Origin of the sequence: Rathayibacter sp. PhB152 (assembly GCF_003751395.1) — a bacterium.
Lineage (GTDB): Bacteria > Actinomycetota > Actinomycetes > Actinomycetales > Microbacteriaceae > Rathayibacter > Rathayibacter festucae.
Genome location: NZ_RJUT01000008.1, coordinates 127,786 through 184,274 on the forward strand (window position 1 = coordinate 127,786; position 56,489 = coordinate 184,274).

The window sequence follows — 56,489 nt, forward strand, 5'->3', positions numbered from 1 at the left end:
ACCCCGCCTCCGACGCCACCGACGCCCCCGTCACCACGGACTGACCCCCCCTCCGCGAGATGCCACTTGTGCACGCGACACGCCGTGAAAGGCGTGCACAAGTGGCATCTCGCGAGACGGGTCAGGCCCGGGACACCACCGGGCTGAAGAGCGTGCCGATGCCCTCGATGTCGATCGCGACCGTGTCGCCGTTGGCGATCGGCCCGACGCCGGCGGGCGTCCCGGTCAGGATGATGTCGCCCGGCAGCAGTGTGAACACCCGCGAGACGTACGCGATGATCTCGGGCACCCCGTGGATCATGTCGCCGGTGTTCCCGGACTGCAGCCGCCGCCCGTTCACCCGAGTCTCGAGCGCGCTCTCGTTCCAGACGAACTCGGTCTCGATGACCGGCCCGATCGGGCAGAACGTGTCGTAGCCCTTCGCCCGGGCCCACTGCCCGTCCGACTTCTGCAGGTCGCGCGCCGTGACGTCGTTCGCGATCGTGTAGCCGAAGACGACGTCCTCGTAGTCCTCCGCCCGGACGTTCCGCGCGATCGCACCGATCACGACCGCGAGCTCGCCCTCGAACTCCACCTGCTGGCTGTCCTCGGGCAGCACGATCGGCTCGTCCGGCCCGATCACCGAGGTGTTCGGCTTCAGGAACATCAGCGGCTCGGCCGGAGCGTCGCCGCCCATCTCGGCCGCGTGGTCGGAGTAGTTCTTGCCGATTCCGATCACCTTCGAGCGCGGGATCACCGGCGCGAGCAGCTTCGCCTCGGCGAGCGGGATCCGCTCCCCCGTGGTCTCGAAGCCCGCGAACATCGGGTCGCCGGCGAGCACGACCAGGTCGTCCTCGTCCAGGATCCCGAAGTGGATCGCGCCCCCGTTGTCTCCGGAGCGCTGCGTGGCGAATCGTGCGATCTTCATGCGTCCAACCTCGTCATCCAGCCGTGCGTGTCCTCGCGACGTCCGTACTGGATGTCGGTCAGCTCCTCGCGCAGCGACATCGTCAGCGCGCCGGCCGGCGCGCCCTCGTGGCCCACCGAGAAGCCGTCGCCCTTGAGCTCGGCGATCGGCGTGATGACCGCCGCGGTCCCGCAGGCGAACACCTCCACCACGTCGCCGGACTCGACCCCGTCGCGCCACTCGTCGATCGACACCTGGCGGCGCTCCACGCGATGGCCGCGGTCCTCGGCCAGCTGCAGCACGCTGTCGCGGGTGATCCCCTCGAGGATCGAGTCCGACTCCGGCGTGACGAGCGTGCCGTCCTTCTTCACCAGCACCACGTTCATGCCGCCGAGCTCCTCGATCCAGCGCGACTCCTGCGAGTCGAGGAAGAGCACCTGCGCGCAGCCGTGCTGGTACGCCTCCTGCTGCGGCAGCAGCGACGAGGCGTAGTTGCCGCCGGTCTTCGCCGCGCCCGTGCCGCCCTTGCCCGCGCGGGCGAAGGACGTCGACAGCCAGATCGACACCGGGGCCACGCCGCCGGAGAAGTAGGCGCCGGCCGGGCTCGCGATCACGTAGTAGCCGACCTCCTCGGCCGCGCGCACGCCGAGGAACGCCTCCTTGGCGAACATGAACGGCCGCAGGTACAGGCTCGTCTCCGGCTCGGACGGCACCCAGGCGCCGTCGGCCGCGATCAGCTGCCGGAGCGACTCGACGAACAGCTCGGTCGGCAGCTCGGGCAGCGCGAGCCGGCGGGCGGAGCGCTGCAGCCGGCCGGCGTTCGCCTCGGGGCGGAAGGTCCAGATCGAGCCGTCCGCGTGGCGGTAGGCCTTCATCCCCTCGAAGATCTCCTGCGCGTAGTGCAGCACGGCCGCGGCCGGGTCGAGCTGGATCGGGCCGTAGGGCTCGACGCGCGCCTGGTCCCAGCCGCCGGCGCGCGACCAGCGGATGTCGACCATGTGGTCGGTGAAGTGGACCCCGAAGCCGGGGTTCGCGAGGATGCGGGCGCGCTCCTCGTCGGAGCGGGGCGCGGGGTTGGCGGTCACCTCGAAGGCGAGGTCCTGCGCGGGGAGGGTGTCGGTCATGAGGGGTTCTTCCTGGAGTGGCGTGGGGCCCGGGGGCGGGGGCCGGAGAGGAGGGTCAGCGGAGCCGCGAGACGACGGAGTCGCCGATCGCGGCCGTGGAGCGCGGGGTGCCGTCGCGCGACTCGATGTCGGCGGTCACGGCCGCCGTCACGCGGGCGGCCTCGTCGCCGCGACCCAGGTGGTCGAGCAGCAGCGCCACCGACAGGATCGCGGCGGTCGGATCGGCGAGCTGCTTCCCGGCGATGTCGGGCGCGGATCCGTGGACCGGCTCGAACATGCTGGGGAACGCGCCGTCGGGGTTGATGTTGCCCGAGGCCGCGAGTCCGATGCCGCCGCTGATCGCGCCGGCCAGATCGGTCAGGATGTCGCCGAACAGGTTGTCGGTGACGATGACGTCGAACCTAGCAGGATCGGTCACCAGGAAGATCGTCGCCGCGTCCACGTGGAGGTAGTCGACGGCCACGTCCTCGTAGGTGGCCCCTACCTCGTCCACGAGCCGCTTCCAGAGCGAGCCCGCGAAGACCAGGACGTTCGTCTTGTGCACCAGCGTCAGCTTCGAGCGGCGCTTGCGGGCCAGCTCGAAGGCGTGGCGGACGACGCGCTCGACGCCGTAGGCCGTGTTCACCGAGACCTCGTTCGCGATCTCGTGCGGCGTCCCCTGGCGGATCGACCCGCCGTTGCCGACGTACGGGCCCTCCGTGCCCTCGCGGACGACGACGAAGTCGACCTCGCCGGGCGCCGACAGCGGCGACGGCACGCCCGCGTAGAGGCGGGTCGGGCGGAGGTTGACGTAGTGGTCGAGCGCGAAGCGCAGGCGCAGCAGCAGCCCGCGCTCGATGTTCGCGTCCTTGAGGCGCGGGTCACCGGGCACACCGCCGACGGCGCCGAGCAGGATCGCGTCGTGCGCGGAGATCGACGCGAGGTCCTCGTCGGTGAGGACGTCGCCGGTCTCGAGGAAGCGGCCGGCGCCGAGCGAGAACGGCGTCTTCTCGATCACCAGGTCGGAGTCGGCGGTGACGGCGTCGAGGACCTTCACGGCCTCGGCGATCACCTCCGGTCCGATCCCGTCTCCGGGGATGACGGCGAGCTTCACGGTGCGGGTCATGGCGGTCCTCAGACGTGCGGGGGGGGCACGGGCCGGAGTGCTGCGCATCCAGAGGACTGGGCGTGCGGAGCACTCGAGCGTGCGGGGCAGGAGACCAGCCCAGCGTACTCTCGGGCCGCCGCCCGCGCCGGTCGCGCCGCGTCAGCTCCGGCGCAGGCGCCAGGCCGCCACCACGCCGGCGAGCAGCACCAGTCCGACGCCGATCCAGGCCGACCAGCCGACGCCCGCGTCGAACGCGGCTCCGGCCGAGGCGAGCAGGCTCGACGCCGACTCGGACGGGATCTCGCCCGCGACCGCGACCGCGCCGCCCAGGGTCTCCCCCGCGCGCTGCGCCTGGCCGGCGTCGAGGCCCTCGGGCAGCACCACGCCGCTCCGGTAGGCGGCCGTCAGCACCGTGCCGAGCGTCGCCGTGCCGAGCACCGCGCCCAGCTCGTACGCCGTCTCCGACACCGCCGAGGCGGACCCGGCCTTGTCGGCGGGCGCGTTCGCGAGCACCAGCTCGTTGGAGACCGTCTCGGCCGCGCCGATCCCGAGCCCGAGGAAGGCGAACGAGACCGCGACGGTCAGCGCGGAGGCGCCGCCGGGAGCCGCACTGCCGATCGCGAGCAGCGCGTAGCCGACCGCCGAGATCACGAGTCCGGCCGGCACGACGATCCGCGGCGAGATCCGCCGGGCGATCGGCACCACGCCGAGCCCCGCGCCGATCATCACCACGAGTCCGGGTACCAGCACGAGCCCCGCCTCGAGCGGCGAGAGGCCGACGACGAGCTGGAGGTGCTGCGAGACGAAGAACAGCCCGCCGACCAGCGCGACGACGCTGAGCAGGTTGACCAGGATGGCCGCGCTGAACGAGCCGCGGCGGAAGAGCGAGAGGTCGAGCATCGGCACCTCGCGGCGCTGCTGCCGTCGCACGAAGAGCACGCCGCTCACGACGCCGACGACGAGCGAGAGCACCGCGACCGCGTCGATCCCGTGCTCGGCGGCCGACTTGATCGCGTAGACGATCGGCGCCATCGTCGCGAGCGACAGCACGATGCTGACCACGTCGACCGGGCCCGGCTTCGGGTCACGCGACTCCGGCACCAGGATCGGCGCGAGCACCACCAGCGGCAGCAGCACCGGCACCGCGAGCAGGAACACGGAGCCCCAGGCGAAGTTCTCCAGCAGCACGCCGCCGACCAGCGGGCCGACGGCCGAGCCGACCGCGAACCCGGTCGCCCAGATCGCGATCGCCATCCGGCGCTGGTCGCGGTTCGGGAAGAGGCTGCGCAGGAGGGAGAGGGTCGAGGGCATCAGGGTCGCGCCGAAGAGACCGAGCGCCGCGCGGGCGGCGATCAGCGCACCGGCCGTGGGAGCGAAGGCCGCCGCGACCGAGACGACCGCGAAGCCGACCGCGCCGATCAGCAGGAGCTTCCGCCGGCCGACCCGGTCACCCAGACTGCCCATCGCCACCAGCAGTCCGGCGAGCACGAGCGGGTACGCGTCGACGATCCAGAGCAGCTCGGTGCCGGTGGGCCCGAGGTCCTCCGCGATCAGCGGCAGCGCGAAGTTGAGGACGGTGTTGTCGACCGAGACGAGCAGCACCGGCAGCATCAGCACGGCCAGCGCGAACCAGGCGCGGCGCCCGACGCGGGGACCGTCGGGCTCGACGGCGGCGCGCGAGGCGGGGCCGGGGGTCGTGACGGTGGTGACGGGTGCGGTGCGGGCGGACACAGTGGTGCTCTCTCTCGAACGGGGTGATCGCGACCGAGTATACCGTCCAGCCGGTACAGTAGCCAGGGGCGGAACCGGGATCCGTCCCTAGGATGGAGCCCATGCCCGCCGCCCCCGCCCGCGACCGCGTCCTCGACGCGTTCGAGGCCCTGCTGATCGAGCAGGGCGAGCGCTCGGCCACCCTCGACGCCGTCGCGAAGGCCGCCGGAGTCTCCAAGGGCGGGCTGCTGTACCACTTCCCCTCGAAGGACGCCCTCGTCGACGGACTCGTCGGACGGCTCGACGACCGCCTCGCCGAGGACATCGATCGGATCCGCACGTCCGACGAGGGCGTCGTCCCGTACCTGATCCGCACCTCGTTCGCCGCGGACACCCCCTTCGACCGCACGATCCTCGCCGTCTCGCGCGTGGCCCAGGGCCACGACGAGCGCGCGAGCGCCGGCCTCGCCCGCATCCACGACAGCTGGTACGCCGTCGTCGCCGAGGCCGTCGGCGACCCCCTGGTCGCCCGCGCCATCGTCCTGCTGAGCGACGGCCTCTACTACAACTCCGCCCTGCTCCCCACCGGCGACAGCCCCCGCGGCGAGGCCGCCGACGTCCTCGCCGTCATCGCCCGCCTCCTCCCCCGCTGACCCCGGAGGAGCACCAGCCCGAAGGACGCGGAGCATGCTGGTCGAGTAGCCGGCCGCAGGCCGGCATATCGAGACCCGCTGCCTACAGCCGCACGGTCCCCTCGATCAGCGTCGCCGTCCCCCCGCCGATCCACACGTCGTCGCCCACGCGCTCCACGAGCACGCGTCCCGCGCGCCCCATCGCGGTCCCCTGCGCTGCGACGTACCGCTCGGGCGCCAGCCCGGCCCCGATCAGCCACTGCGCGATCCCCGCGTTGAGACTGCCCGTCACCGGGTCCTCCGCCACCCCCGCGTCCGGGATGAACGCCCGCACCTCGAAAGCGCACTCCGCCCCCGCCGGATGCGGTCCGACCACGCCGACCGCGAGCCCGCCGAGCCGCGCCGACTCCGGCCGGATCGCGAGCACCCGCTCCGCCGACTCCAGCCGCAGCGCCAGCCAACCCGGCCCGTTGTCGGCCCACTCGTGCCCGAGGATCTCCTCGCGCGCGAGCCCCAGCGCCGCCGCCGCGCGCGCCAGCGTCGGCTCGTCCACCGGCCCCGTGCGCTGCCGCGGCGGCGCCGCGAACGCGATCGCCCCGTCCGACACCCGGAGCCGCACGAGCCCGGCCGCGCACTCCTGCACCAGCACTCCGGCGTCGCGCGGCACTCCCCCGGACGCGAGCCACGCGTGCGCGCTGCCGAGCGTCGGGTGCCCCGCGAAGGGCAGCTCGCGCCGCGGCGTGAGGATCCGCAGCCGGTAGTCGGCCTCGGGCGACGTCGGCGGCAGCAGGAACGTCGTCTCCGACAGGTTCGTCCAGCGCGCGAACGCGGCCATCGACGCGTCGGACACGCCGTCGCCGTCGACGACCACCGCCACCGGGTTGCCGAGGAACGGCTCCGCGCCGAACACGTCGACCTGGGCGAATCTGCGCTCCATGCTGCCGTCTCCTCCGCCGCGCTCGGACCTACTCGGTGATGTCGATCTCCTGCATCAGGTCGGCGTCGATCGCGACGCGGACCTTCTCCAGCAGGCCGTCCGGCGCCGGCGAGTCGATGGTGATCACCGAGAGGGCCTTGCCGCCCGCCTCGGTGCGCGCGATCTGCATGCCCGCGATGTTGACGGAGGCCTCGCCGAACTCGCGGCCGTAGACCGCGACGATCCCGGGACGGTCGACGTAGCTCATCACCACGTGGTGCTTCGCGAGCGGCACCTCGACGTCGTAGCCGTTGATCGCGACGAGCTTCTCGACCTGCTTGGTGCCGGTCAGCGTGCCCGAGACCGAGATCTGCGAGCCGTCCGAGAGGGCGCCGCGGAGCGTGATCACGTTGCGGTACTCGTCCGAGACCGCGTCCGTGATGAGGCGCACCTCGATGCCGCGCTGCTCCGCGAGCACCGGCGCGTTGACGTACGACACCGTCTCCGACACCACGTTGCTGAAGACGCCCTTGAGCGCCGCGAGCTTGAGCACCTTGACGTCGAAGCCGGCCAGCTCGCCGCGCACCTCGACGTCGATCGACGTGACCGGCGAGGAGGCGAGCCCGGAGAAGACCTGGCCCAGCTTCTCGACCAGCGGGATGCCCGGGCGGACGTACGGATCGATGAGCCCACCGGCGACGTTCACCGCGTCCGGCACGAGCTCGCCCGAGAGCGCGAGGCGCACCGACTTCGCGACCGAGACGCCCGCCTTCTCCTGCGCCTCGTCCGTCGACGCACCGAGGTGCGGAGTGACGACCACGTTCTCGAGGGCCAGCAGCGGCGAGTCGGTCGGCGGCTCCTTCACGAACACGTCGAGCCCGGCGCCGGCGATGGTCTTCGCGACGAGCGCGCGGTGCAGCGCGTCCTCGTCGATCAGCCCGCCGCGGGCGACGTTCACCAGGAACGCGGTCGGCTTCATCAGCGCGAGCTGCGCGTCCGAGATCATCCCGGTGGTCTCCGGGGTCTTCGGCATGTGGATGGTGATGAAGTCGCTCTGCGCGAGGAGCTCCTCGAGCGGCAGGAGCGTCACGCCGAGCTGCTGCGCGCGGGCGCTGGTGACGTAGGGGTCGTAGGCGACGACGTTCACGCCGAAGGCCTGCAGGCGCGCGGTGATCAGCGCGCCGATGCGGCCCAGGCCGATGATGCCGACGGTCTTCTCGTAGAGCTCGACGCCGGTGTACTTCGAGCGCTTCCAGAGGCCCTGCGCGAGCGCGCTGTGCGCCGCCGGGATGTGCCGGGCGAGGCTCAGGATGTGGCCGACGGTGAGCTCGGCGGCGGAGATGATGTTCGAGGTCGGCGCGTTCACGACCATGACGCCCGCGGCGGTCGCGGCGGTGATGTCGACGTTGTCGAGGCCCACGCCGGCGCGCGCGACGACCTTCAGCGAGGGGGCCGCGGCGATCGCCTCCGCGTCGACCTGCGTCGCGGAGCGGACCAGGATCGCGTCGGCCGAGCCGAGCGCCTCGAGCAGCGCGGGGCGGTCGGTGCCGTCCACGGAGCGGATCTCGAAGTCGGGACCGAGGGCGTCCACGGTGGCGGGCGAGAGTTCTTCGGCGATCAGGACGACCGGCTTAGTCACGAGAGGCGCTTCCTTCGGGGAGGGGACGGAGCGGGCACCGAGCACGAGGGCCGGTGGAGCCCCCGCCACTGTAGCGGAGGGCCGCAGCCGTCCCCGGCCGTGTGACGTCCGGTCTCGCCCGGTGGCGAACGACGCGTCTAGAGCGAGACGAGGCTCTCGAATCCGAGGATCAGCTGCACGTCGAGCGACAGCGCCGCGGAGAGGCAGAGCGCTGCGAACAGCAGCCCGGTCCGCGCCAGGAGCCCGCGCCGGCGGCCGAGCACCAGTGCCAGCACGAAGCAGACCACCGGCAGCGCCAGACCGAGCAGCAGCACCGTCCAGCCCGTGCCGTTCAGGTCGGTGCCGAGCGTGGCGGCGTAGGTGCGCAGCCCGACGAGGTTGCCGATCCCCTCCCAGACGTCCCAGGCGAAGAAGAGAGCGAAGACCGCGGCGATCAGCACCGAGAGCAGGAGGCGCTTCCGTCGGCCGTCACGGTGTCCCCTCCCGCCGAGGGTCGCCTTCACCGTGCTCCCGGTCGAGGTGGAGTCGGTCGATGCGGTGTCGCTCATCACGCCCCCTTCAGGAACGGCAGAGGGGCCAGCAGGATCAGCCCGGCGATCAGCCAGAGCACCCGGGTGCGCGTGCGGGCGCTCCGTGTGCCGAGCAGCACGGCGGCGAACCAGGCCGCCGGCCCGGCGACCGCGAGCCAGAGGCCGAGCCCGTAGAGCCCGCCGCCGAGCGGGTCGCCCGCGAACGTCCCGGCGACCGTGGCGTTCTGCCGCGTCGCGGTGATCATCCAGCCGATCGTCCAGAGCAGGTACAGACCCGCGGCGACGCCCATCGCGACCAGCAGCACGGAGGAGGCGGCCGCCGCCTCGGCCGCGTCGCGCTCGTCGTCGTCCAGCTCGTCGTCGTCCTCGAGCTCGTCGTCGTCCTCGCGGAGCTCGTCCGGCAGCTCGTCGACGTCGCCCTCGCGCGCCGCGCGGACCTCCGGAGCCGAGCGCACCGCACGGGGCGTCCGGCGGCGCACCGGAGCATCGCCCGCCACCAGGGTGGGGTCGCCGCCCTCGCCGGCCCAGCTGAGCGCGTCGTCGTCCCGGTCGTCCTCGGGTCTGCTGTCGATCACCGCAACACCCTAGCCGCGCGGCCTCGCCGTCGGCTCGGAGCACCCCGACACCTCCCCGCCACCGCGGCGTCACCGCCCGGCCTCCCCGGCGAGCGACCCTTCGGGGATGGCGGAGCAGTCGGGGACGGACGAGCGCGCGGTGGACGCTGGCCGGCGCCGCTACGTCGCGATCGGCGACTCCTTCACCGAGGGCGTCGGCGACCCGCACCGGCTCCTGCCCAACGGCGTCCGCGGCTGGGCGGACCGCGTCGCCGACCGGCTCGCCCGCGCCGAGCCCGGCTGGGAGTACGCGAACCTCGCGATCCGCTCCAAGCGGCTCGCCCAGATCACCGCGGAGCAGCTGACGCCCGCGCTCGAGCTGCGGCCGACCCTCGTCACCCTCTACGCCGGCGGCAACGACATCCTCGACCTCGGCACCGACATGCGCGTGCTCATCGACGGCTACGAGCACCTCGTCGACGCCCTCGCGACGACGGGCGCCTCGCTCGTGCTCTTCACCGGCTTCGACATCCCCTTCCTGCCCGCCCCGCGGATGTTCGTCAAGCGCAACCGCGTCTACAACAGCGCCGTCCGCCGCATCGCCCGCGAGCGCGGCGCCGTCCTCGTCGACTACTGGCGGATGCAGGCGTTCCGCGACGCCGCGATGTGGTCGAGCGACCGGATGCACCTCTCCAAGCGCGGGCACCGCGTGCTCGCGGCCCAGGTGCTGGACGTCCTCGGCGTGCCGCACACCATCTCCACCGGCCCGTGGGACCCGCCCGAGCCGCTCACCCCGCGCGAGCTGCTCCGCGACCAGTACCGCTGGGCGCACGACTGGGTGCTCCCCCTCGTCGGCCGGAAGATCCGCCGGGTGACCCTCGGCGACCACCTCTCCCCGCGCTGGCCGGATCCCGTGCTCGTCCCGCCCAAGGGCGGCCTGCGCCGCCTCGCCCGCGATGCCGCTCGCTGACGAGCATCCGCGCGCAGAACATCAGCCGAGAGCACTCGTCATCGGCCATCGGCGATGAGCAGCACTCTCCGCTGATGCTCTGCGCGACGAGTCGCCCGATCCCTAAGCGCCGGCCGCTAGGCCACCAGCGGCAGCCCCGCCACCAGCAGCAGCGCCACCGCGAACATCACGATCGGCGCCACCCGTCCCGCGCCCGCGCTCGACGGTGCCGGCCTCCGCGCGAGTCCGGTCAGCCGGCGGCGGTCGATCGCCGCCACTCCCCCGCGCACCGACAGCGGTCCCTCCTCGAGATCCCCGGGCCAGCGCTCGACCAGCAGCCCGCGGCTCCGGGCCAGGGCGGCGTCGGACGCGCGCAGCACCGCCAGCGGCAGCCCGTTCGCCTGGGACGAGCCGATCCCGGCCGCCGCTCCGGCCGCGACGACGACCGCCGCCGTGACCACGGCCCCCTCCGAGCCCTGCAGGGCGATCACCGCGATCATCAGCAGCACTCCGACGAGCGCGAGGACGATGCCGACGAGCGAGAGCGCCGAGAACAGGAGGGAGTGGGCCCGCAGATCCCGCGTGGCCGCCCTCCTCCTCGCCTCGGCCCGTGCCGCACGCGACGGCGCGAGGATGCCGGCGAGGTCCGCCGGTGAGAGCGCGTCCTCCGGCAGTCGCAGGTCGAACGGCAGACCGGCGGTCTCCACGAGGTCGTCCCGGCCGAGGTCGGCGGGGACCGGCCAGGCGGCCCGGGCGAAGCGGGCTCCCGCGGCCTCCGTCCGTCGCCGCAGGGCGGTGGCGGTCGCCACGAGGACCGTGCCGGCGATCAGCGCGAGCGCGAGGGCGGTCACCGTCCGCAGCGCCACCGGCGCGGACTCGAGGATCCCGCCGGACGCCAGCGCGAGCGCCGCCGCGAGTCCGCCGCCGGCCACCCCGCACAGCACGATCCCCGCCGACACCTCGTACGACAGCCCGTCCCGCGCCGCCGCCACGCCCTCGTCCCACTGCCGCAGCCGCCGTGCCCGTCGCTCCATCCGCCCCACGCTACCCGCGTGCCCCGTGAGCTCCCCCGCGGTGCGCCCGCAGCCCGGGCAGCCCGCGCCGCGGGCGCATCGAGATCCACCCCGCCCGAACGACGGTCTGCAAACAACCCGCGCCGCCGACGCCGGGTCTCGATACGCCCCTCCGAGGCTACTCGACCACCATGGGTGGGCCGCATCCGGGGAACGCCCCGTTTCATGCTGATCGAGTAGCCCGCGCAGCGGGCGTATCGAGCGGAGGGGGCGCCTCCGGCGCCATCGCAGGGCGGGGAAGAGACCGACGTGCATGCGGTGGTGGGTCTCGATACGCCCCTGCGGGGCTACTCGACCAGCATGGCTGCGGGCGTCTCTTCCAAGTAGATCCACCAGCGCCAGGACGAGGGTCTGCAGACCACCCTGCTTGCGACGCCAGGTCTCGATACGCCCCTCCGGGGCTACTCGACCACCATGGGTGGACCGCATCCGAGGAATGCCCCCTTGCATGCTGATCGAGTAGCCCGCGCAGCGGGCGTATCGAGATCCACCCCCGCCAGAACGACGGCCCCCCCCCGGACGCGACGGAGCCCCGGCCCCGCCGACGTCCACCGCAGAAGCGGTGTCCGTCGACGGCCCGGGGCTCCGAGGTCCGTCCGTGCCGGCGACTAGCGCGCGACGCTGCCGTCGGTGTAGTCCTCGTCCGTCTGCTTCCAGGCGAAGAGCTTGCGCAGCTCGCGGCCGGTTTCCTCGATCGGGTGCTTCTCGCCCTTGGCGCGCAGCTCCTGGAACTCGGGCGCTCCCGCGTCCTGGTCCGCGATGAAGCGCTTGGCGAAGGCACCGCTCTGGATGTCGCCGAGCACCGCCTGCATGTTCTGCTTGACGCTGGGGTCGATGACGCGGGGGCCGGACACGTAGTCGCCGTACTCGGCGGTGTCGGAGACCGACCAGCGCTGCTTGGCGATGCCGCCCTCCCACATCAGGTCGACGATCAGCTTGAGCTCGTGGAGCACCTCGAAGTAGGCGATCTCGGGCTGGTAGCCGGCCTCGACGAGGGTCTCGAAGCCGTACTGGACGAGCTGCGAGGTGCCGCCGCAGAGCACGGCCTGCTCGCCGAACAGGTCGGTCTCGGTCTCCTCGGTGAAGGTCGTCTTGATGACGCCGGCGCGGGTGCCGCCGATGGCCTTCGCGTACGACTTCGCGGTCTCCCAGGCGGTGCCGGTCGCGTCGTTCTCGACGGCGATGATGTCCGGGATGCCGCGGCCGGCGACGAACTCGCGGCGCACGGTGTGGCCGGGGGCCTTCGGCGCGATCAGGATCACGTCGACGCCCGCGGGGGCCTCGATGTAGCCGAAGCGGATGTTGAAGCCGTGCGCGAAGGCGAGGGTCTTGCCCTCGGTCAGCTTGTCCGCGATCTGCTCGCTGTAGATCGCGCGCTGGTGCTGGTCCGGCGCGAGGATCATGATCAGGTCGGCCCACTCGGCGGCGTCGGCGACGCTCTTGACCTCGAACCCGTCGTCCTCGGCCTTGGCGGTCGACTTCGACCCCTCCTTGAGAGCGATGACGACCTGGACACCGGAGTCGCGGAGGTTCTGCGCGTGCGCGTGGCCCTGCGAGCCGTAGCCGACGATCGCGACCTTCTTGGACTGGATGATGGAGAGATCGGCGTCGGCGTCGTAGATGAGCTCGGTCACGTGATGCTTCCTTTTCTGGTTGTGGAGTGGGCGGAGCAGAGGGGACGGCGCGGAGCCGTCAGTTCTTGAAGACGCGCTCAGTGATCGACTTCGAGCCGCGGCCGATGGCCAGCAGGCCCGACTGGGCGATCTCCTTGATCCCGTAGGGCTCGATGACCCGGAGGAACGCGGTGGTCTTGCCGGAGTCGCCGGTGACCTCGATGACCAGGGCGTCGGTCGCGACGTCCACCACGCGGGCGCGGAAGAGGTTCACGGCCTCGAGCACCTGCGAGCGGGTGACGTTGTCGACGCGCACCTTCACGAGCAGGTGCTCGCGGTGCACCGACTGGTCGGGGTCGAGCTCGACGATCTTGATGACGTTGATCAGCTTGTTCAGCTGCTTGGTCACCTGCTCGAGCGGGAGGTCCTCGACGTCCACGGCGACCGTGATGCGCGAGAGCCCCTCGAGCTCGGTCGGCCCGACGGCCAGCGACTCGATGTTGAAGCCGCGGCGCGCGAACAGCCCCGCGACGCGGGTGAGCAGTCCCGGCTTGTCCTCGACGAGCAGGGAGAGAACGTGGTGGGTCATGCGGTCTACTCCTCGTCGTCCCAGGTCGGGCTGTGGTCTCTGGCGTACTGGACGTAGCTGTTCGAGACGCCCTGCGGGACCATCGGCCACACCATGGAGTCGCGGCTGACCACGAAGTCGATGACGACCGGCCGGTCGTTGGTGGCGATCGCCAGCTCGATGGCCGCGTCGATCTCCTCCGGCTTGGTGACCCGGATGCCCAGGGCGCCGTAGGCCTCCGCGAGCTTCACGAAGTCCGGCACCCGGACGGTGTCGTGTCCCGTGTTGAGGTCGGTGTTCGAGTAGCGGCCCTCGTAGAACAGGGTCTGCCACTGGCGGACCATGCCGAGCGAGGAGTTGTTGATCACCGCGACCTTGATCGGGATGTCGTTGATCGTGCAGGTCGCGAGCTCCTGATTGGTCATCTGGAAGCAGCCGTCGCCGTCGATCGCCCAGACCGTGCGGTCCGGCTCGCCGACCTTGGCACCCATCGCCGCGGGCACGGAGTAGCCCATCGTGCCGGCGCCGCCGGAGTTGAGCCAGGAGTTGGGGCGCTCGTACTTGATGAACTGCGCGGCCCACATCTGGTGCTGGCCGACACCCGAGGCGAAGACGCCCTCGGGACCGGTGATCTCGCCGATCCGCTTGATCACGTACTGCGGAGACAGCAGGCCGTCGACCGGCTCGGTGTAGCCGAGCGGGAACTCCTCCTGCAGGCCCTTGAGGTAGGTCCACCAGTCGGCCGTGTCGGGCGCGGCACCGTCGATCGCCTTCGCGAACGCGTCGGTGAGGTCCGGCAGGACGTCCTTGAGGTCGCCCACGATCGGCACGTCGGCCGTGCGGATCTTGGAGATCTCGGCCGGATCGATGTCCACGTGCACGACCTTGGCGTTCGGCGCGAAGAGCGCCGCCTTGCCGGTCACCCGGTCGTCGAAGCGCGAGCCGAGCGCCAGGATCAGGTCCGACTCCTGCAGCGCGAGCACCGCGGGGACGGTGCCGTGCATGCCGGGCATGCCCAACTGCTGCTCGTGCGAGTCGGGGAACGCGCCGCGCGCCATCAGCGTCGTGACGACGGGAGCGCCGCAGGCCTCGGCGAACGCCAGGAGCTCCGCCGCCGCACGGGCGCGGATGATGCCGCCGCCGACGTAGAGCACCGGCTTCTTCGCCTCGGCCAGCAGCTGCGCCGCGGCCTGGATCTGCTTGCCGTGGGCCTTCGTCACCGGACGGTAGCCGGGCAGGTCGATCTTCGGCGGCCAGCTGAACGGCGCGGCGTCCTGCTGCGCGTCCTTCGTGATGTCGACGAGCACGGGGCCGGGGCGGCCGGTCGTCGCGATCAGCACGGCGGAGGCGAGCGCCGAGGGGATGTCCTCGGGGCGCGTGACCAGGATCGAGTGCTTGGTGATCGGCATCGTGATGCCGACGATGTCCGCCTCCTGGAAGGCGTCGGTGCCCATCAGCGTCGAGAAGACCTGGCCGGTGATCGCGAGCATCGGCACGGAGTCCATGTAGGCGTCGGCGATCGCCGTGACGAGGTTGGTCGCACCGGGCCCGGAGGTCGCGATGCAGACGCCGAGCTTGCCGGTCGCCGCGGCGTAGCCCTCGGCCGCGTGGCCGGCGCCCTGCTCGTGGCGGACCAGGATGTGGCGGATCTTCGACGAGTCCATCAGCGGGTCGTAGACGGGCAGGATCGCACCGCCGGGCAGACCGAAGACGTCCTCGATCCCGAGCATCTCGAGCGAGCGGACGACCGCCTGCGCTCCGGTGAGCGACTCGGCGACGGGAGCGACCGCCGGCGCGGACGCGGCGGAGCGGGGTGGCTGGGGGGTCGGGGCGGGAGGCGCGGCGGACGGGTCCGGGGTCATGCGGGTGTCGATTCCTTCGAAGCGGTGTGCGGCGGCGGGCACCGGGGGCTCGGAGTGCGAGCGAGCGGTGCCCGGGAGGCGCGAGTGCGCGGCCGGCCCGAGCGGGCCGGGATCAACCCGTGGTGGCGCCCTCGGCGGCCGAGCGGACGAGCTTGGCGTACTTGGCGAGGACACCGCGGGTGTAGCGCGGAGGGAGGGGCGCCCAGCCTTCTCGGCGGGCGGCGAGCTCGGATTCGTCGACGAGTAGGTCGATCGATCGAGCGGCGATGTCGACCCGAATCGGGTCTCCGTCGCGAACGAATGCGATGGGACCTGCGTCCACCGATTCGGGAGCTATGTGGCCGATGCACAGGCCGGTTGTGCCGCCTGAGAATCGTCCGTCGGTCAACAGTAGTACATCTTTTCCGAGGCCGGCCCCCTTGATGGCGGCGGTGATGGCCAGCATCTCGCGCATCCCGGGGCCGCCCTTGGGGCCCTCGTAGCGGATGACCACCACGTCGCCCTTCGTGATCTCGCCGTCGGTGAGCGCGTCCATCGCGGCGCGCTCGCGCTCGAAGACCCGCGCGGGGCCCTCGAAGACCGAGGCGTCGAAGCCGGCCGTCTTGACGACCGCGCCCTCGGGAGCGAGCGAGCCCTTGAGCACGGTCAGTCCGCCGGTGGCGTGGATCGGGTTGTCGAGGGTGCGGATGACCTCGCCGTCCAGCGGCGCGATGTCCATCGCCGCGAGGTTCTCGGCGACGGTCTTCCCGGTGACGGTGAGGCAGTCGCCGTGCAGCAGGCCCGCGTCGAGCAGAGCCTTCATCACGGCGGGGACGCCACCGTGGCGATCGACGTCGTTCATGACGTACTTGCCGAACGGCTTGAGGTCGCCGATGTGCGGGATCGTGTCGCCGATGCGGTTGAAGTCGTCGATCGTGAGGTCGACCTCGGCCTCGTTCGCGATCGCGAGCAGGTGCAGGATGACGTTGGTCGAGCCGCCGAAGGCCATGGCCACGGCGATCGCGTTCTCGAACGCCTCCTTGGTCAGGATGTCGCGCGCGGTGGTGCCGTTGCGCAGCAGCTCGACGACCGCCTCCCCCGACTTGCGGGCGAAGTAGTCGCGGCGGCGGTCGGCCGCGGCGGGCGACGCGGAGCCGGGCAGGCTCATCCCGAGCGCCTCGGCGACGCTGGCCATGGTGTTCGCGGTGTACATGCCACCGCAGGAGCCCTCGCCCGGGGCGAAGGCGCACTCGATGCGCTTGGCGTCCTCCTCGGACATGATCCCGGCCTTGACGCCGCCGACCGCCTCGAAGGAGTCGATGATCGTGATGTCCTTCTCGGTGCCGTCGGACAGCTTGACCCAGCCCGGCGCGATCGACCCGGCGTAGACGAAGACGGCGGCGAGGTCGAGGCGCGCGGCGGCCATCAGCATGCCGGGCAGCGACTTGTCGCAGCCGGCCAGCATGACGGTGCCGTCGAGGCGCTCGGCCATCATCACGGTCTCGACGGAGTCGGCGATGACCTCGCGTGAGACGAGCGAGAAGTGCATGCCCTCGTGACCCATCGAGATGCCGTCCGAGACGGAGATGGTGCCGAACTGCAGCGGGTAGCCGCCGCCCGAGTGCACGCCCTCCTTCGCGCTGCGCGCGAGGCGCTCCAGCGAGAGGTTGCAGGGGGTGATCTCGTTCCAGGACGACGCGATGCCGATCTGGGGCTTCTCCCAGTCGTCATCGCCCATTCCCACGGCGCGCAGCATCCCGCGCGACGTCGTCGCCTCGATGCCGTCCGTGACGGTGCGCGAACGAGGCTTCCAATCGATTTCCGGCATGTGACGAGGCTACCGCCTCGCACGCGGTGCTCCCGCGCTCCGGAGCGCGCCCCGATCCGTCGCGAACGGTCACCTCCGGAGCCTCGATCCGTCACGGATGGTCGTGTCGTCAGCCGCGCACCGACCGTTCGTGACGGATCGACCGGCGCTGGTCAGTCCGCGGTGGCGCGGAAGTCGGCGAGGATCGACAGCACGTGGGCGATCTGCTCGGGGCCGCGGACGCGGTAGGCGGCCGAGGTCGTGCCGGGACCGCTCTTGACGCCGACGTCACCGGTGCCGAGCACCGCGAAGGCGTCCTCGTCGGTGACGTCGTCGCCGGCGTAGAGCACGGCGGTCGCGCCGGTGTAGCGGCGCAGGTGCTGCACGGCCTCGCCCTTGGTGGTCGAGCGGACCGAGAACTCGAGGACGTTCTTGCCCTCGCGGACCGTGACCCCCTCGACCTCGGCGCGCGCCTCCGACAGGGCGACGACGTGCGCGACACGGCTGTGCCGGTCGGTGGCCAGGCGGGTGTGCAGGGCGAAGCCGGCCGGCTTGTCCTCGATCCAGACGTTGTCGATCCCGCGGGCGATGCCCTTCAGGACGTCCTCAAGGACGCCGACCTTCGCCAACTCGGTCTCGTCGAGGCGGACGGCGTCGTCGCCCGGGTCCAGGCGGATCTCGATGCCGTGCGAGCCGACCAGCAGCGCCTCGTCCGGCAGCTGCGCGACCTCCTCGAGGCTGCCGAGCGCGCGGCCGGAGACCAGCGCGACGCGGGTGCCGGGCAGCGCGAGCAGTCGGAGGACCGCCTCGCGCGCCTCGGGCAGGGCGCGGGCGTGCGCCGGGTCGTCGACCTCGGGAGCGAGCGTCCCGTCGAAGTCCAGGGCCACCAGCAGGCGTCCGGTCGCCGCCAGCTCGTGCAGCGCGGCGACGAGGCGGTCGGGCACTCCGGGCAGGTGCTCGCCGGGGGTCGGCATGACGGCGGTCATCGCGACGCCTCCGCCTCGTCGCGGCGGGCGTCCTGGTGGTGCGCGTCCTCGGCGGCGCGTCCGCGGACGCCGTCCTCGTGGTGCTCCGCCTCCTGGCCGAGCGGCGCCTCCTGGCCGCGCGCGGCCGGGTGCACGTCGAGCTGCTGGCCCGCAGCGTGCTCGCTCAGCGCATCGAGGAAGCTCGCCGACCAGCGCGAGACGTCGTTCTCGAGCACGCGGCGGCGCAGCGCCCGCATCCGGCGGGTGCGCTCGGCACGCGGCATCCGGGCGGCGCTCTCGATCGCGTCCTTGAGGCCGGAGATGTCGTGCGGGTTGATCTGGACGGCCTGCTTGAGCTCGTCGGCCGCTCCGGTGAACTCGCTCAGCACGAGCACGCCGTCGTTGTCGAAGCGGGAGGCGACGTACTCCTTCGCGACCAGGTTCATCCCGTCGCGCAGCGCCGTCACCAGCATCACGTCGGCGGCGAGGTAGAGGGCGACCATCTCCTCGCGCGGGTAGCCGTGGTGCAGGTAGCTGATCGCCGGGTTGCCGATCGTGCCGTAGTCGCCGTTGATCCGGCCGACCTGCAGCTCAATGTCGTCGCGCAGCTGCTTGTAGGTCTCGACCCGCTCGCGGCTCGGGCTCGCGACCTGCACGAGCACCGCGTCCTTGGTGCTGAGCCGGCCGTCGGCGAGCAGCTCGCCGAACGCCTTCAGCCGGTGGCCGATGCCCTTGGTGTAATCGAGGCGGTCGACGCCGAGCATGACGGTCTCGGGATCGCCCAGGTCGGAGCGGATCTGGCGCGCCCGCTCCTGGATCTCGGGGGTGCGCGCCATCGCCTCGAAGGCGGCGGAGTCGATCGAGATCGGGAAGTGCCGGGCGACGACCGGGCGGACGCTGGCGCCGCGGCGCGAGCGGTTGACCCGCCGGGTGCCGTCCACCGCGTCGTCCTCGACCGGCACCTCGACGACGGTGCTGCGGGTGTCGTAGCCGAGCAGGCGGCGGACCGCGCGGAGGAAGCTGCCCGCGTCGCCCTGGCGCTGGAAGCCGATCACGTCGGCACCGAGCAGGCCCTCGACGATCTGCTTGCGCCACGGGAGCTGGGCGAAGATGCCGTAGGGCGGGAACGGGATGTGGTTGAAGAAGCCGATCGTGACGTCCGGCCGCAGCTCGCGGAGCATCTTCGGCACCAGCTGCAGCTGGTAGTCCTGCACCCAGACCACGCCGTCCTGCTCGGTGACCGCGGCGGCGGCCTCGGCGAAGCGGCGGTTCACCCGCACGTAGGCGTCCCACCACTCGCGGTGGTAGGTGGGCGGCGCGATCACGTCGTGGTACAGCGGCCAGAGGGTGTCGTTGGAGAAGCCCTCGTAGTAGTCCTCGAGCTCCTGGGCGCTGAGGGCGACCGGGACGATCAGCACGCCGTCGTTCTCGAACGGCGCGACCTCCTCGTCCGCGACCCCGGGCCAGCCGACCCAGGCGCCCTCGTTGGCCCGCATCACGGGCTCGAGCGCGGTGACCAGCCCGCCGGGCGAGGTCTTCCACGAGGCCGTGCCGTCGGCGTCGACGACGCGGTCGACGGGGAGGCGGTTGGAGACGACGACGAACGCGTTGCGCGCTCCGGCGGTGTGGTCGGCGGCGGCTGGAGTCGTCTCGTCGGCGCTGTCCTCGAGGGGTGCGGGGGCGGAGGCGGAGTGCGGAGGAATGGTGGTCCCGATCGTCGGTCGTGCCCGTCTTCGTACCCGCCGAGGCTACCAGCCGCACTCGAACGGGGGCCGGGCTCAGCCCTGGGCGAGGGCGAGCGCGAGCACCGCGCCGCCGACGGTCGGCACCACCGCGACGGCACCGAGCAGCGCGTACTGCCGCCAGGAGATGGTCACGCCGAGCGCGGTCAGTCGCTGGTGCCAGAGCAGGGTGGCGAGCGAGGCCCACGGGGTGATCAGCGGACCGGCGTTCACGCCGATCAGCAGGGCGACCAGGCGCACCGGGTCGGCGGCGACCGGCTCGAGCGCGAGGTAGGCGGGCAGGTTGTCGACGAGGTTCGCGGCGACGACACCGGAGCCCGCGAGCCGGAGCAGCTCGCCCACGCCGCTCCCGTCGCCCGCGACCACGGCGAGCGCCGCTCCGAGGCCGAGCTGGTGCGCCGTCTCCATCACGACGAAGAGACCGGAGGCGAAGACGACCAGCTGCCACGGCAGCAGCGAGACCTTCAGCGCGGTCGGCCGCCGCACCGCGAAGAGCACCACGAGGGCGAGCGCCGCGACGGTCGCGGGGATCCACACCTCGAGCCCGGAGACGAGGGCGGGCAGCAGCAGCGCGACGACGACGCCGGCGCCGATCAGCAGGACGCGGTCCTCGACCGGGGTCCGCTCCCCCGTCCGGTAGCGGCCGGCCAGCTCGCGGCGGTAGCGGATCGCGAGCACGAGCACCGGGATCACGGCGGCGACGAGCGCGGGCGCGGCGGTCAGCGCGGCGAAGGCGAGCGGCCCGTCGACGCCGAGCCGCCTCTCTGCCAGGAGGTTGGTGAGGTTCGACACAGGGAGCAGCAGGGAGGCGCAATTGGCGAGCCAGACGGTCGCCATCGCGAACGGCAGCGGCGACACCCGGACGTGCGCGGCGAGCAGTACGACGACCGGTGTGAGCAGCACGGCGGTCGTGTCGAGGGAGAGGAAGACGGTGCTGACGATCGCCATCGCGACCACCAGGAGCCAGAGCAGAGCGGTCCGCCCGCGGCCCCAGATCGCCGCCCGCTCCGCCACGACCGTGAAGACTCCGGCCTCGGAGGCCAGCTCCGCCACCACGGTGACGGCGACCACGAAGGCGAGGATCGGCGCCGTGCGCTCGACCAGCTCGCCGAGCGCGTCCATCGGCAGGACCCCGGTGAGGGCGGCGATCACGCCGAGCACGAGGAGCACCGCCCCGATCACAGCCGTGCGCATCTCGTACCCGTTCTCCTCGGTGCCCGCCGCGGCCCGGCGCCGAGCAGCGGTTCACCGTAGCGGGCAGGACCGACGACGGAGCCGTCCGATGGCCGTCGGCGGTGTCAACCGTTGGGAGGGAACGGGGCCGGGCCACTAGCGTCGTGGTGAACACAGGAGGCAATCGATGCGCAAGTTCATCCTCAATTCCAGCGTCATCAGCGCGATCGTCGGAGGCTGGTCCATCCTGCAGACGACGCGCAAGGGTCCGCGCGACTGGCGGCTGGCCCTGCAGTGGGTCAGCTGGGCGATCGCTCTCGCGGTCGCCATCGGCTCGGTCTCCTACGACTCGAAGGAGCTCGTCAAGGAGCAGAACGGCAAGAAGCGCGACCGCTGACCGCCTTCTGACACGCCGCGCGCCACCGGCCGCGGCGTGTCAGCGCGCTCCGGCGCCGTCGCCCCTGGACACTGGAGGTCCAGCACGCGGCACGGGAAACGGGGTTCGTCATGAGGTTTCGTCTGAGGCGCCGTCAGCCGGCGCCCGAGGTCGTCGCGGCCCCCGCGCTCACGCAGGACGAGCTCTTCGCCGTCGTGCACGAGCGCCTCTCCGCCTTCGTCGGCGCCGAGGGCGCCTGGGTCGTCACCCGGCGCAGTCACGACGACCGCGACCCGATCTTCCACGGGATGCTCGCCCGGTCGCTCGCCCACGAGCTGTCCGCCGCCATCCAGTCCGAGCAGCTGCGCGCCGGCGTCGAGGCCACCGCCAACCCGGTCACCTCCGCCATCCCCGTGATGCGCGCCTCCACTCCCCCCGTCACCGCGGAGCCGGCCGCCCCCGTCGCTGAGCCCGCCGCCCTCACCTGGGACCCGAAGCCCATCGCCGTCTGGGCCGAGCCCGACGCCGCGTCCGTCGCGTCCCCGGCCGACGCCACCCGCTGACCCGCCGGGCCTCGATACGCCGCTCCGCGGCTACTCGACCACCATGGGATGCCGCCGCCTCGCCGGCATGCTCCGACCCATGCTGATCGGGTGGCCCTCGCAGAGGGCGCCACTCATGCTGATCGAGTAGCCCTCGCAGAGGGCGCCACTCATGCTGATCGAGTAGCCCTCGCAGGGGGCGTATCGAGATCCCGCGCCCGTCAGAGCAGGTCGAGGATGTCGTTCTTCAGCGCCTCCGCGCGGGGGCCGAAGACCGCCTGCACGCTCTCGCCGACCTCCAGCACGCCGGCCGCGCCGAGAGCCTTCAGCCGCGCGGGATCGACCAGCGCCCGGTCGCCGACCTGGACGCGCAGCCGCGTGATGCACGCGTCGACGTGGACGAGGTTGCCGCGCCCGCCGAAGGCCGCGATGAGCGACTCGGCCTCGGACTCCGGCGGAGCGTCCGCCGCGGAGATCGGCTCCGCCGCGACCGCGACGGGTTCACCCTCGTCCACTCCGGAGACGACCTCCTCCCGCCCCGGTGTGCGCAGGTTCCACCTCCTGATCACCACCCGGAACAGCAGGTAGTACACGGCGAAGTACACGACGCCCATCACCACGAGCAGCCCGACGTTCTTCGCAGCCGGCGCCGTGCCGTAGAGAAGCAGGTCGACGAGCCCGGCGGAGAACGAGAAGCCGAGATGGATGTCGAGGAGGTCAGCGATCGCGAGGGACAGCCCGGTCAGCACGGCGTGCACGACGTAGAGCGGGAACGCCGCGAACATGAACGCGAACTCCAGCGGCTCCGTGATGCCGGTGAGGAAGGCGGTCAGCCCGGCCGCACCGAGGATTCCGATCGCGGCCGCGCGCTGCGAGCGGTTCGACACGTGGATCATCGCCAGCGCCGCCGCCAGGAGTCCGAACATGAGCACCGGGTAGAAGCCCGAGGTGAGCGCGCCGGCCGTCGGGTCGCCCGCGGCGAACCGGGTCAGCTCCCCCGTGACGACGCCGCCGTCGGCGTTCGTGTACGAGCCCTGGAGGAACCAGACGTACGAGTTGAGGATGTGGTGCAGCCCCAGCGGGATCAGCATGCGGTTGGCGAAGCCGTAGATGAAGGCGCCGAGCGCCCCGGTGCCGCCGATGAAGGCGCCGAGACCGGTGAGGCCGGACTCGAAGACCGGATAGAACCAGCTCAGACCGAAGCCGACGACGAGGCACGCGAGTGAGACGACGATCGGGACGAACCGCCGGCCGCTGAAGAACCCGAGGTAGGCGGGGAGCTCGATGGTGTGGAACCGGTCGAACAGCACGGCCGTGAGCAGACCGACCACGATCCCGCCGAAGACGCTGTAGTCGATCTGCGCCTGGTCGCCGGCGGCCGTCGTCCGCCCCGCCAGGACGATCGGTGACAGGACGGTGAAGACCTTCGCGAGCACGAGGTGGCCGACGACGGCCGCGAGGGCGGTCGAGCCGTCCGGCTTCCTGGTGAAGCCGATGGCGACACCGACGGCGAACAGCAGCGCCAGGTTCTCGAAGAGCGCGCCGCCCGCCGCGCTCATCGCCTGGAAGAACGGACCGAGGACGGGCAGATCGATCCGCCCGAGCAGGTCGGGCTGTCCGATCCGGAGGAGGAGCCCGGCGGCGGGGAGCACCGCGATCGGGAGCATGAGGCTCTTGCCGAGGCGCTGCAGACCCGCGAAGCCCGGGAGGACGAGGCGACGGCGGGAGGCGGGCGTGCTCCGAGGACGGGTGGTCATGTGGAGAGCAGAGGATCACCGGCGAGGACGGACGCGCCGTCCTCCGCGAGGGCGTCGACGTGGTCCGCGGTCCGCTCCAGCACGACCACGGGCACCACCGTCGGGAGTCCCGCGGCGAGGATCGCCGGGACGTCGTACTCCAGGACCGGGGCCCCGGCGTCGACGCGGTCACCCTTGGCGGCGAGGACCGTGAAGCCGGCGCCCTTCAGCCCCACCGTGTCGATCCCGAGGTGGACGAGCACCGCTCGTCCGCTGTCCGCGACGACCACGAACGCGTGCGGCAGCACCTGGAGCAGGACGCCGCGGACCGGCGAGAGGACCTCGACGCGCTCCGCGGGAGGCTCGATCGCCATCCCCGCTCCCATCACGCCGGCCGCGAAGAGCTGATCGGGGACGGCTGAGAGGGGCACGGCGCGCCCGGCGAGTGGGGACAGGACGACGACCACGGAGACTCCCTCGAACCGGAGACCGGATTGTACTCGGCACCGGTCGCCGATCAGAGTAGGTCGGAGCGGAGCCCGGCCGTGCTGTGGCGCGAAACGCCCTGCGCGCCCGCCGCCGGGTCTCGATACGCCGCTCCGCAGCTACTCGACCAGCATCTCTCCCATGCTGATCGAGTAGCCCTCGCAGAGGGCGTATCGAGATCCCGCGCGCTCAGACCGCCGGCCAGCTCTCCGGGCCCTCGCTGCCGGCCGGGTACTCGTCCAGCGGCACGTCGTCGGCGCGCCAGGCGTCGATCGCGGGCTGGACGATGCGCCAGCACTCCTCGGCCGCGTCGCCGCGGACCGAGAGCGACGGGTCGTCGTCGAGGATCCCGGAGATGACCTCGCCGTAGGCCAGCAGCTCCCCCGCACCGAAGGTCGCCTCGAGCGACGCGCGCTCGAGCGTGTAGGGGTCGCCCGGGCCGTTGATGTTCAGCTCCAGCGCCATCTGGTCCGGCGCGAGGAACAGCCGCAGCACCGACGCCTCCGCCGTCCCGTGGAAGCCGGCCGGCAGGTGCGGCACCGGCTTGAAGCGGATGACGATCTCGCGCCGCCGCTCCCCCAGCGCCTTGCCCGAGCGCAGCGTGAACGGCACGCCCGCCCAGCGCCAGGTGTCGATCTCGACGGTCAGCTCGGCCAGCGTCTCGGTCTTGCGCGACGGGTCGACGCCCTTCTCGTCCGTGTAAGCGGGGAGCTCGCGCCCGTCGACCGAGCCGGCGGTGTAGCGCGCCCGACGCGAGTTCGCACTCAGGTCCTCGCCGTGCAGCCGCGTCGCCCGCAGCACGATACCCTTGGCGTCGCGCAGGTCCGCCGCGCCGAGGGTCGACGGCGGCTCCATCGCGACGACCGCCAGCACCTGCAGCAGGTGGCTCTGGATCATGTCGATCAGCGCACCCGCGCCGTCGTAGTAGCCCGCGCGCCCCTCGAGGCCCAGCTGCTCGTCGTAGACGATCGCGACGCTCTCGATGTGCTCCGCGGACCACAGCGGCTCGAGGATCCGGTTCGCGAAGCGCAACCCGAGCAGGTTCATGACGGTCGCACGGCCGAGGAAGTGGTCGACGCGGTGCACGCGGTCCTCGGGGACGAGCGCCGCGACGCGCGCGTTCAGGTCCCGAGCGCTCTTCTCGTCGGTGCCGAACGGCTTCTCGAGCGCGAGGACCGTCCCCTCCGGCAGCTCGTGCGCGGCGAGCGCGTCGCAGGCCTTCGCGGCGACGGCGGGCGGCAGGGCGAAGTAGATCGCGACGGGTCCCTCGCAGCTCGCGAGCAGCGCGGCGAGCGCCTCCGGATCCGTCACGTCCACCTGCTGGTAGCGCGTGCCCGAGACGAGGGCGTCGATGCCGGCGCCCGAGGCGGTCTCCGTGGCGAACGACGTGGACACCACCTCGTGCCAGTGCTCCTGCGTCCAGTCCTCCTGACCGGCGCCGACGAGGTGCAGGCGGCGATCGGGCTCGCGGGTCAGGAGCTGACCGACAGCGGGGAGGAGGAGGCGGGCGGACAGGTCGCCCGTCGCACCGAGGATGAGCAGCGTGTGGACCGACTGAGGCATGCGCCACACCCTACGGCGCCTCCGCCGACCGTTTCCCGGCCTTGACGGCGGCGTGTCCGGGTCGGCGGTCCGCGGTGCTCGCAGGAGCGCCCAGCGTTCTGCTGCCAGGATCAGCGCATGGTCTCCCCGATCGAGGACTACGCCGTCCTCTCCGACTGCCGCACCGCCGCTCTCGTCTCCCGTGACGGCGGCATCGACTGGCTCTGCCTCCCCCGCTTCGACTCCGCCTCGATCTTCGGCGCGCTCCTCGGCGGTGACGACCAGGGCCGCTGGTCGCTCCGGCCGGTGGACGCGGACGCCACCGTGGAGCGGCACTACCTCGGCGACACCCTCGCCCTCGTCACCACCTGGACCACCGCGACCGGCGTCGCCGAGGTCACCGACGTGATGCCGCTCCGTGACGACCGCGCCGAGCTGGTCCGCCGCGTGAAGGGCGTCTCCGGCTCGGTGCGGATGCGCCAGGAGCTGCGGATCCGGTTCGACTACGCCCGCACGATGCCGTGGGTGCGCCAGGAGGGGACGGACGAGGATCCGCTGCTGGTCGCCGTCGCCGGCCCCGACGCGGTCGTCGTCCGCGGCGTGCGCCTCTCGGCGACCGACCACGTGCACTCCGCCGAGTTCGACGTCGCAGCCGGCGAGACGGTCGACCTCTCGATGGCCTGGTTCCCCTCGCACCAGCGCGCCCCGAAGGTGCTCGACGTCGACAAGGCGATCGAGCGCACGGTCCGCTGGTGGACGGACTGGGCCGGCGCGATCCGCTACGACGGCCCGCACCGCGAGGCCGTGGTCCGCTCTCTGCTCACGCTGCGCGCCCTCACCGACGACCAGACCGGCGGCATCGTCGCCGCCGCGACCACCTCCCTCCCCGAGGAGTTCGGCGGCAGCCGCAACTGGGACTACCGCTACGTCTGGCTCCGCGACGCGTCCCTCACCCTCGAGGCCCTGCTCGCGCACGGCTTCGAGAAGGAGGCGCAGAAGTGGCGCGCCTGGCTGCTCCGGGCGGTCGCCGGCTCGCCGGAGGACGTGCAGATCATGTATGGCCTCGCAGGCGAGCGCGACCTGGCCGAGCGGGAGATGCCGAGCCTGCCCGGCTACGACGGCGCCTCCCCCGTCCGGATCGGCAACGCGGCCGTCGACCAGTACCAGGCCGACGTGATCGGCGAGGTGATGGTGGCGCTGCACGAGGCGCGCGTGGCCGGAGTGGACGAGACCGAGTTCTCCTGGCCACTGCAGCGCGCGCTGCTCGGCTTCGTCGAGAGCAACTGGCAGCGGCCCGACAACGGCATCTGGGAGATCCGCGGCGAGCCGAGGCACTTCACCCACTCCCGGGTCATGGTCTGGGCGGCGCTGGACCGCGGCGTCCGCGCCGTCCGCGAGCACGGGCTCGACGGCCCGGTCGAGACCTGGGAGCGGCTGCGCGACACCGTCCGCGCCGAGATCGAGGAGCAGGGCTTCGACTCCGAGCGCGGCCACTACGTGCAGTCCTACGGCTCCACCGAGGTGGACGCCTCGCTGCTCGTGCTGCCGATGGTCGGCTTCGTCGCCGCGGACGACCCGCGGATGCTCGGCACGGTCGCCGAGCTCGAGCGGGCGCTGATGCACGACGGCCTGCTGCACCGCTACCGCACGGAGTCCTCGGTCGACGGCCTGGCCGGCGGTGAGCATCCCTTCCTGGCCTGCTCGTTCTGGCTGGTCCGGCAGTACGCCGACTCCGGCCGTCTCGACGACGCCCGCACGCTGATGGACCGCCTCGTCGGGCTCTGCAACGACGTCGGCCTGCTCTCGGAGGAGTACGACGTCGAGAACCGGCGCCACGCGGGCAACACCCCGCAGGCGCTCTCGCACCTCGCGCTGGTCCAGGCCGCCGACGCGATCGCGCGGCACCGATGAGCGCCCGGGCCGCGCGCGCAGCCTCCCCGCGAAGGCGCCGCCGTCCGCTCCGGATCGTCCTCCTGAGCCTGGGCGCGCTCCTCACGGTCGCGGTCCTCGGCTTCCTGACCTGGTCCTCGATCGTGATGGGCCCCGATCCGGAGGCGCTCGCCCGCGTCGACGCGGACCCCGCGGTCGCCGTCGAGCGCACCGACACCGCGATCGTGCTCACCCCGACGGACGACGCGGGCACCGACCTCGACGGCGTCGGCCTCGTCTTCGTCCCCGGCGCCAAGGTCGACGCGGCCTCCTACGAGGCGACCCTCGCGCCGCTCGTCGAGGAGGGCGCGAGCGTCGTGATCACCCGGCCGATCCTCAATCTGGCGTTCTTCGACCTGCGCTCGCTCGAGAGCTTCACGGCGCAGGCCGACGGCGTCGACGAGTGGCTGGTCGGCGGCCACTCCCTGGGCGGCGTGAAGGCCTGCCAGTGGGGCGAGGACCCCGAGGTCGCGGGCCTCGTGCTCTTCGGCAGCTACTGCGCGAACGACCTGTCCGCGTCGGGACTGCCCGTGCTGAGCGTGAGCGGCTCGGAGGACGGCCTGAGCACCCCGGAGAAGGTCGCCGCGGCGAGCGACCGGCTGCCCGCCGACGCGCGCTTCGTCGAGATCGACGGGTCGAACCACGCCGACTTCGGCTGGTACGGCCCGCAGCCGGGCGACGGCACCGCCACGATCAGCCACGAGGAGGCCGACGCGCAGATCGCCGAGGCGCTGCTCACCTTCGCGGGCGAGCGCGGCTAGGCCCGGTCGCGCCCGCCGTGGCGGTCAGTCGTGCCGGCGGCCGTCGCGGTCCGGCGTCTCGCGGAGGTCGATCAGCCCGGTGAAGAGCGCGCCGCGCTCGTTGGACTGCTGGTCGCCCGAGAACAGGTTGTCCGGCGCCGACTTCGTGCGGCTGCGCGGTGCGGGGGCGGTGCCCGCCTCCTCGTGCTGCATCTCCACGCGCTGGCGCGGCAGGGCGATCGGGTCGCTCTCGTGCAGCCAGCTCACCAGCCCCTCGCGGACGTAGCAGCGCAGGTCGAAGAGCGTCGGAGCGTCCTTCGCGGTGACGAGCACGCGGATCCGGACGTAGCCGCCGACCGCGTCGGTGACCTGCAGGACGCTGACCCGCTGGTCCCAGAGGTCGGTCTCCTCGAGGATCCGGTGCAGCTCGGTGCGCATCTCGTCGGGGCGCACGCGCCAGTCCAGATCGAGCTCGACGGCGCCGAGCAGCTCGGAGCCGGTGCGGGTCCAGTTCTGGAACGGCTGGGTGGTGAAGTAGTTGGTCGGCAGCACCAGGCGGCGGTCGTCCCAGAGGTGCACGACCACGTAGGTCAGGGTGATCTCCTCGATCCGGCCCCACTCGTTCTCGACGATGACCACGTCGTCCAGGCGGATCGCGTCGCTGAAGGCGAGCTGCATCCCCGCGAAGATGTTGGTCAGGCTCGACTGCGCGGCGAGACCGGCGACGATCGAGAGCACACCGGCCGAGGCCAGCAGGGAGGCTCCGGCGGTCCGCGCCTCGGGGAAGGTCAGCAGCGAGGCGCCGATCGCGATCACGACGACGGCCGCGACGGCCACCCGCCGGATGATCGTCATCTGGGTGCGCAGGCGGCGAGCCCGCCGGTTGTCGGCGGTGTCGGTGCGGTAGCGCTCGGCGCCCAGGTCCTCGAGGAAGACGAAGGTCGCGCCGACCAGCCAGGCTGCGGCGCCGATCGTGGCGATCTGGAAGATCCTGTCGACGAGCCCCGGCCAGGTGTCACCGGAGACGGTGGCGGCGAGCGCGGCCCAGACGGCGATCGTGAGCAGCAGCACCCGGAACGGGATGCGCACCCGGCGGATCAGCAGCCGGGCCCACGTCTTGCGCTTGCCGATCGAGCGGATGATCAGCGCCACGACCGCGGTCACGACGACGGCGATCACGACGGCGATCAGCACGGCGAGGGCGATGGAGCCGACTTCCTGCAGGGCGTCTTCTGGCACGGCGGTCCTTTCGGGTGGGGGAAGGGGCGCGCACCATCGAGCGGATCGGACGAAGAGGGCAGCCTCCCACGGACGCGGCGGGGAGCGCACGGGGCGACGCCGCACGTTGCGGGGATGCCCAGGCGGAGCGCGACGACGTCGGACGCTCCGGAAACGACGAAACGCCCGCCGGAGTGGCGGGCGTCTCGATGTGGTGCACCCCCTCGGACTTGAACCGAGAACCCACTGATTAAGAGTCAGTTGCTCTGCCGATTGAGCTAGAGGTGCGTGGTGACCGGCGAATCGTGCGTGCCGAACCGAGGGATCACATTACCAGCGCCCACCCCCGTTTCGTCAAATCGACACTCGCGCCATGCTGATCGAGTAGCCCGCGCAGCGGGCGTATCGAGATCCAGCGTGCTCCGAGGGGCGGGTCTCGATACGCGCTGTGCGCTACTCGACCAGCATGCAGTGCGCCCCTCCGCCAGGGGCGCTCAGTATCGTGGACGCGTGACCCTCGACGACGACCTCCGCCTCGCCCTCCGCCTCGCCGACGCCGCCGACGCGATCTCGCGCGAGCGCTTCCTCGCCCTCGACCTCGTCGTGGACACCAAGCCCGACAGCACGCCCGTCTCGGATGCGGACCGCGCCGTCGAGGAGGCGATCCGCGCGCTCCTCGCCTCCGAGCGCCCCGACGACGCGATCCTCGGCGAGGAGTTCGGCACCTCCGGCGAGGCCTCGCGCCAGTGGATCCTCGACCCGATCGACGGCACGGCGCACTTCGTCCGCGGCGTCCCGATCTGGGCCACCCTCATCGCGCTGGCGATCGACGGCGTCCCGGTGGTCGGCGTCGTCTCGGCCCCCGCCCTCGGCAAGCGCTGGTGGGCCTCCCAGGGCGCCGGCGCCTGGGTGGACGAGAGCCGCGCTCCCCTGGGCAGCCTCGACCTGCCGGACGGCCTGCGCGGCGTCCTGGTCGCCCCCGCCGCCGAGGAGCCGCGCCGGCTCCAGGTCTCCGGAGTCGCGTCCCTCGCCGACGCCACCTTCAGCTACAACAGCATCCAGCAGTGGGACGGCGCCGGCCGGCTCGAGCAGCTGCTGGAGCTCGCGCGCACGGTCTGGCGCGACCGGGCCTACGGCGACGCCTGGCCCTACATGCTGGTCGCCGAGGGCCTCATCGACGGCGCGGGCGAGTTCGACGTGAAGCCCTACGACCTCGCCGCCCTGGTCCCGATCGTCCAGGAGGCGGGCGGCCGCTTCACCTCCGCCGACGGCGAGGACGGCCCCTGGCACGGCAGCGCCGTCGCGACCAACGGCCTCCTGCACGACGAGGTCCTCGCGATCGCCGCCCGCCGATGAGCCGGCGCTCGGCGCTCCTCGCGGCGGCACTCCTCACCGCTGTGCTCCCGCTCGCGGCGTGCTCGTCCGTCGTCGGCTCCGACGATCCGGCAGCGCTCCGCGACGAGGGCGGCACGGTCACCACCGCGGGCGTCGTCGACGCCTTCTCTGTGGCGAAGGGCGACTGCCTCCGGGAGCCGGACGACGACCGCGTCGCCGACTTCGAGGCCGTCCCCTGCGCGGACAGCCACGACCTCGAGGTCTTCCACGTCTTCGCGCAGCCCGGCGACGACTACACCAGCCGCAACACCCTGCTGGCGCAGGCGGACGCCGGCTGCGAGCCCGAGTTCGGCGCGGTGATGGGCATCGCCTACGGCGACTCCGCCCTCGAGTACCGCAGCTTCGTCCCGTCCGAGGTCAGCTGGCGCCACGGCGACCGCGCCGTGCTCTGCGCCGTCTTCGACCCGGCGACCGGCGAGACCACGGGCAGCCTCTTCGGCGCCGCGCGCTGACGACCAGCCCGGACGCCCGCCGTCCGGGTCAATCCCCTCCGCGCCTCGATTGACAGGTTCGCGGCGCACGCGCACTGTGGGAGGACGATCACACACGATCGGCGAACGGCTCGGGGGTGCCGCGAAGCGCTGCAGGAGTCGAAGATGCACGAGCACGCAGGAGACGTTCCGGAGAGCGCGGAGCCGGAGCGCTCGGCGACGGCGGAGCACGAGTTCCGGCCGGCGGACAGCCTCTTCACCCGGCTGCAGCGGCAGTGCGCGCTGCTCTCGGCGGCGGAGGCGCTGGCCGACTCGACCGAGGACTCCGTCCGGCGCTGGTCCCGGCTGATCCACGACTACGCGCTGACCTCGGACCGGGTCGTGTCGGTGCACGGCGGCGCCGAGGAGGCCGTCCTGGGCTGGCTGAAGCCCCGCGGCGTCGTCGCCCTCCTGGTCACGGAGGAGTGCGCGGACGACCATGCCGTCGAGCACCTGGCTGCCGCTCTCGCGGCGATGAACGCGGTGACGCTGACCGTCGACGACGAGCGCGCCGAGCGCCTCGCACCGCTCACGCAGGCACTCGCGCGGATGCTCCCGAGCGGATTCGCCGAGCTGCCCCTCGATGCCCACGCGCACTACCCGGAGGGAGCGATGGCGACGGTCGTCACGCCCGAGAACCTCTACCGCGCGTGGACGCCTCCCGAGACGCTCCAGGGGCCCGAGAACGGCGCTGAACGCGACGACGACGAGCGCCTCGCGCTGCTGACCCTCTACGGCCGCGTCCGCCAGCTGGACGTGCGTCCGGAGTGACGGCTCGGACCGACGGCAGCTCGGAGCAACGGCGGCGCGGAGCGGCAGCGGCTCGGGGCAGCAGCTCCACGTGTGCGACGACGACCGGTGGTGGAGATGGGGGGAATCGAACCCCCGTCCATCGCTGTGATTCTGCGCCTTCTACGGGTGTAGCCAGTGAGAGCGTTCTACTCGGCCCCGACCGTTACCACTGGCGCATCGGTCGACGGGCCCAGCCCGAGTGCAAGTCCCGCGTCGCCCTCAGGCGTAACGACGCAGCAAGTCCTCTAGATGACGCCAGGATCCGGGGCGAGGACGCACCCACGGGCTGACGGACTATCTACTCTGGCTTAGGCAGCGAGAGCGAAGTCGGTGCGCTTCTGTTCGGCACCTGTGTTTTTCAGAGATCGTTAACGAGATAACCCTGAATCCTCGACCCGCTTCTCGCAGTTTCGCAGGCAATGTCGAAACCGATCATCCCCGCGAGCACTCACCGGCACTGAGCCTTGGCCGACACTGGGCCGGGTGGAGTGGGTCGTCGTCGCACACTGTGGAGTTACGAGAGAAGAGTCTACCTCGTCGCGCGGGCGGTGACCCGTCGACGGCGCAGATCGAGCAGTCCGAGCACGAGGGCGAGTGCGATCAGCCCGAGGGTGACGAAGTAGCCGTTGCGGAAGGCGTCGTGGTACCGGTCGAGCCCCTCCGCCATCCCCGCCTCGCTGGCGAGGGTGGCGAAGAAGATCGCCGAGGCGCAGGCCGTGCCGACCGCGGTGCCGACGCGCTGACCGAGCTGGCCGACCGAGCCCGCCACGCCGCCCTGCTCGGGCGAGATCTCGGCGAGCGTCAGCGTCTGGTTCGGCGAGACGACGAAGCCGCCGCCCGCGCCGGCGACGAGCATCGCCGCCCCCATCCCGTAGGCGGCCGTCTCGGCCGGCAGGAGCTCGGCCGCCAGCAGCACCAGCGTGAAGCCGATGACGACGAGCACGATGCCCAGCACGACGAGGGCGCGACCGTAGCGCTGGACGAGCTTGCCGCCGTACCAGGCGGTCACCGCCGAGGTCAGCGCGAACGGGATGCTGACCATGCCCGCGAACACCGGCGCGAGGCCGAGGCCCTGCTGGAGGAAGAGCGTCGTCAGCAGGAAGGTCGCCGGGATGGCCGCGAAGTAGGAGGTCGCGACCAGGATCCCGTTGCGGTACGAGCTGGTGCGGAAGATCCGGAAGTCGATGACCGGGGTGCGGTCCTTCGCGGCGTAGTGCGCCTCCCACTTCACGAAGGCGTACGCGGCGACGACCGCCAGCAGCAGCCAGAACCAGCGGAACGGCGAGTCCGTCGAGGCACCGGTGGTCAGCAGGAACGGCAGCATGAAGGCGAAGATCGTCACGCCCAGCAGCAGCAGGCCGACCGGGTCGAGCGAGGTGTCGCCCTGCGGTGTGCGCTGCACCTTCGGCAGCAGCTTCCAGGCGAAGACCAGCGCGGCGATGCCGAGCGGGATGTTCATCCAGAACAGCAGCCGCCAGCCGTCCTGCTCGCCACCGATCGCGATGAGCAGGCCGCCCAGGGTCGGCCCGAACGCCGTGGAGAGGCCGATCACGGCGCCGAAGACGCCGAAGGCGCGGGCCCGTGCAGCCCCGGTGAACAGCTGCTGCACCAGGCCGAGCACCTGCGGCATCTGGATGCCGGCGGCGATGCCCTGGACGAAGCGGGCGACGACGAGGAGCTCGATCGTCGGCGCGACGGCGCAGAGCAGGCTCGCGAGCGTGAATGCGGTGAGGCCGACGAGGAACAGCAGGCGCCGCGACTTGATGTCGCCGAGCCGTCCGGAGGGAACGAGCGAGAGACCGAACGCGAGCGCGTAGCCGGCGACGATCAGCTGCAGCTGGCTCGGATCGGCCGAGAGCGACTTCTCGATCGAGGGCAGCCCGACGTTGACCTTCGAGAGGTCGAGGATCGTGAAGGCGGCGACCGACACCGCGACCGCGAAGGCCCGCCAGCGCGTCCTCTCCTCCGCGGCAGTGGGCGGCGCGTCGGGGGCACTGTCGGGAGAGGTCACGTCCTCCAGTCTCTCAGGACCGGAGCGCGCGCCTCCCCCGCTTGCGGGACATCGGCGCGGACGGCCTACTCGCCCATGCGGCGGCGGGTGGACATGGCGCGGTCGGCCTCGCGGCGGTCCTGGCGCTCGCGGAGCACCTGGCGCTTGTCGTAGTCCTTCTTGCCCTTCGCGACCGCGAGCTCGACCTTGGCCTTGCCGTCGCTGAAGTAGAGCGAGAGCGGGATCAGCGTGTACCCACCCTCCTTCACCTTGTTGTGGATCTTGAGGATCTGCGCCTTGTGCAGCAGCAGCTTGCGCTTCCGGCGCGGCGGGTGGTTCGTCCAGGTGCCCTGGGCCCACTCGTTGATGTGCACGGCGTCGAGCCACGCCTCACCGCCGTCGACGAAGGCATAGCCGTCGACCAGCGACGCGCGGCCGTTGCGGAGCGACTTGACCTCGGTGCCCGAGAGCACGAGTCCCGCCTCGTAGGTGTCCTCGATGAGGTAGTCGTGGCGCGCCTTGCGATTGGTCGCGACGACCTTCTGTCCCTGTTCCCTGGGCACGGCTGCTCCTTCGGTCCGAGAGCGATGGTGGGCCGCCCCGATCGGGGCAGCCCACCAGTATACGGCCGCACGCGGCCGAGAGCGCCGGGCGGTCTAGACCCGCAGGTACCGCGCGATCGCCACGTTCGCCGAGATCGCCGCCAGGACGATCCCCACCACGATCAGGATCGGCACCACGATCAGCGCGTCGTCGACGCCCACGAACGACGTCAGCGGGATCCGGTACGCGAGGAACCCCTGCACGAAGAAGACCACGATCGCCACGACCGCGACCCCCGCGAGGATCGAGCCGAGCAGCGCCGCGAACACGCCCTCGAGGATGAAGGGGGTCTGGATGAACCGGTTCGAGGCGCCCACGAGCCGCATGATGCCCAGCTCCCGTCTCCTCGAGAACGCCGACAATCGGATCGTCGTCGCGATCAGCAGCACCGCCGCCACGAGCATCAGCACGGCGATGCCGATGGCCGTGTAGCTGGCCGCGTTGAGGATCGAGAAGATCTGGTCGAGGTACTGCTTCTGATCCGTGACGCTCTCGACCCCCGAGACGCTGGACAGGCTCTCCACGAGCACGTCCGACTGCGTCGGGTCCTTCAGGTTGATCCAGAAGGTCTGGTTGAGCAGGTCGGGCGTGACGTACTCGGCGACCGGGTTCCCGGCGAACTGCTCCTGGAAGTTCGCGTAGGCCTGGTCGTGGTCCTCGAAGTAGGAGCGGTCGATGTACGGGGCGAGCGTCGCGCCCGCGAGCTGCGACTCGACGGTGTCGATCTGCTCCTGCGTCGCGTCGGAGCCGCTGCAGTTCGCGCCGCCGGAGGTGGCGGTGCACATGTACACCGCGACCTGGGCCTTGTCGTACCAGAAGTTCTTCATCTGGCCGATCTGCATCTGCAGCAGGATCGCGGTGCCGACGAAGGTGAGCGAGATGAAGGTCACCAGGATCACCGAGACGACCATGGAGACGTTGCGCCGGAGGCCGCTGGAGACCTCCGACCAGATCAGTGCGTATCTCACTTGACGGGTCCTACATCCTGCTGGTCGTCCCCGGACTCGTCGCCCTCGCCCGCGTGGGCGCGCAGCCCGAGGCGGGCCGCGAGAGACTCCTCGGGGAGGGCCCCGGTGTCGGCGGGGAGGTAGATCGGGCCGGTCTGGCTCTGCAGCTCGACCACGCGCGGCGAGGCGGGCGCCTCGGTCGGGGCGGGGGGCGGCGGCGGGACGACCGGGTTCGACCGGGTGGTGGGGCGCGCCGGAGCGACATGGGTCTCGGGGGCGGCGGCCGAGCGGCGGCCCTCCGGGACGCGGGGCTGCGGCGCGGTCTGCTGCAGGCGCGGTCGGGCGAACGCGGCGCCGTGCTCGGGGAGCTCCGGAGCGGCGGCGGCGGGCGCCGGCGCGCGGCGCAGGTCGACCTCCGGGACCTCGGCTGGCGCGAGCGCACTCTCGGTGATCACGGGGACGGCGATCGAGGACGTGGTGGTCGGGTGGTCGTCGGCCGCGACGACCACGACGCCGTCGTGCACGACGGTGATGCTCTCGGTCTGGCCGTAGCCGCCCCGGCTCTCGTCGCGGACGATGCTGCCCGCCGAGAGCTCGATGACGCGGCGCTTCATCTGGTCGACGATGCCGGCCTCGTGGGTGGCCATGATCACGGTCGTGCCGCCGGCGTTGATCCGCTCGAGCAGCGCCATGATGCCGGCGCTGGTCGTCGGGTCGAGGTTTCCGGTCGGCTCGTCGGCGAGGAGGACCGCGGGCTTGTTGACCACGGCGCGGGCGATGGCGACGCGCTGCTGCTCGCCGCCGGAGAGCTCGTGCGGCAGGCGCGCGGCCTTGCCGGCGAGGCCCACCATCTTGAGCGTGTCGGGGACCGCCTCCTGGATGTAGCCCTTCGACTTGCCGATCACCTGGAGGCTGAAGGCGACGTTGTCGAAGACGGACTTGTTCGGGAGGAGCCGGAAGTCCTGGAACACCACGCCCATGTTGCGGCGGAAGTAGGGGACCTTGCGGCTCGAGATCTTGCCCAGGTTCTGCCCGAGCACGTGGATCGAGCCGGAGGAGGGCCGCTCCTCCTTGAGGATCAGGCGGAGGCAGCTGGACTTGCCGGACCCGGAGGCGCCGACGAGGAAGACGAACTCGCCCCGGAGGATCTCGAGATCGATGGCGCTGAGGGCGGGTCTCGTGCCACCCCGATACTGCTTGGAGACGTTGTCGAAGCGAATCATGTCGGTACGAGGGTAAGCGACGATTCCGGAGAGTGACCCGTCCGGCCGCCCGGCGCGCCGAGCTGACCGCTCGTCGCCGCCTTCGGCGCCCTCCGGGTCAGGCGGACTTGCGCCAGCGGATGCCGGCGGCGATGAAGCCGTCGAGGTCGCCGTCGAAGACGTGCGAGGGGTTGCCGACCTCGTGGTCGGTGCGGAGGTCCTTGACCATCTGGTACGGCGCGAGGACGTAGCTGCGCATCTGGTCGCCCCAGCTCGCGGTGATGTTGCCGGCCAGCTCCTTCTTGGTCGCGGCCTCCTGCTCCTTCTGCAGCAGCAGCAGGCGCGACTGCAGCACGCGCATGGCGGCAGCGCGGTTCTGGATCTGGCTCTTCTCGTTCTGCATCGAGACGACCAGGCCGGTGGGGAGGTGGGTCAGGCGCACCGCGGAGTCGGTCGTGTTGACCGACTGGCCGCCGGGGCCGGAGGAGCGGAAGACGTCGACGCGGATGTCGTTGTCCGGGATCTCGATCGCGCCGGCCTCCTCCATCAGCGGGATGACCTCGACCGCGGCGAAGGACGTCTGGCGCTTGCCCGCGGCGCCGAACGGGCTCATCCGCACGAGGCGGTGGGTGCCGGCCTCGACGGAGAGGGTGCCGAAGGCGTAGGGCGCGTCGATCTGGAAGGTGGCGGACTTGATGCCGGCCTCCTCCGCGTAGCTCGCGTCCATCACGGTCGCGGGGTACTTGTGCTTCTCGGCCCAGCGGAGGTACATCCGCATCAGCATCTCGGCGAAGTCGGAGGCGTCGACGCCGCCGGCGCCCGCGCGGATGGTGATGACGGCGGGGCGGTCGTCGTACTCGCCGTCGAGGAGGGTCTGCACCTCGAGCTCGCCCATGGTCTTCTGCAGGGCGTCGAGCTCGGCGATCGCCTCCTGCTCGGACTCGGCGTCGTCGGCCTCGTTGGCCATCTCGACCAGGACCTCGAGGTCGTCCAGGCGCCGCTCGATCGCGGTGATCCGGGCGAGCTCGGACTGGCGGTGGCTCAGCGCGCTGGTCACCTTCTGCGCGTTGTCGGTGTCGTCCCAGAGGTCGGGGACGCCCGCCTGCTCGTTCAGCTCCTCGATCTTCGAGCGGAGCTCGTCGACGTCGATGACGGCGAGGATGTCGGAGAAGGTGGAGCGGAGAGCAGTGATCTGCTCGGTGAAGTCGTTGTCCAGCATGGTGGCTCCAGACTACCGGGGGCGCCGGGGGTCACCGCGGGCGGCCGCCCGGGCGGCGCTTAGGATGGGGCTGGTGAGCAGCACCGCCGAGCGCCCCTTCCCCGTCGGGCCCCTCCTGCTCTCGACCTTCCTGCCGACACTGCTCTTCTCGGTCGGCGAGGGCGCGATCATCCCCCTCCTCCCCGCCGTCGCCGGCGACCTCGGGGCGACGCTGGCGATCGCCGGCCTCGTCGCGGGAATGATCATGATCGGCGAGCTCGCGGGCGACATCCCGAGCGGCTGGATCGTCTCGCGGATCGGCGAGCGCGGCGCGATGCTCGCCGCCTCGGCCGCCTCGATCCTCGGCCTGGTGATCTGCCTCGTCTCCACCTCGTGGGTGACGCTGACCGTGGGCGTCTTCCTGATCGGCCTCGCGACGGCGGTCTTCGCGCTCGCCCGGCACGCCTTCATGACCTCGTTCGTGCCGATCAGCCATCGGGCCCGGGCGCTGTCCTCGCTCGCGGGGGTGTTCCGCGCGGGCTGGCTGATCGGTCCGTTCCTCGCGGCGGGGGTCGTGCACCTCAGCGGCTCGGTCGAGTCGATCTTCTGGGTGCACATCGCCTGCTGCGTGGCCGCGGTGGTCGTGCTGCTGCTGGTGCCCGACCCGGCGACGGTGCTGCGCCGCGCGGCGGCCGCCGCCGCCGACCCCGCACTCGACGCCGCCGCCGAGGCCGCGGCCGTGCCGGAGTCCTCCCCCGGCCTGGTCCGCACCCTCCGCTCGCACCGCGGCGTGCTCGCGCGGATGGGCTCGGGCGCCGCCGTGATCGGCGCCCTGCGCGCGAGCCGGACGCTGATCCTCCCGCTCTGGGCGGTCAGCCTCGGCCTCGCCGAGACCGACACGGCGATCATCATCGGCATCGCCGGGGCCCTCGACTTCGCCCTCTTCTACGCGGGCGGACAGGTGATGGACCGCTTCGGCCGCGGCGCCACAGCGATCCCGTCGATGATCGGCCTCGGGGTCGGGCACCTTCTGCTGGTGGCGACACTCCTCGCCGCCGACCCGGTGCCCTGGTTCATCGCGGTGGCCTGCGTCCTCGCGGTGGCGAACGGGATCGGCTCGGGCATCCTGATGACGATCGCCGCGGATCTCGCACCGCCGAAGGATCCGGCGCCCTTCCTCGGGGCGTTCCGCTTCACCGGCGACGCGGGCAACGCCGCGGCGCCGATCGCGGTATCCGCGCTGACCGCGGCGGTCTCGCTGCCGTTCGCTGCGGGAGCGATGGGCGTGCTCGGGCTGGCCGGTGCCGCCGCGCTCTCGCGCTGGATCCCGCGGTACCTGCCGCACCGGCGCCCGCGCACCTGACCCGCAGCGCGACTGGCGGCCACGCGGTCTCCGCGCGGGCCCCTGCTCGCGCTCCCCTCCTACACTGGAGCGCGCACGCGGGAGTGGTGGAATGGCAGACACGCAGGATTTAGGTTCCTGTGCCGAGAGGCATGTGGGTTCGAGTCCCACCTTCCGCACCAGGGGCGCTCGGAGTGACCGGCGTGGCACGCCACCTTCGGGGGCCGCCCCGGCCGTCTTCCCGGTTTCGCCGGTACAGTGAGCGCGGTCGAGCCGCCGCAGACCGAGGATCGGCTGCGGCGTCGGCCGGCCGCACGGCACTGATCGACTGGAGAACCGTTGAACCACGCCGCCCTGATCCCCTGGCTGGACCCGGAGACGATCCTCACCTCGTTCGGTCCGTGGGGCGTGCTGGTCGTCTGCCTGATCGTCTTCGCCGAGACCGGCCTGCTGATCGGCTTCCTCTTCCCCGGCGACACCCTGCTGATCATCACGGGCCTGCTGGCTCACGAGAACGCCTCCAACGGCGGGCTGGGCGTCCCGATCTGGCTGATCTGCCTCGCGGTCGGCTTCTCGGCGTTCCTCGGCGGCGAGGTCGGCTACCTGATCGGGCACAAGGCCGGCCCGCGCATCTTCGAGCGCAAGGAGTCGGGCCTCTTCAGCATCGAGAACGTCAAGCGCACCAACGCCTTCTTCGAGCGCTTCGGCGGCCTCGCGGTGATCCTCGCGCGATTCGTGCCGATCGTCCGCACCTTCGCGCCGATCGCCGCCGGCGTCGCCCACATGAACTACCGCAAGTACAGCCTCTACAACGCCATCGGCGCCCTGATCTGGGGCAGCGGCGTGACGCTGATCGGCTGGCTCCTCGCCTTCATCCCGCCCGTCGCCGACTTCGTCTCGCACTACATCGACGTGATCCTGATCGGCGCCGTGGCCCTCGCGATCATCCCGACGGTGTTCCACCTGCTCCAGCAGCGCCGCAAGGCCCGCCTCGCGGCCGACAAGGAGACCGACGCGTCGGAGGCGAGTGCCCTCGTCCTCGACCCCACCGCCGTCGACGACAAGCACCGCAAGCACTGACCGATCCCGCGAGATGCCACTTGTGCACGCTCGACACGGCGTGTCGCGTGCACAAGTGGCATCTCGCGGACGGGAGGCTGGGTCCCCGATCAGGAGAGGGTGGTCGCCAGGGCGGTCAGCTCGGCTCGGAGGGCCGTGAAGGCCCGGGCGCGGTGGCTGCGGGCGTTCTTCTCGGCGGGGGCGATCTCGGCGGCCGAGAGGGCAGAGCCGGCGGGGATGAAGACCGGGTCGTAGCCGTGGCCGTTGGTGCCGCGCGGGCCCGTGGCGATCGCGCCGTCCCAGCGGCCCTCGACCACGATCTCGCGGCCGCCGGGCAGGACCGACTCGGGGACGACCAGCGCGATCGTGCAGACGAAGTGCGCGCCGCGGTGCTCCGGCTTCACGTCGATCAGCTGCGCGAGCAGCAGCTCATAGTTGGCGACCGCGTCGTGCGGGCGTCCCGACCAGCGGGCCGAGAAGATGCCGGGCGAGCCGCCGAGCACGTCGACGCAGAGGCCGGAGTCGTCGGCGAGCGAGACGAGGCCGGTGTGCGCCGCCGCGGCCCGCGCCTTGATCAGCGCGTTCTCGGTGAAGGAGACGCCGTCCTCGACCGGCTCCGGCCCGTCGTAGGCGCGGACGCCGACGCCCGGCACCGCGCCGGCCAGCATCGCCCGGAACTCCTCGACCTTGCCCGCGTTGTGGGTGGCGAGAACGAGGTCGAGGCTCACGCGTCCTGCCCCGCGGCGAGCGCCTCGGTCTGGAAGCGGGCCAGGTCGGCCGCGCCGCCGACCGCGAGGTCGAGCAGCGCGTCGAGCTCGCGGCGGTCGAAGGGGGCGCCCTCGGCGGTGCCCTGCACCTCGACGAAGAGGCCGCGGCCGGTGACGACGACGTTCATGTCGGTCTCCGCGCGCACGTCCTCGACGTAGGCCAGGTCGAGCATCGGGACGCCGTCGATGATGCCGACGGAGACCGCCGACAGGCTGTCGATCAGCGGTTGAGCCTTCTGGCCGACGTACTTCTTGCCGCGGGCCCACTCGATCGCGTCGACCATCGCCACGTAGGCGCCGGTGATCGCCGCGGTGCGGGTGCCGCCGTCGGCCTGGAGGACGTCGCAGTCGATCACGATCGTGTTCTCGCCGAGGGCCTTGGTGTCGACGACGGCGCGCAGGCTGCGGCCGATCAGCCGGGAGATCTCGTGGGTGCGCCCGCCGACCTTGCCCTTGACGGCCTCGCGGTCCATCCGGGAGTTGGTGGCGCGGGGCAGCATCGCGTACTCCGCGGTGACCCAGCCCTTGCCCTTGCCCTGCAGCCAGCGCGGGACGCCGTTGGTGAAGGACGCCGTGCAGAGCACCTTGGTGTTCCCGTAGGAGATCAGCGCGGAGCCCTCGGCCTGGGTGCTCCAGCCGCGCTCGATGGTGATCGCGCGCAGCTCGTCGGGCGCGCGGCCGTCCTTGCGCTTGACGGTGGGCTGGGCGGCGGCGGGCTGGGCGGCGGTGCTGTCGGTCACTCGGGTCTCCCTGGAGTCGTGCGGCGCGCGGCCCGGTCGAGCTCGCGCAGGTTGATCGTGCCGGTCTCGACGAGGTCGACGCTCGAGACCTCGGGGCCGAGGAAGCGCCGGGCGAGGCGGACGAAATCGCTCGATCCGGTCTCCTCCCAGCGGTAGGTCGGCGGGGCGGCGGCGGTGCGCTGCAGGCCGTGCGCCACCAGTGTGCGGTAGACGTCGAGCGCGGTCTCCTCGGCGCTCGAGACCAGCCGGACGTCGGGGCCCATCACGTAGGCGATGGCGCCACGCAGCAGCGGGTAGTGCGTGCAGCCGAGCACGAGGGTGTCGACGCCCGCCTGCTTCATCGGCGCGAGGTACTCCTCGGCGAGCGTCAGCAGCTCGTCGCTCCAGGTGACGCCCGCCTCGACGAACTCGACGAAGCGCGGGCAGGCGGCGGTGACCAGCTCGAGGTCCGGTGCGGCGACGAAGGCGTCGTCGTAGGCGCGCGAGCGGATCGTCCCGACGGTGCCGATCACGCCGACGCGGCGGTTGCGGGTATCGCGGACGGCGCTGCGGACGGCCGGCTGGATGACCTCGATCACCGGGATGCCGCGGCCGGTCGTGTAGCGCTCGCGCGCGTCCCGCATCATCGCGGCCGAGGCGGTGTTGCAGGCGATCACCAGCAGCTTGGCGCCCTGGTCGACCAGCGTGTCGAGGGTGTCCAGTGCGTAGGCGCGGACGTCGGCGAGGGGCTTGGGCCCGTAGGGCGAGTGCGCGGTGTCGCCGAGGTAGACGATCGACTCGTTCTGCAGCTGGTCGATCACGGCGCGGGCGACGGTGAGTCCGCCGACGCCGGAGTCGAAGATGCCGAGGGGTGCGTCCGTCACGGAGGAAGAGCCTACCCGCGCCCGGGGAGGGTGCCCCGTGCAGGGAACGGTGCATGGAACACTGGTCGGATGGACGCGACGGCCTTCCTCACCGACCGCTACGAGCTGACGATGGTCGAGGGCGCTCTCGGCAGCGGCACCGCCGACCGGCGCTGCATGTTCGAGGTCTTCGCCCGCAGCCTCCCGCCGGGCCGCCGCTACGGGATCCTCGCCGGCACCGGGCGCCTGCTCGAGCTGATCTCGCACTTCCGCTTCGGCGACGCCGAGCTCGACTGGCTGCGGGAGAACCGCGTCGTCGACGCGCGCACCCTGGACTGGCTGGCCGATTACCGCTTCCAGGGCGACATGTGGGGCTACCGCGAGGGCGAGGTCTACCTCCCCGGCTCCCCCGTGCTGATCGTCGAGGCGCCCTTCGCCGAGGGCGTGCTGCTCGAGACGCTGGTGCTGAGCGTGCTCAACCACGACAGCGCCGTGGCGAGCGCCGCGGCCCGGATGGTCTCGGCGGCCGACGGTCGGCCGCTGGCCGAGATGGGCTCGCGCCGGGCCGGCGAGCGCTCGGCGGTCGCCGCTGCGCGCGCGGCGCACATCGCGGGCTTCGGCGCGACCTCGAACCTCGAGGCGGGCCGCAGCTGGGGCGTGCCGACGATGGGCACCTCCGCGCACGCGTTCACGCTGCTGCACGACTCCGAGGAGGACGCCTTCCGCGCGCAGGTCGCCGCGCTCGGACCGGGCACGACCCTCCTCGTCGACACCTACGACGTCACCGCCGCGGTGGACCTCGCGGTCCGGGTGGCGGGCACCTCGCTCGGCGCCGTGCGGATCGACTCGGGTGACCTCCCCCAGCAGGTCGCCGCCGTCCGCGCCCAGCTGGACGGGCTCGGCGCCACCGGCACGAAGATCACCGTCACCAACGACCTGGACGAGTACGGCATCGCGGCGCTGGCCGCCTCCCCCGTCGACTCCTACGGCGTGGGCACCTCGGTCGCGACCGGCTCCGGCCACCCCACCGCGGGCATGGTCTACAAGCTGGTTGCGCACGAGGACGACGCGGGCGAGTGGGTCTCGGTCGCCAAGAAGTCGGCGGCGAAGGCCTCCATCGGCGGGCGCAAGTCCGCGGGGCGGCGCCTGACCGAGGACGGCATCGCCGTCGAGGAGGTCGTGCACGTGGGAGCCGGACCCGAGGGCGCGGTCGGCGAGGACGAGCGCGCGCTGCTGGTGCCACTGATCGAGGACGGCCGGATCCGCGAGGAGCACCTGGGTGCGGCGGGTGTCGTCGCCGCGCGCGAGCACCGGGCGAACGCCGTGATCGAGCTGCCGCAGGACGCGCTGCGTCTCGGCCGCGGCGACCCGGTGATCCCGACCCGCTACGCCTGAGCGGACCGGTCCCTGAGCGGAACGGTCCCAGAACGGGACCGGCCCGGCTCCCGAGGGGGCCGGGGCCGCGCGCCCTACTTCATCCGGGCGTAGATCTCCTTGCAGGAGGGGCAGACCGGGAACTTCTCCGGGTCGCGGCCCGGCAGCCACTTCTTGCCGCAGAGGGCGCGGACGGGCTTGCCGGTCATCGCGCTCTCGAGGATCTTGTCCTTCGGGACGTAGTGGGAGAAGCGCTCGTGGTCGCCCGGCTCGATCGTCTCCTGGTTGAGGAGCTCCTCGAGTTCGCGGTCGAGGGTGGCGGTTCCTCCGCCTCCCTCGAGGGGGTCGGTGCTGCTGTTCTCGAATCGGGACGTCATGGCTCCGATCCTACGCTCGGAGCGCGGGAGCGGGCGGGGCTCCGTGAGGCTCAGTAGCGGCTGGTGAAAGAGACCAGCTCGGCCGCGCGGCGGTCGAAGAGGACGCCGCCGAGCAGCACGCCGAGGGCGAAGACGCCGACCGCGCTGCCGAGGCCCGCGAGGATCGCCTGGTCCCGGTCGCCCTCGAAGAACAGGGTCTGCACCGCCAGCACGACGGCCGGCGCTGACAGAAGCAGCCCGAGGCCGAAGGCGAGCGCCTGCGAGCCGGCCCCGCTCGCTCCCGGTGCCTGCGGCTGGACGAAGGCGCTGTCGCCGGGACGCGGCGCCGGGTAGGCGAGCCGCGCGGAGAGGGCGCTCGCGACCCCCGCGGGCACCAGGAGCAGCGCGGCGTTCACCGCGAGCAGGACCGGCAGCGCATCGTCGAGGCCGGAGGTGGCGCTGCTGACGAGCGAGCCGAGCACGACGACCGGCAGGCCGAGCAGCAGCGTCGGGAAGGCGCGGCCGAGCCGGTCCGACCAGCCGCGCACCCCGGCGGCGGCGTGCAGCCAGAAGGCCGAGCCGTCGTAGGCGACGTCGTTATGCAGGAACCAGCCGAGGAACAGCGCGACGAGCGGGACGGGCAGCAGCGAGAGCAGCGGGAACGGCACTCCCACCAGCGCCAGGAGCACCACGGCGAGCACCGGGAGCAGCGGGACCGCGACGAGCGACGCCTGGTAGCGGGGGTCCCGGAGCCAGTAGGTCGTGCTGCGCGCGGCGATGGCACCGGTGCGGCTGCCGCCGAGGACGTCGAACCAGCCCAGGCGGAGTCCGCGCGGCGGCCGGGAGGTGCGCTCGGGGCGGACGGTCAGCGCGCGGACGACCAGCCACCAGAGCGCCCCGGCGACGACGAGGGTGAGCAGCGCGGTCAGCAGCGGGCCGGCGACCGCCCCGGAGGCCGCGCTCGGCGCGATCGCCCAGGCGGCGCCGAAGGGGGTCGGCGCGAGGACGGCGGCGAGCCGCTCCAGCGCCTCGGAGCCCTCGCCGCCCCAGTCGAGTCCGGTGGTCAGCACGAGCGCGACCGGCGCGGTGAGCAGGAGGACGAGGCCGAGCACCGCGAGCAGCTCCCGCGCCGTACGGGAGGGCACCAGCGCCGACGAGGCGGCGAGGCCGATCCGGCCCAGGAGCGCCGCGGTGAGGACGCCGAGCAGCGGACCGACCACGGCCAGGAGGCCGGCGGCGGGGAACAGCCGGATCGTCGCCGCGCCGAGGACGACGAGCGCGAGCACGGGGAGGGAGACGAGCCCGGCCAGCGCGAGGGCGGCCGCGAGCCGGCCGCTCGGGATGCCGAAGAGCCGGAACGCCCGCGGGTCCATCGGATCCTTCGGTCCGAGCAGGAACGGGAGCACCAGGAAGCCGAGCGTGACGACCGCTCCCCCGGCGACGACGGCGTCGTCCGCGAGCCAGGAGCCGGGCTCGAGCGTGCCGAGACCTGCCAGGAGCGCGGCGGTCGCCACGACGACGACGAGCACTCCGAGCAGGGCGCCGCCCGTGTGCCGGGCGCCCGAGCGGAAGGCGCCGAGCAGGACGTCGAGCCTCAGCTGGAGAAGTCGTGCAGCCACTGCAGCCCCTCGGCGATCTGCTTGCCGCCCGCGAGCTCGAGGAAGCGCTCCTCGAGCGTCGCGGTGCCCGCGACCTCCTCGACGGACCCGGCGGCGAGGACCTTGCCGCCCACGATCACGGCGACGTCGTCGCAGACGCGCTCGATGAAGTCGAGGCCGTGGCTGGAGAGCACGACCGTGCCGCCGCCCGCGACGAAGCGGCGCAGGACGGTGATCACGGCGGCCGAGGAGACCGGGTCGACCGACTCGAACGGCTCGTCGAGCACCAGGACGCGGGGCGCGTGGATCATGGCGCCGGCGAGCGCGACCTTCTTGGCCATGCCGGCCGAGTAGTCGGAGATCAGCCGCTCGAGCGCGTCGGTCAGGCCGAGCGCCTCGGCGAGCTCCACGGTGCGCTGCTTGGCGGTCTTCCGGTCGATCCCGCGCAGCGCGGCGGAGTAGTAGAGGAACTGCGCGCCGGTGAGGCGGTCGAACAGGCGCAGGCGGTCGGGCAGCACGCCGATCAGCGGCTTCGCGGCGCGCGGGTCCTTCCAGACGTCGACGCCGTGCACGAGCACGCGGCCGGTGTCGGGGCGGAGGAGGCCGGTCATCATCGACAGGGTCGTGGTCTTGCCCGCGCCGTTCGGGCCGATGATCCCGTAGAAGGTGCCGGCGCGGACGGCGAGGTCGATGCGGTCGACCGCCACCGTGCGCCCGAAGGTGCGGGTGAGGGCGTGCAGCTCGAAGACGACGGGGTGCTCGGGGTCGGCGGGCTGGGCGGTCTCGGGCTGCTGCGCGGGGTCGGCCGTCTGCGCGGGGTCGGCCGTCTGCGCGGGGTCGGCCGTCTGCGCGGGAGCGGCCGGATTAGCGGTCTCCGTCGCGACGGATTCTGCGGGAGTCGGCGACTCGGCGGGCGGAGCGCCGTCGCGCTCGGATTCCTCGGCGTTCGTCGCGGACGTCATCCGGCTACGGTACCAAGTCGCTCAGGACGGGGACGGGGCGCGCCGGGGCCTGTGGAGAGGAGCGTCCGATCCGTCTCGCCGACACGGCTCCTGGCAACCCCTGGCCTTCGAAGGCGTGCACTGTACACTATGTGTCGACCCAGGAAGCGATCAGGTCGCTGCACGCCGGTTAATGATCGCTACGCGGCGGTGAACTCATCGCTCCGCGGCGATCGACGCGAGGAGAACACATGACGAGCAAGCCCTTCCCGACCGCCCCCACCGGCGGCTCCACCGGTGTGCCCGCCTCCGTCGTCATCCTCGCCGCAGGCATGGGCAGCCGGCTCGGCCGCTCCCTGCCGAAGCCGCTGACGCCGCTGAGCGACGGCCGCACGATCATGCAGCAGCAGTTCGACAACATCCACCACGCCTTCGGCACGAAGGTGCCGGTGAGCATCGTCGTCGGCTACAAGCTCGAGCACATCATCGAGGCGTTCCCCTCGGCGACGTTCGTCTACAACGAGCAGTACGACCAGACCAACACCTCGAAGAGCCTCCTCCGCGCGCTGCAGGCCTCCGGCCAGGGCGGCGTGCTCTGGATGAACGGCGACGTCGTCTTCGACCCGCGCATCCTCGACCGCACCGCGGACCTCATCGCGAAGGACGTCTCCTTCGTCACCGTCAACACCGCGAAGGTGTCCGACGAGGAGGTCAAGTACACGACCAGCGCCGAGGGCTACATCGACGAGCTGTCCAAGACCGTCAAGGGCGGTCTCGGCGAGGCCGTCGGGATCAACTACGTCTCGGCCGCGGACAAGCCGGCGCTCATCCGCCAGCTGGCCCGGGTCGACGCCCAGGACTACTTCGAGCGTGGAATAGAGTTGGCGATCGAGCAGGACAGACTGCTCGTCGAGCCGATGGACATCTCCGACCTCTACGCCGTCGAGGTGGACTTCGCCGAGGATCTCGAGCGGGCGAACCTCTTCGTCTGAGGCTCGCGTCTCGTCCGGCTCGATCCGAGCCGGTCGAGAGGAGTCGCCTGCCGTGAGCAGTCCCGCACGCGTCGACGCCGGCGCGACCGCCCTGCGCCCGCACCGCTCGCGGGCCTGGCGCTATCGGCACTCGCTCTGGCTGCTGACCAAGCGCGACCTCACGGTCCGCTACGCCACCAGCGCGCTCGGCTACGTCTGGTCGGTGCTCGACCCGCTGGTGATGTCGGGCATCTACTACTTCGTCTTCACCGTGGTGTTCCAGCGCACCGTCGGCGAGGACCCGTACATCGTCTTCCTGCTCGCGGGCCTGCTGCCGTGGATGTGGTTCAACCAGGCGACGTCGGATGCGACGCGGGCCTTCCTCCGTGAGGCGAAGCTCGTGCGCTCCACGTCGATCCCGCGCACCATCTGGGTCGGCCGGATCGTGCTCTCCAAGGGCATCGAGTTCGTGGCAAGTCTGCCGGTGCTCGTGCTCTTCGCGGTCGTCGCGGGCGCGGGAGTGACGCCGGCGATCCTGCTCTTCCCGCTCGCGATCCTGCTGCAGGGCGTGCTCACCCTCGGCGTCGGCCTGCTGGTCGCCCCGCTCGTGGTCTTCTTCCGCGACCTCGAGCGCGCGATCAAGCTGGTGCTGCGCTTCCTCTTCTACGCCTCGCCGATCATCTACTCGACGGCGAACCTGCCCGACGCGATCCGGCCGTGGGCCGCGCTCAACCCGCTCAGCGGGATCTTCGCGCTCTACCGCTCCACCTTCTTCGCGAGCGAGCTCGACCTGCCGCTCATCCTCACCTCCGTGCTGATCTCGTTCCTCGTGCTCGGCCTCGGCCTGATCGTCTTCCGCCGCTCCGAGCGCGCGGTGCTGAAGGAGCTGTGAGCGTGTCCTCCGCTGACGAGCGCCCCGCCGGCGACGCCCCCGTCGTGATCGAGTGCCGGGGCCTCGGGATCCGGTTCCGGCGGAACCGCCGCGGCCGTCGCTCCTTCAAGGACCTCTTCTCGCGCGGGACGCGGCGCTCGCGGCCCGGCGAGTTCTGGGCGCTGCGCGGGCTCGACGTGCGAGTGCACGCGGGCGAGGCGATCGGCGTCGTCGGCCGGAACGGCCAGGGCAAGTCGACGCTGCTGAAGCTCGTCGCCGGTGTCGTGCTGCCGGACGAGGGCGTGGTGGAGGTCCACGGCGGGGTCGCTCCGCTGATCGAGATCACCGGCGGCTTCGTCGCCGACCTCAGCGTCCGGGAGAACGTCTACCTGACCGCGGGGCTGCACGGCATGTCCAAGCGCGAGGTCGACGATCGGTTCGACTCGATCATCGAGTTCGCCGAGATCGGCGACTTCCTGGACACCCCGTACAAGCACCTCTCCAGCGGGATGAAGGTGCGGATCGCGTTCTCGGTGGTGTCGCGGCTCGAGGAGCCGATCATCCTGGTCGACGAGGTGCTCGCGGTGGGCGACAAGGCCTTCCGCGAGAAGTGCTACGCCCGGATCGAGGAGCTGCTCGCGGCCGGCCGGACGCTCTTCTTCGTCTCGCACAACGAGCGCGACCTCCGCCGCTTCTGCACCCGCGGGCTCTACCTGGACAAGGGCGCGCTGGTGCTCGACGCACCGATCGATCAGGTTCTCGCCCGGTATTCTGAGGACTACGCGCCGAAAGCGCAGCCCGCCGCGGAGTGACCGGCAGTCCGAGCCGCACGGCCCGGTGCTCGCCGCGACAGCGCGACGCGCGGGTCCTCACGACGCAGGAGTGCAGACATGTCCTCGAAGAAGGACCGCAAGGACCGCGACGAGCTCGAGCAGGCCGGCACCGCCGACGTCGAGAACGCGCAGCTGGCCCGGGTCCTGGACCGCGTCCTCGCCGTCCAGCGGCCCGCGGTCCTCGCGAACATCCGCGCGCTGCGGCGCCGCCGGCCGAACGCGACTCCCGAGCAGCTGATCACCTCGCTCGAGCGCCAGTACCTCTCGAGCGTCGCCGCCGGTGGCGCGGCCATCGGAGCGACCGCGGTCGTCCCCGGGATCGGCACCGCCGCATCCGTCGCGCTCTCCGGCGCCGGTGCGATCGGCTTCCTCGAGGCGAGCGCCCTCTTCGCGCAGTCGGTCACCGAGGTGCACGGCATCCGCCTCGAGGACCCGGACCGCGCCCGTGCCCTCGTGCTCACGCTGATGATGGGCTCCTCCGGCAGCGAGCTGGTGCGCCAGGTCGCCGGGCACGCGACCGGGACCAGCGCCGGGATGAACCAGTACTGGGGCTCGGTGGTGACCAAGGGGCTGCCGTCGTTCCTCGTGGGCGAGCTGGCCGACCGGGCGAAGAAGTCGTTCGCGAAGCACTTCCTCGCGCAGCAGGGTGCGGGGCTGCTGGGGCGGGCGATGCCGTTCGGGATCGGCGCCGCGCTGGGCGGTGTCGGCAACGCGATGCTCGGCCGCAAGGTCGTGCAGAGCGCGCGCGACGCCTTCGGGCCGGCCCCGCGCGAGTTCGGCAACACCTTCGTGCTCCCCCCGACCAAGGCGGAGCGGAAGGCGCTCGCGGCCGGTGCCGAGCCGCTCGAGCTGCACGTGCGCGACTACGGCGGAACCGGCGAGAAGGTCGCCCTGCTGCTGCACGGCCTCGGCACGGACTCGCGCGTCTGGTACGCCCTGGTGCCCACGCTGCACGAGCACGGCTACCGCGTCGTCGCGCCCGACCTCGCGGGGCACGGCGGCTCGCCGAAGTCGCCCGCCTACTCCGTCGGCCACTGGGCGGAGGACGTGCGCGCCTCGGTGCTGCAGTCGCCCGACCTGGTGATCGGGCACGGCCTCGGCGCCGTCGTCGCCGCGCGGCTCGCCCCGGAGTACCGCGCCGAGCGGCTGATCCTGCTCGACCCCGCCTTCTCCGACGCGAAGGGGCTCGGCAGCGCCCTGCGCCGCGGCGGCTCGATCGCGCACGTCGAGAAAGGCGACGCCGACGACCTGCGCCACCGCCACCCGATCTGGACCGACGAGCAGATCGAGCTCGACGTCTCGGCCCACGCGCTCTGGGACCCGGAGTCCGCGGCCGGACTGACGGCGCGCGGAGCGGCCGACGCGCCCGACGCCTTCCCGGTGCCGACGCTCGCCGTGCTGCCGGAGGACCCGCTGGGCCACTCCTCGCTCGGCGACGTCCTCGCCGACCACGGTGCGGAGGTCCGCACGGTCCCCGGCGCGGGCGCCTCGATCCTCCGCGAGGACCGCGCGGCCCTCATCGCGGCCCTCGCCGACCGCCTCTGATCTCGACCTCCGCCGAGCGGGATCGCCGAGGCGATGCGGTTCCCCGGGTCTCGATACGCCGCTGCGCGGCTACTCGACCAGCATGGGGGGGGCTGAGCGTCCGCCTCCGCAACATGCTGATCGAGTAGCGCCCGCAGGGCGCGTATCGAGATCCACCCACCGAACGATGCAGGGGCTCGCCGTGCCGCTTCGCGGCTCCTCACTCACTCGAACCGGCTCAGCCTCGATCGAGCGCAGATCGAACACCGCGGAGAGGCGTCGTAAGGACGGTCCTGACCGGCAGATCATGACAACGGTCCTCACCGGCGATGCGGAGCCCGATCTTCTCGGCGACGCGCTGGGAGGCGCTGTTCTCGGGATGGATGATCGCCACGAGGCGTTCCGCGAGGCCGCACCGTCGAGCCAGCTCGAGACAGGCGGCCGCGGCCTCCGTGGCGTAGCCCCGCCCCTGCAGGGAGGAGCGGACGTGGTAGCCGACCTCCAGCTCGGGGACGCCGTTGACGCTCTGCCAGGTCAGGCCACAGTCCCCCACAAACTCGCGGTCCATGGTCTCGATGACCCACAGCCCGAAGCCGTCGCGCTCGTAGTTGCGCCGGTTCCAGGCGATCCAGTCGGCGGCCTCAGCGCGCGTCTTCGGGGCCGGGTAGTAGCGCATCATTTCCGCGTCACCGAGCAATCCGGACAGGAGATCGAGGTCCGCGGCGGTCATCTCGCGGAACCTGAGTCGCGCGGTGTCGAACGGCAGCATCAACGCCACGGTACCGGCACGGAACGCTCCCGCAGGTCTCGATACGCCGCCGCCTGCGGCTGCTCCGCTCTGCGTCCAGAGGGATCGGAGGGCCGGACCGGGTGGGGGACGTGACCTGGAAGGACACTGTCCGACGACCGTTCAGTCGTGTCCACCCGGCCCGGTGAAGTCATCCGACCGGATCGCGAGATCCGGAAGGAGACACGACATGGTAACCATCGCCGAGCGGTTCTGACCAGGGGGCGCGGGGACTGGCACGGAGAGCAGCTGCATCACGTCGGTCCTCGATCTCGCCGGTCGGGTCCGGTAGCAGAGCGCGGAGCCGCCGCATCCCTGCTGATCGAGTAGCGGCCTCAGGGCGCGTCTCGAGATCCAGCCTCCAGGCGATCGCGGGTCTCCGAGGAGACATCACCTGGTTCGTATGGGGAAAGCCCTGCTGATCGAGTAGCCCGCGCAGCGGGCGTATCGAGCGGAGGGGGCGCCTTCGGCGCCATCGCAGGGCGGGGAAGAGACCGACGTGCATGCGGTGGTGGGTCTCGATACGCCCCTGCGGGGCTACTCGACCAGCATGACCGGGCGCCCCCGCGTCCTTTCCGCCACCCCCGAGACGCGAAGCGGCTTCGCCGCGGCACGGCTACTCGACCAGCACGAGCCGCGAGCCGCGCGCGTTCTACTTCTTGGCCTTGGCGGCGGCCTTGGCCGCCTGCTTCGTGGCGCGGACCTTGGCCAGGGACTCGGGCGAGACGATGTCGGCGACCGAGCGGAACGAGTCCTCCTCGCCGTAGGCGCCGGCGGCCTCGCGCCAGCCCGCGCCCTCGAAGCCGCGGCGCTTGCCGAGCAGGGCGACGAAGATGCGGGCCTTCTGGTCGCCGAAGCCGGGCAGCGCCTTGAGACGGGCGAGCACCTCGCGGCCGTCGGGGTCGCCGCGGGTCCAGATGGCCGAGGCGTCGCCGTCCCAGTCGTCGACGATCGCGCGGCAGAGGGTCTGCACGCGGCCGGCCATGTTCGCCGGGTAGCGGTGGATCGCCGGGGGCGTCCGGGACAGCTCCGAGAAGCGGTCCTCGTCGAAGTCCGCGATCGCGGCCGCGTCGAAGGACGACCCCTCCTCGGCCAGGCGCTGCTCGAGCTTCAGCGGCCCCGAGAACGCCGTCTCCATCGCGACCTGCTGGTCGAGGAGCATGCCGATCAGCAGGGCGAGCGGGTCGCGGGTGAGCAGCGCGTCGGCGTCGGCGTCGTCGGTGATGTGCAGGGCGGAGTCGGCGGTCATCCTCCAGGGATACCACGGACGGCGGGACCGCCGCCGAGCAGTGCCCGGACGGTGCGGTCGATCGTGCTCAGCGCGGCGGTCAGCTCGAGATCGCCCGCGCTGCCGTAGCCGAGGACCAGCGCCTCCTCCTCCGCGCGGTCGGCCAGGGCGTAGTCGTCGAGCGGAGCGACGAGGAGCCCCTCCGCCGTGAGCGCCGCCACCACCGCCCTCGCCGTGAGCGGCGCGGGCAGCCCGAGCACGACGTGCAGGCCGCCGTCGAGTCCGCGTGCCGAGCCCCAGTCGATCGCCTCGGAGAAGTCGCGGACCAGCCCGCGACGGTGCGCGTAGCGGCGCCGCGAGCGGGTGAGGTGCCGCCGGAAGCCGCCGCCCGCCATGAAGGCGGCGAGCGCCTCCTGCGTCGGGCCGGAGACGGAGGCGTCGCGCTCGGCGTCGACCTCCCGCACCGCCCCGTGCAGCCACGACGACGGCGGCAGCGCCAGGTACGCCACCCGCAGCCACGGCGACACCGTCTTCGAGAACGAGCCGACGTGCGCCACTCCCCCGCCGCCGTCGAGCGACGCTAGCGCCGGCAGCGGTGCGCCGACGTAGCGGAACTCGCTGTCGTAGTCGTCCTCGATCACCAGCAGCCGCTCCGTCGCCGCGCGGCGCACCAGCTCGAGCCGGGCGGCGAGCGCCAGGCGCCCTCCGGTCGGGTACTGATGCGAGGGCGTGACGACCACGACGTCCGCGCCGCTCGTCGCGAGCGCGTCCAGGTCGATGCCGTCCGCGTCGACCGGCACCCCGACGACCTCGTGGCCTTCCGCGCGCAGCCGCCGCCGCACCGCCGGGTAGCCCGGGTCCTCTACCGCCACCCGCACCGGACGGCCGAGCGCGGCGACCGCCGCCCGCACCAGCAGCGCGACGGCGTCCGCGGTCCCGCTCGTCACGAGGACGTCCTCCGCCTCGACGTCGATCCCGCGCGAGCGCCGCAGCTGCTCGGCGATCCGCCCCCGCAGACCCGCGTGCCCCGCTGCCGACGGCAGCTCCGAGGGCGGAGCCGAGAGCGCCGGCCGCCAGGCGGCCCGCCACTCCGGCCCGTCCAGATCGCGCGTGTCCGGGCGCCCCGGCCTCAGATCCAGCCGGACCGTCGCCGGCATCACCGCCGGCTCCGCCCGCTCGACCCGGGACCGGATCGGCACGACCACCCCGTCGGCCGCCACCGTCACCGCAGCGCGCGGGTGCGCCACGAGGTAGCCCTCGCCGACCAGCTGGTCCACCGCGGCGACGACCGACCCGCGCGAGACCCCGAGCTGCTGCGCCAGCACTCGGCTGGACGGGATGGCGTCGCCGGCCCCGTAGCGCCCGTCGAGCACCGCCGCCCGCAGCGCCTCGGCCAGCCCGGAGCGGACCGCTCCGCGCTCCGGCGCCCGCAGCAGCAGCGGCACCTCGAGATCACCGGACGCCATGGACTCCCCCGTTCTGGACCACTCGACCCGTGGCTCCCTGGCATTCTCGCAGATCCAGTGCAGACGCGATCCTCGGACCATGGACACCCTCGACACCACCGACCGCACCCGCGTCACCCGGCTCCGAGACCGCCAGGTCCTCGACCGCGGCGCCCTGGACGCCCTGCTCGACGAAGCGCTGATCGCGCACGTCGCCGTCGTTCGCGACGGCGCCGCGATCGTGCTGCCGATCCTCTTCGCCCGCGACGGCGACGACCTCCTCCTGCACGGCTCCAGCGGCGGCGGCCTCCTGCGCGAGGCCGCGCGCGGCTCGATGCTCACCGTCGCCGTGACCCTGGTCGACGGCCTCGTCGTCGCCCGCTCCGCCTTCGACAGCTCGATGAACTACCGCTCCGCGATGATCCTCGGCCGCGCCGAGGCCGTCGAGGGCCCCGGCAAGGCTCGCGCCCTCGATCTGCTCACCGAGCGCTTCCTCCCCGGCCGCTCCGCCGAGATCCGCCCGAGCACCCCGCGCGAGATCGCCGCCACCCTCGTCCTCCGCCTTCCCCTCGCCGAGGCGAGCCTCAAGATCCGCGCCGCCGGCCCGTCCGACGACGACGCTCAGACCCCCGGCGTCTGGGCGGGCACCGTCCCCCTGGTCACCCGCACCCTTCCCGCGGTGCCGGCCCCCGGGCCCGTGTCCGATCTCCCGGCGTCGGCGACCGCCTTCACCCGCACGGTCGACAGCACGGTGCCGCCCTTCCGCTGATCCCGCACCGTCATGGGAGGACGAGTCCGCAGACCCGCCCCGCTGAGGACGGCGGGTCTCGATACGCCCCTCCGGGGCTGCTCGACCAGCATGGATGGGCCCCTCCGGGGCCGCCCGAGCAAGAATGCTTGCGGCGACGTCATGCTGATCGAGTAGGCCGCGCAGCGGGCGTATCGAGATCCACCTGCGTCAGAAGGCGAGTCTGCAGATCCTCCCGGTTGACGACGGCGGGTCTCGATACGCCCCTCCGGGGCTGCTCGACCAGCATGGACGGGCCCCTGCGGGGCCGCCCGACCGGCATGCCGACGCTGGGCTCCCGTCCGACCGAGCACGAGGCGCGGGTGCGGTGCCTCGCCGCGGCTCCTGGCTCGGGTCTGGCGGGCGCGCCGCAGGCGCGCGGGAAGGAGCCGCGACGAGGTACCGCACCCGCGCCGTCACGCAGTGACGCGCCCCGAGCCGCCCCGCGCTGTCGCGAAGCGACGCGCAGTCCTGCCCCGGGACGGACCTACTTGGTGTCCTGCCTCGGGAACACGACCTTCTGCACCACGATGATCACCGACGCCGCAACGGGGATCGCCACGAGGGCCCCCAGCACGCCCGCGAGCGTGCCGCCCGCGACGGCCGCGATGACGACGACGGCGCCGGGCACGGACACGGCGCGGTTCATGATCCGCGGGCTGAGGACGTACGCCTCGACCTGCATGTAGACGAGGTAGTAGATCGCCGCGACGAGCGCCGTCACCGGCGAGGCGAGCAGGCAGGCGAGCGAGATGATGACGGCGCCCGAGATCGTCCCGACGAGCGGGATCAGTGAGCCGAGGAAGGCCACGCAGGCCAGCAGCGCCGGCACCGGGCCGCCGATGATCAGCAGCAGGATGAAGGTCAGCACGCCGTTGACCGCCGCGAGCGAGACCTGGCCCACGACGTAGCGGCCCACCGCGCCGGTGATCTCCTCGCCGACCTCGCGCGCCTTCGGGCGGTGGGAGGCGGGCGCGAAGCGGTAGGCGACCGACTTCATCGAGCGCAGCGAGGCGAGGAAGTAGAGGGTGAGGATCAGCACGATGATC

General features: G+C 72.2%; 52 protein-coding genes, 2 tRNA genes and 1 other RNA gene (1 of these 55 running past the window's edge). 18 read left to right on the forward strand and 37 right to left on the reverse strand.

Going from position 1 to position 56,489, the window contains the following annotated elements; genetic code table 11:
* Positions 1-121: 121 nt before the first annotated feature.
* The 4 genes from EDF36_RS17795 to EDF36_RS17810 all read right to left on the reverse strand — a co-directional run bounded on the left by EDF36_RS17795 (position 122) and on the right by EDF36_RS17810 (position 4,828).
* Positions 122-907 carry a fumarylacetoacetate hydrolase family protein gene (locus EDF36_RS17795; protein ID WP_123734013.1) on the reverse strand — a complete coding sequence of 262 codons (786 nt, stop codon included), beginning with the start codon at positions 905-907 and terminating at the stop codon, positions 122-124.
* Entirely contained in the window at positions 904-2,010 is a 1,107-nt protein-coding gene (locus tag EDF36_RS17800) for a branched-chain amino acid aminotransferase (RefSeq protein ID WP_123734014.1), read from the reverse strand. Before EDF36_RS17800 ends, EDF36_RS17795 begins: the two co-directional genes overlap by 4 nt.
* Before the next feature lie 55 nt (positions 2,011-2,065).
* Positions 2,066-3,115: a 3-isopropylmalate dehydrogenase gene (locus EDF36_RS17805; protein WP_123734015.1), complete on the reverse strand. Its 1,050-nt coding sequence runs from the start codon at positions 3,113-3,115 to the stop codon at positions 2,066-2,068.
* 141 nt (positions 3,116-3,256) lie between these two features.
* A complete protein-coding gene (locus EDF36_RS17810; RefSeq protein ID WP_260300777.1) occupies positions 3,257-4,828 on the reverse strand; it encodes an MFS transporter in 1,572 nt (523 codons plus the stop codon).
* A gap of 101 nt (positions 4,829-4,929) precedes the next feature.
* Here EDF36_RS17810 and EDF36_RS17815 point away from each other — a divergent pair, with 101 nt between their 5' ends.
* Positions 4,930-5,460, forward strand: coding sequence for a TetR/AcrR family transcriptional regulator (locus tag EDF36_RS17815; protein WP_123734016.1), 531 nt, complete (start codon positions 4,930-4,932; stop codon positions 5,458-5,460).
* A gap of 82 nt (positions 5,461-5,542) precedes the next feature.
* Here the strand turns inward: EDF36_RS17815 and EDF36_RS17820 are convergent, their stop codons facing one another.
* From EDF36_RS17820 to EDF36_RS21415, 4 genes are all read right to left on the reverse strand, one after another.
* Complete coding sequence (locus tag EDF36_RS17820; protein ID WP_123734017.1) at positions 5,543-6,376, reverse strand: PhzF family phenazine biosynthesis protein; 834 nt, start codon at positions 6,374-6,376, stop codon at positions 5,543-5,545.
* Positions 6,377-6,404: 28 nt separating this feature from the next.
* Entirely contained in the window at positions 6,405-7,994 is a 1,590-nt protein-coding gene (gene serA, locus EDF36_RS17825) for a phosphoglycerate dehydrogenase (RefSeq protein WP_123734018.1), read from the reverse strand.
* 137 nt (positions 7,995-8,131) lie between these two features.
* Complete coding sequence (locus EDF36_RS17830) at positions 8,132-8,542, reverse strand: hypothetical protein (RefSeq protein ID WP_123734019.1); 411 nt, start codon at positions 8,540-8,542, stop codon at positions 8,132-8,134.
* The gene (locus tag EDF36_RS21415) at positions 8,542-9,099 is read right to left on the reverse strand and encodes a hypothetical protein (protein WP_185020537.1); all 558 of its coding nucleotides are present in this window, start codon (positions 9,097-9,099) and stop codon (positions 8,542-8,544) included. The genes EDF36_RS17830 and EDF36_RS21415 overlap by 1 nt, the downstream gene beginning before the upstream one ends.
* Positions 9,100-9,205: 106 nt before the next feature.
* Between EDF36_RS21415 and EDF36_RS17845 the strand changes: the two genes are divergently transcribed.
* Positions 9,206-10,048, forward strand: a complete 843-nt coding sequence (locus EDF36_RS17845; RefSeq protein ID WP_123734021.1) for an SGNH/GDSL hydrolase family protein — start codon at positions 9,206-9,208, stop codon at positions 10,046-10,048.
* 116 nt (positions 10,049-10,164) lie between these two features.
* Here EDF36_RS17845 and EDF36_RS17850 read toward each other — a convergent pair whose 3' ends face one another.
* The 8 genes from EDF36_RS17850 to EDF36_RS17885 all read right to left on the reverse strand — a co-directional run bounded on the left by EDF36_RS17850 (position 10,165) and on the right by EDF36_RS17885 (position 20,830).
* Positions 10,165-11,061, reverse strand: coding sequence for a hypothetical protein (locus tag EDF36_RS17850; RefSeq protein ID WP_148060090.1), 897 nt, complete (start codon positions 11,059-11,061; stop codon positions 10,165-10,167).
* A 647-nt stretch (positions 11,062-11,708) separates the two neighbouring features.
* Positions 11,709-12,734: a ketol-acid reductoisomerase gene (ilvC, locus tag EDF36_RS17855; RefSeq protein ID WP_123734023.1), complete on the reverse strand. Its 1,026-nt coding sequence runs from the start codon at positions 12,732-12,734 to the stop codon at positions 11,709-11,711.
* Between the two features lie 58 nt (positions 12,735-12,792).
* Complete coding sequence (ilvN, locus tag EDF36_RS17860) at positions 12,793-13,302, reverse strand: acetolactate synthase small subunit (protein WP_123447978.1); 510 nt, start codon at positions 13,300-13,302, stop codon at positions 12,793-12,795.
* 5 nt (positions 13,303-13,307) lie between these two features.
* Positions 13,308-15,143, reverse strand: a complete 1,836-nt coding sequence (locus tag EDF36_RS17865; RefSeq protein ID WP_123734024.1) for an acetolactate synthase large subunit — start codon at positions 15,141-15,143, stop codon at positions 13,308-13,310.
* Positions 15,144-15,255: 112 nt separating this feature from the next.
* The gene (gene ilvD / locus EDF36_RS17870) at positions 15,256-16,950 is read right to left on the reverse strand and encodes a dihydroxy-acid dehydratase (RefSeq protein ID WP_123734025.1); all 1,695 of its coding nucleotides are present in this window, start codon (positions 16,948-16,950) and stop codon (positions 15,256-15,258) included.
* Between the two features lie 152 nt (positions 16,951-17,102).
* Positions 17,103-17,915 carry a trehalose-phosphatase gene (otsB, locus tag EDF36_RS17875; RefSeq protein WP_123734026.1) on the reverse strand — a complete coding sequence of 271 codons (813 nt, stop codon included), beginning with the start codon at positions 17,913-17,915 and terminating at the stop codon, positions 17,103-17,105.
* Entirely contained in the window at positions 17,912-19,597 is a 1,686-nt protein-coding gene (locus tag EDF36_RS17880) for a trehalose-6-phosphate synthase (RefSeq protein ID WP_123734027.1), read from the reverse strand. The genes otsB and EDF36_RS17880 overlap by 4 nt, the downstream gene beginning before the upstream one ends.
* A gap of 75 nt (positions 19,598-19,672) precedes the next feature.
* Entirely contained in the window at positions 19,673-20,830 is a 1,158-nt protein-coding gene (locus EDF36_RS17885) for an SLC13 family permease (protein ID WP_123734028.1), read from the reverse strand.
* Between the two features lie 166 nt (positions 20,831-20,996).
* Between EDF36_RS17885 and EDF36_RS17890 the strand changes: the two genes are divergently transcribed.
* Both EDF36_RS17890 and EDF36_RS17895 read left to right on the forward strand, forming a co-directional pair.
* A complete protein-coding gene (locus EDF36_RS17890) occupies positions 20,997-21,206 on the forward strand; it encodes a hypothetical protein (RefSeq protein WP_123447985.1) in 210 nt (69 codons plus the stop codon).
* Positions 21,207-21,316: 110 nt separating this feature from the next.
* Entirely contained in the window at positions 21,317-21,748 is a 432-nt protein-coding gene (locus tag EDF36_RS17895; RefSeq protein WP_123734029.1) for a hypothetical protein, read from the forward strand.
* Positions 21,749-21,948: 200 nt separating this feature from the next.
* Here EDF36_RS17895 and EDF36_RS17900 read toward each other — a convergent pair whose 3' ends face one another.
* The 3 genes from EDF36_RS17900 to EDF36_RS17910 all read right to left on the reverse strand — a co-directional run bounded on the left by EDF36_RS17900 (position 21,949) and on the right by EDF36_RS17910 (position 25,512).
* Positions 21,949-23,484: a PTS transporter subunit EIIC gene (locus tag EDF36_RS17900; RefSeq protein WP_221181686.1), complete on the reverse strand. Its 1,536-nt coding sequence runs from the start codon at positions 23,482-23,484 to the stop codon at positions 21,949-21,951.
* Entirely contained in the window at positions 23,481-23,930 is a 450-nt protein-coding gene (locus tag EDF36_RS17905) for a PTS glucose transporter subunit IIA (RefSeq protein WP_123734030.1), read from the reverse strand. Before EDF36_RS17905 ends, EDF36_RS17900 begins: the two co-directional genes overlap by 4 nt.
* Before the next feature lie 208 nt (positions 23,931-24,138).
* Positions 24,139-25,512 (reverse strand): glucose-6-phosphate dehydrogenase, encoded by a 1,374-nt coding sequence (locus tag EDF36_RS17910; protein ID WP_185020538.1) that lies wholly within the window; start codon positions 25,510-25,512, stop codon positions 24,139-24,141.
* A 117-nt stretch (positions 25,513-25,629) separates the two neighbouring features.
* On the opposite strand from EDF36_RS17910, the gene EDF36_RS17915 reads away from it, so the two are divergent.
* Both EDF36_RS17915 and EDF36_RS17920 read left to right on the forward strand, forming a co-directional pair.
* Positions 25,630-27,402: a glycoside hydrolase family 15 protein gene (locus EDF36_RS17915; protein ID WP_123734032.1), complete on the forward strand. Its 1,773-nt coding sequence runs from the start codon at positions 25,630-25,632 to the stop codon at positions 27,400-27,402.
* A complete protein-coding gene (locus EDF36_RS17920; protein ID WP_123734033.1) occupies positions 27,399-28,181 on the forward strand; it encodes an alpha/beta hydrolase in 783 nt (260 codons plus the stop codon). Before EDF36_RS17915 ends, EDF36_RS17920 begins: the two co-directional genes overlap by 4 nt.
* 24 nt (positions 28,182-28,205) lie before the next feature.
* Here EDF36_RS17920 and EDF36_RS17925 read toward each other — a convergent pair whose 3' ends face one another.
* Together EDF36_RS17925 and EDF36_RS17930 are read right to left on the reverse strand one after the other, a co-directional pair.
* Complete coding sequence (locus EDF36_RS17925; RefSeq protein WP_123734034.1) at positions 28,206-29,399, reverse strand: mechanosensitive ion channel family protein; 1,194 nt, start codon at positions 29,397-29,399, stop codon at positions 28,206-28,208.
* 191 nt (positions 29,400-29,590) lie between these two features.
* A tRNA-Lys gene (locus EDF36_RS17930) sits at positions 29,591-29,666 on the reverse strand.
* A 222-nt stretch (positions 29,667-29,888) separates the two neighbouring features.
* Here EDF36_RS17930 and EDF36_RS17935 point away from each other — a divergent pair.
* From EDF36_RS17935 to EDF36_RS17945, 3 genes are all read left to right on the forward strand, one after another.
* On the forward strand, positions 29,889-30,734 hold the full coding sequence (locus EDF36_RS17935; protein WP_123734035.1) for an inositol monophosphatase family protein: 846 nt from the start codon (positions 29,889-29,891) through the stop codon (positions 30,732-30,734).
* The gene (locus EDF36_RS17940) at positions 30,731-31,225 is read left to right on the forward strand and encodes a septum formation family protein (protein ID WP_123447994.1); all 495 of its coding nucleotides are present in this window, start codon (positions 30,731-30,733) and stop codon (positions 31,223-31,225) included. Before EDF36_RS17935 ends, EDF36_RS17940 begins: the two co-directional genes overlap by 4 nt.
* A 144-nt stretch (positions 31,226-31,369) precedes the next feature.
* A complete protein-coding gene (locus tag EDF36_RS17945) occupies positions 31,370-32,014 on the forward strand; it encodes a hypothetical protein (RefSeq protein WP_123734036.1) in 645 nt (214 codons plus the stop codon).
* 88 nt (positions 32,015-32,102) lie between these two features.
* On the opposite strand, the gene ssrA is transcribed toward EDF36_RS17945, so the two are convergent.
* From ssrA to prfB, 6 genes are all read right to left on the reverse strand, one after another.
* Positions 32,103-32,475: a transfer-messenger RNA gene (ssrA, locus tag EDF36_RS17950) on the reverse strand.
* 89 nt (positions 32,476-32,564) lie between these two features.
* Positions 32,565-34,046, reverse strand: a complete 1,482-nt coding sequence (locus tag EDF36_RS17955) for an MFS transporter (protein WP_311316356.1) — start codon at positions 34,044-34,046, stop codon at positions 32,565-32,567.
* 65 nt (positions 34,047-34,111) lie between these two features.
* Positions 34,112-34,588 carry an SsrA-binding protein SmpB gene (gene smpB / locus EDF36_RS17960; RefSeq protein ID WP_123447996.1) on the reverse strand — a complete coding sequence of 159 codons (477 nt, stop codon included), beginning with the start codon at positions 34,586-34,588 and terminating at the stop codon, positions 34,112-34,114.
* Positions 34,589-34,681: 93 nt separating this feature from the next.
* Complete coding sequence (gene ftsX / locus EDF36_RS17965; RefSeq protein ID WP_123447997.1) at positions 34,682-35,596, reverse strand: permease-like cell division protein FtsX; 915 nt, start codon at positions 35,594-35,596, stop codon at positions 34,682-34,684.
* Complete coding sequence (ftsE, locus tag EDF36_RS17970) at positions 35,593-36,798, reverse strand: cell division ATP-binding protein FtsE (RefSeq protein WP_123734037.1); 1,206 nt, start codon at positions 36,796-36,798, stop codon at positions 35,593-35,595. Before ftsE ends, ftsX begins: the two co-directional genes overlap by 4 nt.
* A gap of 97 nt (positions 36,799-36,895) precedes the next feature.
* Complete coding sequence (prfB, locus tag EDF36_RS17975) at positions 36,896-37,996, reverse strand: peptide chain release factor 2 (RefSeq protein WP_123448001.1); 1,101 nt, start codon at positions 37,994-37,996, stop codon at positions 36,896-36,898.
* A 73-nt stretch (positions 37,997-38,069) separates the two neighbouring features.
* Between prfB and EDF36_RS17980 the strand changes: the two genes are divergently transcribed.
* The 3 genes from EDF36_RS17980 to EDF36_RS17990 all read left to right on the forward strand — a co-directional run bounded on the left by EDF36_RS17980 (position 38,070) and on the right by EDF36_RS17990 (position 40,397).
* Positions 38,070-39,338, forward strand: a complete 1,269-nt coding sequence (locus EDF36_RS17980) for an MFS transporter (RefSeq protein ID WP_260300778.1) — start codon at positions 38,070-38,072, stop codon at positions 39,336-39,338.
* A 77-nt stretch (positions 39,339-39,415) separates the two neighbouring features.
* Positions 39,416-39,499 (forward strand) — tRNA-Leu (locus EDF36_RS17985).
* A 157-nt stretch (positions 39,500-39,656) separates the two neighbouring features.
* Positions 39,657-40,397, forward strand: coding sequence for a DedA family protein (locus EDF36_RS17990; RefSeq protein WP_123705077.1), 741 nt, complete (start codon positions 39,657-39,659; stop codon positions 40,395-40,397).
* An 89-nt stretch (positions 40,398-40,486) separates the two neighbouring features.
* On the opposite strand, the gene EDF36_RS17995 is transcribed toward EDF36_RS17990, so the two are convergent.
* Genes EDF36_RS17995 through murI form a run of 3 tightly spaced genes read right to left on the reverse strand, consistent with a single transcriptional unit; the run spans position 40,487 to position 42,746 of the window.
* Entirely contained in the window at positions 40,487-41,104 is a 618-nt protein-coding gene (locus EDF36_RS17995; protein ID WP_123734039.1) for a non-canonical purine NTP pyrophosphatase, read from the reverse strand.
* Positions 41,101-41,883, reverse strand: coding sequence for a ribonuclease PH (gene rph / locus EDF36_RS18000; RefSeq protein ID WP_123705079.1), 783 nt, complete (start codon positions 41,881-41,883; stop codon positions 41,101-41,103). The genes EDF36_RS17995 and rph overlap by 4 nt, the downstream gene beginning before the upstream one ends.
* Positions 41,880-42,746: a glutamate racemase gene (gene murI, locus EDF36_RS18005; RefSeq protein ID WP_123734040.1), complete on the reverse strand. Its 867-nt coding sequence runs from the start codon at positions 42,744-42,746 to the stop codon at positions 41,880-41,882. Before murI ends, rph begins: the two co-directional genes overlap by 4 nt.
* A 69-nt stretch (positions 42,747-42,815) precedes the next feature.
* On the opposite strand from murI, the gene EDF36_RS18010 reads away from it, so the two are divergent.
* Entirely contained in the window at positions 42,816-44,120 is a 1,305-nt protein-coding gene (locus tag EDF36_RS18010; RefSeq protein WP_123734041.1) for a nicotinate phosphoribosyltransferase, read from the forward strand.
* A 74-nt stretch (positions 44,121-44,194) separates the two neighbouring features.
* On the opposite strand, the gene EDF36_RS18015 is transcribed toward EDF36_RS18010, so the two are convergent.
* The 3 genes from EDF36_RS18015 to EDF36_RS18025 are packed head-to-tail and all read right to left on the reverse strand — an operon-like array spanning position 44,195 to position 47,015.
* Positions 44,195-44,476 carry a DUF3039 domain-containing protein gene (locus EDF36_RS18015; protein ID WP_123448008.1) on the reverse strand — a complete coding sequence of 94 codons (282 nt, stop codon included), beginning with the start codon at positions 44,474-44,476 and terminating at the stop codon, positions 44,195-44,197.
* Positions 44,477-44,526: 50 nt separating this feature from the next.
* Entirely contained in the window at positions 44,527-46,074 is a 1,548-nt protein-coding gene (locus EDF36_RS18020) for an ABC transporter permease (protein WP_123734042.1), read from the reverse strand.
* Positions 46,050-47,015 (reverse strand): ABC transporter ATP-binding protein, encoded by a 966-nt coding sequence (locus EDF36_RS18025; RefSeq protein ID WP_123734043.1) that lies wholly within the window; start codon positions 47,013-47,015, stop codon positions 46,050-46,052. The genes EDF36_RS18020 and EDF36_RS18025 overlap by 25 nt, the downstream gene beginning before the upstream one ends.
* Positions 47,016-47,293: 278 nt before the next feature.
* Here EDF36_RS18025 and EDF36_RS18030 point away from each other — a divergent pair, with 278 nt between their 5' ends.
* From EDF36_RS18030 to EDF36_RS18045, 4 genes are all read left to right on the forward strand, one after another.
* Positions 47,294-47,986, forward strand: coding sequence for an NTP transferase domain-containing protein (locus tag EDF36_RS18030; protein WP_123705583.1), 693 nt, complete (start codon positions 47,294-47,296; stop codon positions 47,984-47,986).
* Positions 47,987-48,038: 52 nt separating this feature from the next.
* Positions 48,039-48,857 (forward strand): ABC transporter permease, encoded by an 819-nt coding sequence (locus tag EDF36_RS18035; protein WP_397459915.1) that lies wholly within the window; start codon positions 48,039-48,041, stop codon positions 48,855-48,857.
* A gap of 2 nt (positions 48,858-48,859) precedes the next feature.
* The gene (locus tag EDF36_RS18040) at positions 48,860-49,648 is read left to right on the forward strand and encodes an ABC transporter ATP-binding protein (protein ID WP_397459916.1); all 789 of its coding nucleotides are present in this window, start codon (positions 48,860-48,862) and stop codon (positions 49,646-49,648) included.
* A gap of 78 nt (positions 49,649-49,726) precedes the next feature.
* The gene (locus tag EDF36_RS18045; protein ID WP_123734044.1) at positions 49,727-51,214 is read left to right on the forward strand and encodes an alpha/beta fold hydrolase; all 1,488 of its coding nucleotides are present in this window, start codon (positions 49,727-49,729) and stop codon (positions 51,212-51,214) included.
* A 217-nt stretch (positions 51,215-51,431) separates the two neighbouring features.
* On the opposite strand, the gene EDF36_RS18050 is transcribed toward EDF36_RS18045, so the two are convergent.
* The 3 genes from EDF36_RS18050 to EDF36_RS18060 all read right to left on the reverse strand — a co-directional run bounded on the left by EDF36_RS18050 (position 51,432) and on the right by EDF36_RS18060 (position 54,674).
* A complete protein-coding gene (locus tag EDF36_RS18050) occupies positions 51,432-51,962 on the reverse strand; it encodes a GNAT family N-acetyltransferase (RefSeq protein ID WP_123734108.1) in 531 nt (176 codons plus the stop codon).
* 670 nt (positions 51,963-52,632) lie between these two features.
* Positions 52,633-53,229 carry an HhH-GPD-type base excision DNA repair protein gene (locus EDF36_RS18055; RefSeq protein ID WP_123734045.1) on the reverse strand — a complete coding sequence of 199 codons (597 nt, stop codon included), beginning with the start codon at positions 53,227-53,229 and terminating at the stop codon, positions 52,633-52,635.
* Positions 53,226-54,674, reverse strand: a complete 1,449-nt coding sequence (locus tag EDF36_RS18060) for a PLP-dependent aminotransferase family protein (protein WP_185020539.1) — start codon at positions 54,672-54,674, stop codon at positions 53,226-53,228. Before EDF36_RS18060 ends, EDF36_RS18055 begins: the two co-directional genes overlap by 4 nt.
* A gap of 79 nt (positions 54,675-54,753) precedes the next feature.
* Here EDF36_RS18060 and EDF36_RS18065 point away from each other — a divergent pair, with 79 nt between their 5' ends.
* A complete protein-coding gene (locus EDF36_RS18065) occupies positions 54,754-55,422 on the forward strand; it encodes a pyridoxamine 5'-phosphate oxidase family protein (RefSeq protein WP_123734047.1) in 669 nt (222 codons plus the stop codon).
* Between the two features lie 505 nt (positions 55,423-55,927).
* Here EDF36_RS18065 and EDF36_RS18070 read toward each other — a convergent pair.
* Positions 55,928-56,489, reverse strand: partial view of an AI-2E family transporter gene (locus EDF36_RS18070; protein WP_123734048.1) — the 3' portion only. The gene runs 590 nt beyond the window's last position; the window shows 562 of its 1,152 coding nt (coding positions 591-1,152); its start codon lies beyond the right edge, outside the window; its stop codon occupies positions 55,928-55,930.

Bases quoted from the DNA above. Each gene is read 5' to 3' on its own strand.
- ftsE (WP_123734037.1), bottom strand. From the start codon at position 36,798: ATGATTCGCTTCGACAACGTCTCCAAGCAGTATCGGGGTGGCACGAGA.
- EDF36_RS17795 (WP_123734013.1), bottom strand. From the start codon at position 907: ATGAAGATCGCACGATTCGCCACGCAGCGCTCCGGAGACAACGGGGGC.
- EDF36_RS18065 (WP_123734047.1), top strand. From the start codon at position 54,754: ATGGACACCCTCGACACCACCGACCGCACCCGCGTCACCCGGCTCCGA.
- EDF36_RS18025 (WP_123734043.1), bottom strand. From the start codon at position 47,015: ATGACGTCCGCGACGAACGCCGAGGAATCCGAGCGCGACGGCGCTCCG.
- EDF36_RS18015 (WP_123448008.1), bottom strand. From the start codon at position 44,476: ATGACGTCCCGATTCGAGAACAGCAGCACCGACCCCCTCGAGGGAGGC.
- EDF36_RS18060 (WP_185020539.1), bottom strand. From the start codon at position 54,674: ATGGCGTCCGGTGATCTCGAGGTGCCGCTGCTGCTGCGGGCGCCGGAG.
- EDF36_RS17850 (WP_148060090.1), bottom strand. From the start codon at position 11,061: ATGGAGCGACGGGCACGGCGGCTGCGGCAGTGGGACGAGGGCGTGGCG.
- EDF36_RS17920 (WP_123734033.1), top strand. From the start codon at position 27,399: ATGAGCGCCCGGGCCGCGCGCGCAGCCTCCCCGCGAAGGCGCCGCCGT.
- EDF36_RS18050 (WP_123734108.1), bottom strand. From the start codon at position 51,962: ATGCTGCCGTTCGACACCGCGCGACTCAGGTTCCGCGAGATGACCGCC.
- ilvN (WP_123447978.1), bottom strand. From the start codon at position 13,302: ATGACCCACCACGTTCTCTCCCTGCTCGTCGAGGACAAGCCGGGACTG.
- ilvD (WP_123734025.1), bottom strand. From the start codon at position 16,950: ATGCCGGAAATCGATTGGAAGCCTCGTTCGCGCACCGTCACGGACGGC.
- EDF36_RS17830 (WP_123734019.1), bottom strand. From the start codon at position 8,542: ATGAGCGACACCGCATCGACCGACTCCACCTCGACCGGGAGCACGGTG.
- EDF36_RS17815 (WP_123734016.1), top strand. From the start codon at position 4,930: ATGCCCGCCGCCCCCGCCCGCGACCGCGTCCTCGACGCGTTCGAGGCC.
- EDF36_RS17945 (WP_123734036.1), top strand. From the start codon at position 31,370: ATGCACGAGCACGCAGGAGACGTTCCGGAGAGCGCGGAGCCGGAGCGC.
- prfB (WP_123448001.1), bottom strand. From the start codon at position 37,996: ATGCTGGACAACGACTTCACCGAGCAGATCACTGCTCTCCGCTCCACC.
- EDF36_RS17805 (WP_123734015.1), bottom strand. From the start codon at position 3,115: ATGACCCGCACCGTGAAGCTCGCCGTCATCCCCGGAGACGGGATCGGA.
- EDF36_RS18010 (WP_123734041.1), top strand. From the start codon at position 42,816: ATGGACGCGACGGCCTTCCTCACCGACCGCTACGAGCTGACGATGGTC.
- EDF36_RS17845 (WP_123734021.1), top strand. From the start codon at position 9,206: ATGGCGGAGCAGTCGGGGACGGACGAGCGCGCGGTGGACGCTGGCCGG.
- EDF36_RS17890 (WP_123447985.1), top strand. From the start codon at position 20,997: ATGCGCAAGTTCATCCTCAATTCCAGCGTCATCAGCGCGATCGTCGGA.
- EDF36_RS17820 (WP_123734017.1), bottom strand. From the start codon at position 6,376: ATGGAGCGCAGATTCGCCCAGGTCGACGTGTTCGGCGCGGAGCCGTTC.
- EDF36_RS17910 (WP_185020538.1), bottom strand. From the start codon at position 25,512: ATGCCTCAGTCGGTCCACACGCTGCTCATCCTCGGTGCGACGGGCGAC.
- EDF36_RS17885 (WP_123734028.1), bottom strand. From the start codon at position 20,830: ATGCGCACGGCTGTGATCGGGGCGGTGCTCCTCGTGCTCGGCGTGATC.
- EDF36_RS18045 (WP_123734044.1), top strand. From the start codon at position 49,727: ATGTCCTCGAAGAAGGACCGCAAGGACCGCGACGAGCTCGAGCAGGCC.
- EDF36_RS18055 (WP_123734045.1), bottom strand. From the start codon at position 53,229: ATGACCGCCGACTCCGCCCTGCACATCACCGACGACGCCGACGCCGAC.
- EDF36_RS17900 (WP_221181686.1), bottom strand. From the start codon at position 23,484: ATGACCACCCGTCCTCGGAGCACGCCCGCCTCCCGCCGTCGCCTCGTC.
- EDF36_RS17915 (WP_123734032.1), top strand. From the start codon at position 25,630: ATGGTCTCCCCGATCGAGGACTACGCCGTCCTCTCCGACTGCCGCACC.
- EDF36_RS17895 (WP_123734029.1), top strand. From the start codon at position 21,317: ATGAGGTTTCGTCTGAGGCGCCGTCAGCCGGCGCCCGAGGTCGTCGCG.
- EDF36_RS17940 (WP_123447994.1), top strand. From the start codon at position 30,731: ATGAGCCGGCGCTCGGCGCTCCTCGCGGCGGCACTCCTCACCGCTGTG.
- EDF36_RS17865 (WP_123734024.1), bottom strand. From the start codon at position 15,143: ATGACCCCGGACCCGTCCGCCGCGCCTCCCGCCCCGACCCCCCAGCCA.
- otsB (WP_123734026.1), bottom strand. From the start codon at position 17,915: ATGACCGCCGTCATGCCGACCCCCGGCGAGCACCTGCCCGGAGTGCCC.
- EDF36_RS17800 (WP_123734014.1), bottom strand. From the start codon at position 2,010: ATGACCGACACCCTCCCCGCGCAGGACCTCGCCTTCGAGGTGACCGCC.